Origin of the sequence: Pedobacter nototheniae, from assembly GCF_032678625.1 — a bacterium.
Lineage (GTDB): Bacteria > Bacteroidota > Bacteroidia > Sphingobacteriales > Sphingobacteriaceae > Pedobacter > Pedobacter nototheniae_A.
Map to the genome: position 1 here is coordinate 461,374 of NZ_JAVTSO010000002.1, position 57,671 is coordinate 519,044.

Annotated in this window: 35 protein-coding genes (2 of these 35 only partly in view); 24 read left to right on the forward strand and 11 right to left on the reverse strand. The window is 38.5% G+C overall.

Going from position 1 to position 57,671, the window contains the following annotated elements; genetic code table 11:
• The 6 genes from R2Q77_RS07720 to R2Q77_RS07745 form a co-directional block, all read left to right on the forward strand.
• Window positions 1-9,177 carry the 3' portion of a gliding motility-associated C-terminal domain-containing protein gene (locus tag R2Q77_RS07720; protein ID WP_316803142.1) on the forward strand. 5,508 nt of this gene lie to the left of the window's left edge, so the window shows 9,177 of its 14,685 coding nt (coding positions 5,509-14,685); the start codon falls outside the window, past its left edge; its stop codon occupies window positions 9,175-9,177.
• 69 nt (window positions 9,178-9,246) lie between these two features.
• Window positions 9,247-10,218 carry a type IX secretion system membrane protein PorP/SprF gene (locus R2Q77_RS07725; protein ID WP_316803143.1) on the forward strand — a complete coding sequence of 324 codons (972 nt, stop codon included), beginning with the start codon at window positions 9,247-9,249 and terminating at the stop codon, window positions 10,216-10,218.
• Window positions 10,219-10,328: 110 nt separating this feature from the next.
• On the forward strand, window positions 10,329-12,284 hold the full coding sequence (locus tag R2Q77_RS07730; RefSeq protein ID WP_316803144.1) for an OmpA family protein: 1,956 nt from the start codon (window positions 10,329-10,331) through the stop codon (window positions 12,282-12,284).
• 266 nt (window positions 12,285-12,550) lie between these two features.
• Window positions 12,551-12,859 carry a hypothetical protein gene (locus R2Q77_RS07735; protein ID WP_316803145.1) on the forward strand — a complete coding sequence of 103 codons (309 nt, stop codon included), beginning with the start codon at window positions 12,551-12,553 and terminating at the stop codon, window positions 12,857-12,859.
• A gap of 83 nt (window positions 12,860-12,942) precedes the next feature.
• Window positions 12,943-17,304: a CusA/CzcA family heavy metal efflux RND transporter gene (locus R2Q77_RS07740; protein ID WP_316803146.1), complete on the forward strand. Its 4,362-nt coding sequence runs from the start codon at window positions 12,943-12,945 to the stop codon at window positions 17,302-17,304.
• A 6-nt stretch (window positions 17,305-17,310) separates the two neighbouring features.
• Window positions 17,311-18,453: an efflux RND transporter periplasmic adaptor subunit gene (locus tag R2Q77_RS07745; RefSeq protein WP_316803147.1), complete on the forward strand. Its 1,143-nt coding sequence runs from the start codon at window positions 17,311-17,313 to the stop codon at window positions 18,451-18,453.
• Between the two features lie 85 nt (window positions 18,454-18,538).
• Here R2Q77_RS07745 and R2Q77_RS07750 read toward each other — a convergent pair whose 3' ends face one another.
• Complete coding sequence (locus R2Q77_RS07750; RefSeq protein WP_316803148.1) at window positions 18,539-19,354, reverse strand: helix-turn-helix transcriptional regulator; 816 nt, start codon at window positions 19,352-19,354, stop codon at window positions 18,539-18,541.
• 44 nt (window positions 19,355-19,398) lie between these two features.
• Between R2Q77_RS07750 and R2Q77_RS07755 the strand changes: the two genes are divergently transcribed.
• The 14 genes from R2Q77_RS07755 (at window position 19,399) to R2Q77_RS07820 (ending at window position 42,097) form a co-directional block, all read left to right on the forward strand.
• Window positions 19,399-20,049, forward strand: coding sequence for a DUF1349 domain-containing protein (locus R2Q77_RS07755; protein ID WP_316803149.1), 651 nt, complete (start codon window positions 19,399-19,401; stop codon window positions 20,047-20,049).
• Between the two features lie 141 nt (window positions 20,050-20,190).
• Window positions 20,191-20,820 carry an RNA polymerase sigma-70 factor gene (locus R2Q77_RS07760; protein ID WP_316803150.1) on the forward strand — a complete coding sequence of 210 codons (630 nt, stop codon included), beginning with the start codon at window positions 20,191-20,193 and terminating at the stop codon, window positions 20,818-20,820.
• An 85-nt stretch (window positions 20,821-20,905) separates the two neighbouring features.
• The gene (locus R2Q77_RS07765; protein ID WP_316803151.1) at window positions 20,906-21,934 is read left to right on the forward strand and encodes a FecR family protein; all 1,029 of its coding nucleotides are present in this window, start codon (window positions 20,906-20,908) and stop codon (window positions 21,932-21,934) included.
• A 170-nt stretch (window positions 21,935-22,104) separates the two neighbouring features.
• Window positions 22,105-25,668: a TonB-dependent receptor gene (locus tag R2Q77_RS07770; RefSeq protein ID WP_316803152.1), complete on the forward strand. Its 3,564-nt coding sequence runs from the start codon at window positions 22,105-22,107 to the stop codon at window positions 25,666-25,668.
• Complete coding sequence (locus tag R2Q77_RS07775) at window positions 25,668-27,401, forward strand: hypothetical protein (protein ID WP_316803153.1); 1,734 nt, start codon at window positions 25,668-25,670, stop codon at window positions 27,399-27,401. Before R2Q77_RS07770 ends, R2Q77_RS07775 begins: the two co-directional genes overlap by 1 nt.
• The gene (locus R2Q77_RS07780) at window positions 27,401-28,636 is read left to right on the forward strand and encodes a hypothetical protein (RefSeq protein ID WP_316803154.1); all 1,236 of its coding nucleotides are present in this window, start codon (window positions 27,401-27,403) and stop codon (window positions 28,634-28,636) included. Before R2Q77_RS07775 ends, R2Q77_RS07780 begins: the two co-directional genes overlap by 1 nt.
• A 13-nt stretch (window positions 28,637-28,649) precedes the next feature.
• Window positions 28,650-29,759 carry a fasciclin domain-containing protein gene (locus tag R2Q77_RS07785; protein WP_316803155.1) on the forward strand — a complete coding sequence of 370 codons (1,110 nt, stop codon included), beginning with the start codon at window positions 28,650-28,652 and terminating at the stop codon, window positions 29,757-29,759.
• A 16-nt stretch (window positions 29,760-29,775) separates the two neighbouring features.
• The gene (locus R2Q77_RS07790) at window positions 29,776-31,113 is read left to right on the forward strand and encodes a fasciclin domain-containing protein (protein WP_316803156.1); all 1,338 of its coding nucleotides are present in this window, start codon (window positions 29,776-29,778) and stop codon (window positions 31,111-31,113) included.
• Between the two features lie 3 nt (window positions 31,114-31,116).
• The gene (locus R2Q77_RS07795) at window positions 31,117-32,124 is read left to right on the forward strand and encodes a fasciclin domain-containing protein (RefSeq protein ID WP_316803157.1); all 1,008 of its coding nucleotides are present in this window, start codon (window positions 31,117-31,119) and stop codon (window positions 32,122-32,124) included.
• A gap of 30 nt (window positions 32,125-32,154) precedes the next feature.
• Entirely contained in the window at window positions 32,155-35,469 is a 3,315-nt protein-coding gene (locus tag R2Q77_RS07800; protein ID WP_316803158.1) for a carboxypeptidase regulatory-like domain-containing protein, read from the forward strand.
• 17 nt (window positions 35,470-35,486) lie between these two features.
• Window positions 35,487-37,655, forward strand: coding sequence for an IPT/TIG domain-containing protein (locus tag R2Q77_RS07805; protein WP_316803159.1), 2,169 nt, complete (start codon window positions 35,487-35,489; stop codon window positions 37,653-37,655).
• A gap of 283 nt (window positions 37,656-37,938) precedes the next feature.
• Complete coding sequence (locus R2Q77_RS07810) at window positions 37,939-38,532, forward strand: superoxide dismutase (RefSeq protein WP_410479262.1); 594 nt, start codon at window positions 37,939-37,941, stop codon at window positions 38,530-38,532.
• A gap of 285 nt (window positions 38,533-38,817) precedes the next feature.
• Window positions 38,818-41,004: an alpha-galactosidase gene (locus tag R2Q77_RS07815; RefSeq protein ID WP_316803161.1), complete on the forward strand. Its 2,187-nt coding sequence runs from the start codon at window positions 38,818-38,820 to the stop codon at window positions 41,002-41,004.
• A gap of 253 nt (window positions 41,005-41,257) precedes the next feature.
• Complete coding sequence (locus R2Q77_RS07820; RefSeq protein ID WP_316803162.1) at window positions 41,258-42,097, forward strand: DUF5694 domain-containing protein; 840 nt, start codon at window positions 41,258-41,260, stop codon at window positions 42,095-42,097.
• Window positions 42,098-42,207: 110 nt separating this feature from the next.
• On the opposite strand, the gene R2Q77_RS07825 is transcribed toward R2Q77_RS07820, so the two are convergent.
• Window positions 42,208-42,855, reverse strand: coding sequence for a hypothetical protein (locus R2Q77_RS07825; protein ID WP_316803163.1), 648 nt, complete (start codon window positions 42,853-42,855; stop codon window positions 42,208-42,210).
• Window positions 42,856-43,360: 505 nt separating this feature from the next.
• On the opposite strand from R2Q77_RS07825, the gene R2Q77_RS07830 reads away from it, so the two are divergent.
• From R2Q77_RS07830 to R2Q77_RS07840, 3 genes are all read left to right on the forward strand, one after another.
• The gene (locus tag R2Q77_RS07830; protein WP_316803164.1) at window positions 43,361-45,451 is read left to right on the forward strand and encodes a hypothetical protein; all 2,091 of its coding nucleotides are present in this window, start codon (window positions 43,361-43,363) and stop codon (window positions 45,449-45,451) included.
• A 5-nt stretch (window positions 45,452-45,456) separates the two neighbouring features.
• Window positions 45,457-45,903, forward strand: a complete 447-nt coding sequence (locus R2Q77_RS07835; RefSeq protein WP_316803165.1) for a hypothetical protein — start codon at window positions 45,457-45,459, stop codon at window positions 45,901-45,903.
• Between the two features lie 415 nt (window positions 45,904-46,318).
• Window positions 46,319-46,711 (forward strand): hypothetical protein, encoded by a 393-nt coding sequence (locus R2Q77_RS07840; RefSeq protein WP_316803166.1) that lies wholly within the window; start codon window positions 46,319-46,321, stop codon window positions 46,709-46,711.
• A gap of 92 nt (window positions 46,712-46,803) precedes the next feature.
• On the opposite strand, the gene R2Q77_RS07845 is transcribed toward R2Q77_RS07840, so the two are convergent.
• The 5 genes from R2Q77_RS07845 to R2Q77_RS07865 all read right to left on the reverse strand — a co-directional run bounded on the left by R2Q77_RS07845 (window position 46,804) and on the right by R2Q77_RS07865 (window position 54,509).
• On the reverse strand, window positions 46,804-48,291 hold the full coding sequence (locus tag R2Q77_RS07845; RefSeq protein WP_316803167.1) for a RagB/SusD family nutrient uptake outer membrane protein: 1,488 nt from the start codon (window positions 48,289-48,291) through the stop codon (window positions 46,804-46,806).
• A gap of 27 nt (window positions 48,292-48,318) precedes the next feature.
• Window positions 48,319-51,456 carry a TonB-dependent receptor gene (locus R2Q77_RS07850; RefSeq protein ID WP_316803168.1) on the reverse strand — a complete coding sequence of 1,046 codons (3,138 nt, stop codon included), beginning with the start codon at window positions 51,454-51,456 and terminating at the stop codon, window positions 48,319-48,321.
• 493 nt (window positions 51,457-51,949) lie between these two features.
• On the reverse strand, window positions 51,950-52,615 hold the full coding sequence (locus R2Q77_RS07855; RefSeq protein ID WP_316803169.1) for an oxidoreductase: 666 nt from the start codon (window positions 52,613-52,615) through the stop codon (window positions 51,950-51,952).
• Between the two features lie 119 nt (window positions 52,616-52,734).
• Complete coding sequence (locus R2Q77_RS07860) at window positions 52,735-53,418, reverse strand: LytTR family DNA-binding domain-containing protein (protein WP_316803170.1); 684 nt, start codon at window positions 53,416-53,418, stop codon at window positions 52,735-52,737.
• Window positions 53,415-54,509 (reverse strand): sensor histidine kinase, encoded by a 1,095-nt coding sequence (locus tag R2Q77_RS07865; protein ID WP_316803171.1) that lies wholly within the window; start codon window positions 54,507-54,509, stop codon window positions 53,415-53,417. Before R2Q77_RS07865 ends, R2Q77_RS07860 begins: the two co-directional genes overlap by 4 nt.
• Before the next feature lie 141 nt (window positions 54,510-54,650).
• Here R2Q77_RS07865 and R2Q77_RS07870 point away from each other — a divergent pair, with 141 nt between their 5' ends.
• The gene (locus R2Q77_RS07870; protein ID WP_316803172.1) at window positions 54,651-55,913 is read left to right on the forward strand and encodes an erythromycin esterase family protein; all 1,263 of its coding nucleotides are present in this window, start codon (window positions 54,651-54,653) and stop codon (window positions 55,911-55,913) included.
• Window positions 55,914-55,943: 30 nt separating this feature from the next.
• Here R2Q77_RS07870 and R2Q77_RS07875 read toward each other — a convergent pair whose 3' ends face one another.
• The 4 genes in view from R2Q77_RS07875 to R2Q77_RS07890 are tightly spaced (at most 19 nt apart) and all read right to left on the reverse strand, a layout consistent with a single transcriptional unit that may run on beyond the window.
• On the reverse strand, window positions 55,944-56,384 hold the full coding sequence (locus tag R2Q77_RS07875; protein WP_316803173.1) for a Fur family transcriptional regulator: 441 nt from the start codon (window positions 56,382-56,384) through the stop codon (window positions 55,944-55,946).
• A 19-nt stretch (window positions 56,385-56,403) separates the two neighbouring features.
• Window positions 56,404-56,853: a hypothetical protein gene (locus R2Q77_RS07880; protein ID WP_316803174.1), complete on the reverse strand. Its 450-nt coding sequence runs from the start codon at window positions 56,851-56,853 to the stop codon at window positions 56,404-56,406.
• Complete coding sequence (locus tag R2Q77_RS07885; protein ID WP_316803175.1) at window positions 56,854-57,297, reverse strand: hypothetical protein; 444 nt, start codon at window positions 57,295-57,297, stop codon at window positions 56,854-56,856.
• Between the two features lies 1 nt (window position 57,298).
• On the reverse strand, window positions 57,299-57,671 hold the end of the coding sequence (locus R2Q77_RS07890; RefSeq protein WP_316803176.1) for an ABC transporter permease. It continues 830 nt past the right edge of the window; the window shows 373 of its 1,203 coding nt (coding positions 831-1,203); its start codon lies beyond the right edge, outside the window — the gene reads right to left on this strand; the stop codon is at window positions 57,299-57,301.

A 57,671-nucleotide genomic window follows, 5' to 3' on the forward strand; every position in this document is an offset into this window, starting at 1 on the left:
AAGTCAGGTTTAACCATTGCTAAAAATGGTCCCTCTTCAGTGGTTTCTGGAACCAACATTACTTATACCATTGAAGTAGGAAATACCGGTCCAAGTGACGCATTAAGTGCCAGCATTGCCGATTTAATCCCTGCAGAGGTTTTAAACCCAACATGGACAACAGCAACGCAAGGTTCAGCTTCAGTAATCAGCGGTGGTTCTGGTAGTGGCAACACACTGCAAACGGTTGTAAATGTTCCGGCAGGCGCAAGCAATAAAGTTGTTATCACTATTATTGGCAAAGCAAGCGCAGCTTACAACGGCAGTATTACTAATACAGCAAATGTAACTGCAACAGAATTAAACAGCGCTTCTCCACAATCAGCTGTAACCACGGCAATCAACAGAATTCCTTCAGTATCAATCACTAAGAACGCACCTTCATCGGTTATTTCGGGTGCAAACATTACGTATAGCGTTGAAGTGTTGAATACAAGTACGGCTGATGCACAAAACCTGGAAATCAAAGACCTGGTTTCGCCCAATATAAGTGCAGTAACCTGGACAGCTACACCATCAGGATTAGCAACTGTAAACGGAACAGCTTTAGGAACTGGAAATGATGTAACTTTTACCGGAAATATTCCGGCAGGAGCAGCAAATAAAATAGTGCTGATCATTACCGGTAAAGTAAGTGCAGCATATAACGGAGTGCTGAATAATACAGCATCTGCTATACCTTCTGAAACCGGAACAGTTCCAAAAACATCATCTGTGAGTACTGATGTGCAGAAAATACCGGTTTTAGCAATTGAGAAAACGGGGCCTGCAACTATTAGTGCCGGACAAAACATCAGTTATACTTTAAAAATTAAAAATACCGCAACTGCAAATGCCGATTTGGCTACCATTACAGATAATGTACCTGCTAACGTTCAAAATGTAAGCTGGTTGGCTACAACAAGCGGAACAGCTACTGTGGATGGAACTGCAAGCGGAACAGGAAATGTAATTAGCCTTGTTGGCAACTTACCAGCTGGTACAGGAAATGAAATTACGGTAACCATTAATGGTACGGTAAATCCATCTGCCAATGCCAGTTTGATTAACACCGCAACGGTAACACCATCTGAAACAGGAACTGTTGCCAAAACATCAAATACCATAACAACGCAGGTAAATAAAATACCTTCGGTGAGTTTAATAAAAACGGGTCCGGCTACAGCTAATGCAGGAGAAACGGTTACCTACATTATTGATGCTGTAAATGCAGGTCCATCTAATGCGGATAACATTGCCCTAACAGATTTGGTTCCGGCAATTTTAACCAATGTTTCGTGGACGGCAACGGGTATGGGTACATCAACAGTTGCTGCAGCTTCTGGGCTTGGAAATGTAAACCTAAACGGTAACCTTAAAGTGGGTAATGCCAATAAAATTCAGATTACAGTTAAGGGAACCATTACTGCATCACAATCAAATACAACCATTACCAATACAGCAACAGCAACACCAGTGGAAACCGGAGTTGTAGTGAATTCGAATCCGGTGAGTACAGTCATTTCGAATAAGAGTAATATTTCAATCGTAAAATCTGCTCCCGTATCTTTAAATGCAGGAGAAACTGTAAACTATACTTTACTCGTTAAAAATACAGGACCAAGTAATGCAGTAAATGCAAATATTACTGATGCAATTCCGGCAGATGTTCAAAATGTAAGCTGGACGGCAGTTGCCGGTGGCGCTGCCGGTGTAACCTTTGGTGCAACGGGAACAGGAAATGCTGTAAGTGTAAAAGGCAATCTCCCGGTGGGCGATGCCAATACCATTCTTGTACAAATTACCGGAAAACTAAATCCGGCATTTACAGGAAATTCGTTAACCAATACAGCCACGGTTATCCCGGCAGAAAATGGTAACCCAACGGTAAATTCTAATACAACAACCACACCCGTAAGTAAACAAGCTGATTTAAGGATTTCGAAAACGGGTCCGTCCAATCTGTTTGCAGGTGAGCAGGCAACTTATACCATTACGGTCGAAAATCAAGGCCCCGGTGATGTAACCGGTGCAGTAATCAGCGATCAGCTTCCTGCGGCAATTATTAATGCCAGCTGGACGGTTACAACGACGGGTACAGCCACTACAAATCAGGCCAGCGGAACAGGAAGTGTAAACCTTATTGCGGCACTTAAAGCAGGCGGTACTGATAAAGTAATTGTAACACTTACTGGTACAGTAGATCCATCTTATACAAATACAACCTTAACCAATACGGCCACTGCTGTTCCACCAGCCGGCGTTACCGACCCAAGTCCAGCCAGCGCTGCTGTTGTAACCAATATTGCACGCAAGGCTAATGTAAGGATTGTTAAATCTGGCCCTGCAAATGCCAAAGCAGGGGAAGAAATTAATTATACTTTAAAAATTACCAACCAGGGGCCGAGTACCGCTATTGGTACCCGAATTATGGATAATTTACCAGCTGCGGTAAATGTTGGCTCAATTAGCTGGACAGCAACGGCCAATGCAGGATCGAGTGTTAGTCAGGCTGCCGGTACCGGAAACATAAACTTAACGGCTGATATTGCACCAACAACTGGTGTTATCGAAGTGAAAATTAAAGGTACGGTTAGTGCTTCGTTATTGGATGGGACTTCAATTTCAAATACAGCAACAGCAACGGTTGCTACCGGTATAAGCGATCCGGAGCTGGCAAACAATACTTCGTCTTTCATTACGATTGTAGATAACGATCCAAACTTTACTATTGCTAAATCCGGCCCTGCAAATGCAAATGTAGGTGACCAGATTACCTATACCATTTTAATTAAAAATACAGGTGCAGGCGATATTACAGATGCATTTATTGTAGATAATGTACCTGATGACGTTCAGGTGTTAAACTGGATTGCCGAAGTAAATGGGGTAGCTGTTATTAAATCTGGCTCTGCTTCATCCGGTACTTCCAACAGCATTTTAACGGTAGGAAATATTCCGGCCGGAAACAACAATATATTAATAACGGTAAACGGTATTATTAAGCAAACGGCCGGTTCTTCTTTTACAAACAAGGCCGAAGCAACCTCAGGGCAGGTTAAAGAAAGTTCTGTAACAACGAGTGTGAACCGCTCTACAGATATTGCTGTAATTAAAGCAGGGCCACAACGTATTTCGGCCGGCGAAAACATTACCTACACCGTAAATGTGTATAATAATGGCTCGGTTGATGTTGATGATATCGTAATTAACGACAATGTGAATGCATTGCTGACAAACGTAAGCTGGAGTGCCAAGGCAACAGGTACGGCAGCTGTTACCTCTACCGCAAATGGAATAGGTAATGTAGTGCAGTTAACGGGTAATATTGGTGGCGGGCAAGGTAATTTCATAACCCTGACCATAAACGGTAAATTACCTTCAAATGCCGCTTTAGGTATCTTAACAAATACTGCAACGGTTACCTTACCAGCAGCGATTTCAGATTATAATACCACAAATAATACTTCGTCAGTAAGTACAGATGTGGTTAGTACACCAACTTTGGTGGTACAAAAAACTGGTCAGGCTACGGCCAGTGCCGGTAATCAAATTACCTATAAAATTAAGGTAGACAATACCGGACCGAGTGATGCAAGTGCCGTAAATATTACTGATGTACTTCAGGCCGAACTTACAAATGTTCAATGGATTGCCACAAACAATGGTACTGCAGCTTCTGTAATAGGTACATCAAGCGGGGTGGGTAATGTTGCGTTAAATGCAAACATTCCGGTAGGAACTTCTATTATTGTAGATATAACCGGTACCATTAACCCTAATTTTGCAGGGACGATAAAAAATACCGCAAATGCGAAAATCGGCACAAGCCCGGTAGTATCTTCGACTGAAGTAACCACAACCGTAAGCAAATTAACCAACTTAACCATTGCAAAATCTGCACCAGCCACATTAAGTGCAGGACAGCCAATTGTATATGTTATAGAAGTGGGCAACAATGGTCCGAGTAATGCTGCTGCAGCGGTAATAACAGATAATATTCCGGCAAATATTCTTAATCCAGCGTGGGTTGCTACTGTTTCAGGTGGCGCACTGGTTACGGCCAACGGAACAGGTTCGGGAAATGCTTTGTCCCTAACAGGAAACATTCCGGCAGGTGGAAAAATCTATGTGACTATTAATGGTACTTTAGCTTCAAATGCCACCGGAACGGTTTCAAATACCGCAACGGTTACGCCGTCAGAGCCTGGAAATAATCCGGTAACCTCTAATCCGGCAGTAACAACCGTTAAACAGACGCCTAACTTATTGTTAACAAAATCTGCTCCGACGGTTTCTTTTGGTGGAAGCAGCATAACATATGCCCTTAAACTTAGCAATGCAGGCCCATCTGATGCCCTGGGAACTACTTTAACAGATGCTGTTCCGGGTAACGTTCAAAATGTAAGCTGGATAAGCACGGCTACCAACGGCGCAACCCTATTATCGGGCAATACCGGTTCGGGTAATAATGTTTCTTTAACTGCAAATATTCCTGCAAACGGAAATATTGATGTGGTGATTAGTGGAACCATTAATCCTTTATTTAAAAACACTTTGGTTAATACGGCTACGGCATCTCCGGCTGAGCCAGGGATCCAACCTACTCAAAGTACAGCTTCAACGGTTGTAACACCTTCTGTTGATTTGCTGATCTCAAAAAGCGGACCTGCCACTGTATTAGCTGGAACAACAATAAACTATCAGATAGTTGTTAAAAACAATGGACCAAGTACCGCCTTAAATTCGGTAATTGCAGATTTAGTTCCGGCTCAAATCAGCAATGTAGAATGGAAGGCAACAGCAGAAGGTAATGCTGCAATTTTATCAGCCTTGCAAGGTACAGGAAATGCCATCTCCTTAAATGCAGATTTACCGGCGGCTACGGCTGACCGTATTGTAATTGACATTAAAGGAATTGTTTCACCAGCCTTTAACGGAAATATTAGCAATGCTGCAAGTGTTACACCAGCCGAAACAGGTACTGCCATAGTTTCTACACCTGTTGTTACGGCAGTAAACAGACAGCCAATTATTAAAGTAACCAAAGGTGGACCTGCGGTACTTAGATCAGGCAATAAAATTAGTTACCTGATTAATGTGGTAAATGAAGGCACAGGTGATGCACTCAACCTTTCAGTAACTGATGCTGCACCGGTTGCATTGACCAATTTAACATGGACAATCCATAATACAGGAGCTGCAACAACTTCTGTAGCAAATGGAAGTGGCGATATTAATATAACAGCAAACCTTCCGGCAGGTACTGCAAACGGGATAAATATTTATGTAACTGGAGAAATTCCATCAACTTTTGACGGAACAATTTTAAATACGGTTAATGTACAGCCTGCTGAAACTGGTGCTTTAGCAGCAACTTCTTCGGTTTCAACTACGGTTTACCGTTCATCACTAACCCTGGTAAAAACAGCATTAAATGCCGTAACTAAAGCAGGGGATGTAATTAATTACGAATTAACGATACATAATACCGGAACCTCAGCTTTAACCAATGTGGTTATAGTGGATGAAGGTGCAGATGCAGGAAGTATTAATCCGGCAACTTTAACTACGCTTGCTGCCGGTGCTACCGTAAAAGTAACGGCTAAACATACCCTTAGCCAGGCCGATGTAGATAAAGGTAGTTTCAGCAATAGTGCTTCTGTAACTTCAAAAGCTCCTGATGCGTCAGAAGTAAGTGATATTTCGGGAATAACTGATGCTGATGATTTACCTACAGTAGTTCAAATTACACCGGTTCCAAAAGTAACTTTAGTTAAAACGGTTGTTGGTATCCTGCCAAATTTAGCCGGACAAATTTTAAACTATAACCTCACGGTTAAAAATACAGGTAACGTTACCCTTAATAATTTAGTGGTAACAGATGCCAATGCAATTGTTGCCGGAAGTCCGGTTAGCCAGTTGGCACCGGGCGCAAGTGTAGTCATTACTGCAAGTCATATATTGAGTCAATCTGATGTGGATGCAGGGACCTATTCAAATCGTGCAGAAGTTACCGCCAGTCCGGCAATTGGTACAAACATTTCAGATAAATCGGGTACGGATGAAACCAATGACGATCCAACAATAACGACTATTGTATCGAATGGTTCAATGGCTTTAACCAAAGTAGCCAACAATACAGGAAGTAAAGCCGGCGATGTGGTTAATTATACCATCGTAGTGAAAAACACTGGAAATGTAACGCTGGCAAATGTTGTGGTAAGTGATGCCGGTGCTGACACAGGATCAATCCTTCCGGCAAATGTGAGCAGTTTAGCCCCAAATGCATCTGCAACGGTTACGGCAAAACATACTTTAACCCAAGCCGAAATTGATAATGGAAGTTATAGCAACCAGGCGTCTGTTTCAGGTAATGATCCAAAAGGAACTCCGGTTTCTAATCCTAAATCGGATGATCCAAGCACGCCAGCGGTTGATGATGCCACCATAGTGACTATTATTCCAAATGCTTCAATGACTTTAACCAAAGTATCCAACAATACAGGAAGTAAAGCTGGCGATGTGGTTAATTATACCATCGTGGTGAAAAACACTGGAAATGTAACGCTTACAAATGTTGTGGTAAGTGATGCCGGTGCTGACGCAGGATCAATCCTTCCGGCAAATGTGAGCAGTTTAGCCCCAAATGCATCTGCAACGGTTACGGCAAAACATACTTTAACCCAAGCCGAAATTGATAACGGAAGTTACAGCAACCAGGCGTCTGTTTCAGGTAATGATCCAAAAGGAACTCCGGTTTCTAATCCTAAATCGGATGATCCAAGCACACCAGCGGTTGATGATGCCACCATAGTGACCATTATTCCAAATGCTTCAATGGCTTTAACCAAAGTAGCCAACAACACAGGAAGTAAAGCTGGCGATGTGGTTAATTATACCATCGTAGTGAAAAACACTGGAAATGTAACGCTGGCAAATGTTGTGGTAAGTGATGCCGGTGCTGATGCAGGATCAATCCTTCCGGCAAATGTGAGCAGTTTAGCCCCAAATGCAACTGCAACGGTTACGGCAAAACATACTTTAACCCAAGCCGAAATTGATAACGGAAGTTACAGCAACCAGGCATCTGTTTCGGGTAATGATCCAAAAGGAACTCCGGTTTCTAATCCTAAATCGGATGATCCAAGCACGCCAGCGGTTGATGATGCCACCATAGTGACCATTATTCCAAATGGTTCAATGGCTTTAACCAAAGTAGCCAACAACACAGGAAGTAAAGCCGGCGATGTGGTTAATTACACAATCGTGGTGAAAAACACTGGAAATGTAACACTTGCGAACGTTGTAATAAGTGATGCTGGTGCTGATGCAGGATCAATCCTTCCGGCAAATGTGAGCAGTTTAGCACCAAATGCATCTGCAACGGTTACGGCAAAACATACTTTAACCCAAGCCGAAATTGATAACGGAAGTTACAGCAACCAGGCATCTGTTTCGGGTAATGATCCAAAAGGAAATCCGGTTTCTAATCCTAAATCGGATGATCCAAGCACACCAGCGGTTGATGATGCCACCATAGTGACCATTATTCCAAATGCTTCAATGACTTTAACCAAAGTAGCCAACAATACAGGAAGTAAAGCTGGCGATGTGGTTAATTACACCATCGTAGTGAAAAACACTGGAAATGTAACGCTTACAAATGTTGTAGTAAGTGATGGCGGTGCTGATGCAGGATCAATCCTTCCGGCAAATGTGAGCAGTTTAGCCCCAAATGCAACTGCAACGGTTACGGCAAAACATACTTTAACCCAAGCCGAAATTGATAACGGAAGTTACAGCAACCAGGCATCTGTTTCAGGTAACGATCCAAAAGGAACTCCGGTTTCTAATCCTAAATCGGATGATCCAAGCACGCCAGCGGTTGATGATGCAACGGTTAGTACAATTATTTCTAATCCTGCAATTACAATGGTTAAAACAGGCGTGTTGAGTACAGATGGAAACAGCATTACTTACACCTTCACCATTAAAAATACAGGAAACGTTACGGTATCATCTATTACCATTACAGATGCGAAAATCGGTTTAACTAAAACATTATCTGCTCCCTTGGCACCAGGTACATCAACAGTAGAAACGACTGTTTATACCTTAACCCAGGCAGATAAAAATGCCGGAAGTGTAACCAACAGCGCAAAAGTTGTGGCCCAGGCTCCTAATAAACAATTGTTAAGTGATATTTCAGGAACTGCAGAAAATAACGACATACCAACTGTAACCATAGTTCCCGAAAAAGGTGCCATTTCATTGGTTAAAACAGCAAAATTCAGTGGTAACCAGGTTACTTATACATTCACCATTAAAAACACAGGCAATGTAACATTGGATGTTGTAGAATTGACAGATGCCAAATTGGGCGTTACGAATAAGGTGGTGGATATTCCGGGCGGATTAAATCCTGGTGCTACAGTAACTGTTACCGAAGTATATACTTTAACGCAGGCTGATAAAGATTTGGGCAGCGTGAGCAATACAGCAACTGTAAAAGCTAAAACACCTTCAGGTATTCAAGTTCAGGCCGTTTCCGGAACAGCCGAGGGAAACAGTACCCCAACAGTAATTTCTGTTCCTAAATCACCGGTAGCACATAATGATCAAGCCGAAACTAAAGCAAATGCACCGGTTATTATCAAAGTACTTGATAACGATGATCCGGGTAATTCTATTTTAGATAAACTGGCTATTGAAATTACGGTACAACCGAAACATGGAACGGTAAAAGTAAATGCTGATGGAACGATTACTTATACACCAAACCCGGGTTATACCGGAGATGATGTATTTAGCTACAGAGTTAAAGATGCGTATGGTTATTATACTAATGTAGCTTCTGCCACTATTCAGATTAATTTCTTTGACGTATTTGTACCAACACTTTTCACTCCGAACGGCGATGGTACCAACGATACATTCGAAATAAGAGGTTTAGATCAATATCAGGAAAATGTACTGACCATTGTAAACCGATTTGGAAATGAAGTATATCGTGCTAAAAACTACCAGAACAACTGGACAGGAGAAGGATTAAACGAAGGAACGTATTTCTATTTGTTAAAAGTGAAAAGAATTGGTAGTACCGACTTCGAAATTAAAAAAGGATATATAACACTGATCAGAACATTTAAAAAGTAAAATGATCCGGGCTGTTTTGCCTTAGCAAAACAGCCCATTCAATCAGTAGAGATTAAAATAAAATTTTCCATGAAAAAAATATTATTATTCATTGCACTTTCTTTGGTACTGCTGTGCAGGTCGGCAATTGCCCAGCAAGATGCCCAGTACAGCCAGTACATGTTCAACGGGATTTACATTAATCCAGCCTATGCCGGATATAAGGAAGTGTTAAACGTGCACAGTTTTTACCGCAGTCAGTGGACAGGGATTAATGGTGCACCAAAAAGTATGTCGCTTGCGGTAGATGCCATTGCCAATGATGGCAACGTTGGTCTTGCACTTCAGGTGGCCAGCGATAAACTTGGTGCGCAAACCAATTTAAGCGTGTACGGAAATTATGCTTACCGGATCAGAATGAATGATGATGGCAGCTCGCGTTTAGCGCTTGGTTTAGGTGTGGGTATGGTTAATTTGGCAATAGATGGTTCAATGCTTAACCCCAATGATATAGAAATTAACCAGCCCGTTGGAACTCAAAGTACCATTGTACCCGATGCAAGGGCAGGCGTTTACTTTTCCAACGATAGGTTTTATGCAGGTTTCTCTGCCGATAACCTGATTGCTCAATACATCAATATCGATAGGTATGCCTTTATTCCACAACCCAAGCCACATTACTATTTAACAGCGGGTGTATTACTTCCATTAAACGAGGATTTCCAGATTAAACCTTCTTTTTTAATTAAAGACGACAGAGGGGGGCCAACCAGTTTGGATGTGAACGCCTTTTTGATGATCAGGGATGCAGTCTGGATTGGCGGATCTTACCGCACAGGAATAAAACTGTACGATAAAAGTTATCTTCAAAAAGACCTTTCTACCCGAAATTCTGCTGTTGCAGCAATACAATTATTCCCTTCAGATAAATTCAGGATTGGATATGGTTACGATTTTTCAATTGGCCCGTTACAGGGCTATAGCGGTGGTACGCACGAAATATCCGTAGCCTTTTCTTTTGGCAGATCAGATGTAAGAATGGCTACACCAAGGGTTTTTTAACCCACTGTTTTTTTGTAATCAATCATTTTCATCCCTCAGGGTAATTGAAGAAGACTTTACAAAAAGTAAATATGAATTAACCGGGCCTCAGGCCTTTTCACCTCAAAATAATGAATAAATTTATATTAGGTATATCACTTTCGGTTTATGGTGTACTGGCCATCAGCTTCTCAGCCGATGCACAATATGTAATAAAAGATGCCGATAAACAGTACACGTTGTACAATTACAGCAAGGCAATTGACCTTTACGAACAGGCCTATGAAAAGAAAGAAAGCTTACATGCCGCAGAACGATTAGCTAATGCTTACAGCTTTGTGAACAATTACGTGCAGGCAGAAAGCTGGTATGCAATAGCTTCTAAAATGCCCGATAGTAAAGCAGATAATGTATTGGGTTATGCAAAAGCTTTGCAAAACAATTCAAAATACACTGAGGCAAAGGTACAATACCTCAACTATGCCGATCGCAATAAAGAAGTTTCACAGAAACAGCTGGCCATTTGGGTTGCCTCCTGCGATTCGGCAATAAAGTGGATGAAAACACCAAAACAGGTTGAATTGGTTAATCAGAAAATTTTAAATAGCGCACAGTCAGATTGGGGAGCGGTAAGTTATCAGGGTGCAATTGTTTTCACTTCAGACAGAAACAACAGCGGACTAACATCAAAAGAAAGTACGCCATTTTTAAAATTTGACGGTGCAAAAGAACCCGATAAAAAAACATATGGCTGGACAGGTAATGGGTACCTGAAATTGTACATCAAATCACAAACGGATAGTTTACAATTATTCCCAATCAAAACAGGAACCAATTACCATGTGGGAGCCGCAAGTTTTACTGCTGATGGAAAAACCATGTATTTTACCATGACAAAGATTCCTGGAGATTTGGAAAAAGTAAAAAACAAGCCAAGTACGGTTAATGTCGAAATTTACAGCAGTACAAAAGAGACTAACGGAAGCTGGAGTGAGCCTGTTTCTTTTAAATATAACAATGTGAATAGTTATTCTGTTGGCGATCCGTTTATTTCTACCGATGGACAAAGCTTATACTTTGCATCGAATATGCCTGGTGGAAAAGGAGGAACAGATATTTACGTTTGTTTAAAAACGGATGCTGGCGATTGGGGTAAACCAGTTAATCTGGAGGAAATTAACACAGAAGGTAATGAACGTAGTCCGGCCTTTGATGCTAAAAACAATCTTTTTTTTGCAAGTGATGGTCGGGTAGGAATGGGCGGCCTGGACATTTTCAGGGCATTAAGAAATGGCTCCGGCATCGGGCAGATTGAAAATCTGGGTTATCCATTTAACTCTCCGCATGATGATTTCGGTTTTAGCCTGAATGAAATTGATGGCATCGCTTATCTTTCTTCAAATCGTAACGGCGGTGTGGGGAGCGACGATATTTATGCCATCGACCGGAACATGATTTTAGCCTTCAAACTTGAAGGAAGGGTTTACGATAAGAAAACTAATCAACCAATAAACGGTGCAATCGTAACCCTTGCAAAGGTAAATGGGGGTGAGCTTAAAGTTGAAACAGACGAAAACGGCGCTTATCAATTTAACCTCGCAAAAGATGCGGAGTATAACGTTAGCGCAGAAAAAACAGCATACAGATCTGATATCGAAAATCTGGCAACAATTGGTTTAACAAGTTCGCAGATATTACAGCAAAACCTATACCTCGAAGCCATTGAACTCAATAAAGGCATCAGGTTAGAAAATATTTATTATGATTTTGATAAGTGGAATATTCGTGAAGATGCTGCGGTTGAACTGGATAAACTGGTCAAAATAATGAAAGACAATCCAACCATCTGGATTGAGCTTGGCTCACATACCGATAGCCGAGGCAAAGATTCTTATAATTTAACCTTATCGCAGAAAAGAGCCGAATCAGCAGTAAATTACATTATTTCTAAAGGAATTGATAAAAACAGGATTACAGCAAAAGGGTATGGCGAAACACAACTTTTAAACCGTTGTTCAAATGGGGTAGAATGCACCGAAAGCGAACACCAGCTGAATAGAAGAACGGAGTTTAAAATTGTGAAGTAAATGGCTCCACAAGGTTTTATAGCCTGATAAAAGCAAATTGAAAATTAAAGTCCTTGTCTTTTATAAAGACAGGGACTTTTTTATATTGTTGCAGATAATGTAGTTAAGTTGAATAAGGCTAAAGTATTTTAAAAGTAACAGACTTGATAACATGCTGCATTTGATTTAAGGGCAACGTTAGCTATATTTGCCGCGTGAACAAAATCGTCATCTTCCTGCTGTTCCCCGTACTGATATTTAGTACTTCTGTGCGTGAAGTATTAAAGATGCCTCAGCTTATCTCACATTTTCTGCAACATCATCAATTGAATTCACAAATCAGTTTTATTGATTTTCTGGAAATGCATTATATCGGAGAAGACCTGGATGATAATGACGATGAGGAAGATATGAAGCTGCCATTTAAAAAAGTAGATGGCCACCATGTAATCTCTATCGGTGTTCCATCCGAGAAATTTATGCTCTTAAAAGCGGCCTGTTTACATCTTTTAATTGATTCTTCTTTAACTTACGAGAAAAAATATAACAATCCTACCTTTGGAAGTCTGTTCCGACCACCAATTGCATTAGCATAATTTTCTATCTATTTCCAGTTTTTTTTCAGGAGAGAATTTCGCTCGCCCTGAATAATATGTCGATCCATTTAAAATAATTTATTATGCTAAATAAGATTATCGGCTTTTCCGTTCGGAATAAGTTGATTATTGCCTTATTTGTACTCTCGCTTGTGGGCTGGGGAACTTATGAGGTTACCAAATTACCTATTGATGCCCTTCCTGATATTACCGATAACCAGGTACAGGTAATTACCGTTTCGCCTTCTTTAGGTGCTCCGGATATTGAACGTTTAATAACCTTTCCTATTGAGCAAGCCTGCAGCAGCATTTCCGGGCTCAAACAAATCAGAAGTTTTTCCCGTTTCGGGCTGTCGCTGGTAACCATCGTTTTTAATGAAGAAACAGATGTTTACTGGGCAAGGCAACAAATTGCCGAACGCTTGCAGCAAGTTCAGCAGGAAATTCCCCAGGGAATCGGCTCGCCTGCTATGGCTCCGGTTTCTACAGGTTTAGGAGAAATTTATCAGTATGTTGTTCGTCCGAAAAAAGGATATGAAGGCAAATATGACGAACAGGAACTGCGCACCATTCAGGATTGGATTGTTAGGCGCCAGCTTCTCGGAACGCCAGGTGTGGCAGAAGTATCGAGCTTTGGAGGCAGACTTAAACAATATGAAGTTGCAGTAAAGCAAGACCAGTTGAAAGCTTATGGACTGACCATTGCTGAAATTTTTGACGCTTTAGAAAAAAACAATGAAAATACAGGTGGTGCCTACATCGAGAAAGGACCTACTGTGCTTTATATCAGGAGTGAAGGGTTAACCACAAGCCTTGCCGATATTGAGAAAATTGTGGTAAAAACGCTTGATAACGGAATGCCTGTGCTTATGGGGCAGGTGGCTAAAGTGCAGTACGGATCAGCCATCCGTTATGGCGCAATGACCTACAATGCACAGGGCGAAGTTGCCGGGGCTGTTGTAATGATGCTGAAGGGAGAAAACTCATCAGTGGTGGTTAAACGGGTTAAAGATAAAATTGCTGAAATACAAAAAATGCTGCCTGAAGGGGTTGTTGTTGAACCTTTCCTGGATAGGACTAAAATGGTTGATAATGCGATCAGTACCGTAGAAACCAATTTAATGGAAGGTGCATTAATCGTAATTTTTGTATTGGTTTTCTTCCTCGGAAATTTCCGTGCCGGATTAATTGTATCCTCTGTTATTCCACTGTCGATGCTTTTTGCCATTATATTAATGAATAAGTTTGGTGTTGGCGGAAATCTAATGTCGCTCGGAGCCATAGATTTTGGTCTTATCGTTGATGGTTCTGTAATTGTTGTGGAAGCAATTCTGCATCGGTTTTCACACAGCAAACACTTTAGGTCACTAAACCGGATCAACCAAAATCAAATGGATACAGAGGTTGAAAAGTCTACAGGTTCTATGATTAAATCAGCCGTGTTCAGTCAAATAATTATCCTCATTGTTTACCTTCCAATTCTCTCTTTAGAGGGTATCGAAGGTAAAATGTTTAAGCCAATGGCATGGACAATTGCTTTTGCAATATTAGGAGCGTTTATTCTGTCCATTACCTATGTACCTATGATGTCGGCATTATGCTTAAATAAAAACATCAGTCATAAAAAAAATCTGACAGATAAATTAATGGCCTGGTTAGAGCGCAGGTATCAGCCGGTATTGAGTAAGGCACTTAAATTTCCGAAAACTATATTGGCCGTTACCATTTCCCTCTTTGCAATTTCTGTTTTTGTTATGGGCACATTGGGTGGAGAATTTATTCCTCAATTGGAAGAGGGCGATTTTGCAGTAGAAACGCGTTTGCTTACGGGGAGTAACCTTAATAACACCATTGAAACCACTCAAAAAGCATCAAAAATCCTGCTGGATCAATTCCCGGAAGTGCAAAAAATTGTCACTAAAATTGGTAGTGCCGAAGTTCCGACAGATCCAATGCCTTTCGAAGCCGGTGATATGATGGTGATTTTAAAACCTAAAAAAGAGTGGACTTCGGCCAGTTCTTTTCAGGAGTTGAGTGCAAAAATGACAAAAGCGGTGGAAGTTATTCCAGGGATTACGGTCGGCTTTCAGTTTCCGGTACAAATGCGCTTTAATGAGTTAATGACTGGAGCAAGACAAGATATAGTTTGTAAAATTTTTGGCGAGGATTTAGATTCACTTGCAGGTTATGCCAAGCGTTTAGGGCACATTATTGGAACCGTTAAGGGAGCTATTAATGTGTATGAAGAACAAGTAACGGGTATGCCACAGGTTGTAATAAAATACAACAGAGATGGAATGGCCAAGTATGGCATTAATGTTGGCGATGTGAACCGGGTGGTAAATACAGCCTTTGCCGGACAAATTGCGGGGCAGGTTTACGAAGGCGAAAAACGTTTTGATATGGTGGTGCGCTTGGATGAGGCCGCCAGAAAAAACATTAAAGATGTGGAGAACCTGATGGTGCTCACCAAATCGGGCAACCAGGTGCCATTAAGCATGCTGGCAAGTATAGAGGAGGTAGAAGGCGTAAATCAGATACAAAGAGAAGATACGCGGCGGAGGATTATTGTAGGTTTTAATGTTAAAGATAGAGATGTACAGTCGATTGTAGAAGAACTGCAGCAAAAAGCAGGGCAGCAGCTTAACCTTTCTAAAGGATATACCATTTCTTATGGCGGATCTTTTGAAAATATGACGGCAGCAAAATCGCGATTGGCTATTGTAGTGCCCATAGCCCTTTTACTTATTTTTCTGCTCCTTTATTTCGCATTTAGCTCCGTAAAACAAGGGCTCCTGATTTACACAGCTATCCCTTTATCGGCTACCGGAGGGATATTTGCCCTTTGGATCAGGGATTTACCTTTTAGTATATCAGCCGGAGTAGGCTTTATTGCGCTGTTTGGTGTTGCTGTATTAAATGGAATTTTACTGGTTACAGAATTTAACCGGCTGAAAAAGGAGGGATGGACTGATGTAAAACGGATTGTTATTCACGCTACAAAATCTAAACTGCGTGCTGTATTAATGACCGCCCTTGTTCCCTCACTGGGTTTTATTCCAATGGCCATCAGCACCGGGGCCGGTGGTGCTGTTCAAAAACCACTTGCAACTGTCGTTATTGGCGGTTTGCTGGTATCAACAATGTTAACCTTATTTGTTTTACCCATGTTATATATTTTATTTGAGAAGGGCTTTGGTTATTTTAAACCCAAACGTAAATTGGCTGTAATTGCTGCTTTTATTTTTCTGGGTATAACACCGTCTAAAGCACAACAAATCAATCTCGAAGCTGCCCTCGATACGGCGATAAAAAACAATGTATCGTTAAAAGTTGCCCAAACAGAAATTCAATATTATAAACAACTCAGCAAAAATAGCTTTGATGTATCTAAAACTGCGCTAAGCTTTGATTATGGTAAATTTAATAGCCTGGCAAATGATAATAAGTTTTCAGTAATTCAAAGCCTTGATTTTCCGACTGTTTATGGCCGGCAAAGTGCCGTTCATAAAACAAATGTTCAGATCAGTGAGGTACAATTAGGCGGAAAAGAATTAGAACTTAAAGCTGAAATTAAATCGACCTATTTTGATATAATATTATTACGGGAAAAACATAAACTTTTAATCTGGGCAGATAGTGTTTACAGTGCCTTTCTGGATAAATCATCACAAAGGTTCAAATCCGGAGACGTAGATATTCTGGAACTTCGTACGGCTGAAAATCAAAAACAACAGATTGGAAATCAGCTGGAAATGCTTAAAATGGATTATGAATTAAGTCTTAAATCGTTTAGATTTCTGTTAAACAGCAAGCTCAGTTTAGAACCCGCTATGGATGGCTCAATTTATACTTTTAATTTACTGGCTAAACAAGAAGCGGTAAACAATCCAATACTTAAGTTGAGCGCGGCACAATTAGAACTTGCTAAAAAACAAAAAACACTGGAAGGTAGTAAGTTATTGCCATCCTTAAGTTTTGGTTACAACAATTCCAGTATTATAGGCTGGCAAACAAACAGCATGGGGGCAGAGCAGTATTTTAATGGTGGTAAAAGATTTTCGTCGGTAAGTATTGGTTTGGGGATTCCGGTTTTCTTTGGTGCGCAGCAATCGAGAATTAAAGCTTCTAAAATTGCCATACAACAAAAAGAACAAGAGCTGCAATTAACTGAAAAAACGTTGAACCAATCGCTTGACAATGCGGTTAACCGTTATGAGCAATTAAACAGAATCATTAAATCTTACCAGAAAGTTTCTCTTGCAAATGCCAGCGACATTATTAGAACGGCAACCGATAAATTAAATGCCGGAGAAATTGCCTACCTCGATTGGGTTATATTAATTAATCAATCCATACAACTCAAGGCAGAATATTTTGATAAAGTTAAACAGCTAAATGATGCTGCATTTGAGATAGAAAAATTAACGGCAACAGATAAATAACACAAAATGAAACATAAATTAAAAGTTGGAATTGTTTGTATGGCCATTTTAATGGCTTGTAGTAATGCAGATAAAAGCGATAAAACAATTTCTCCTGATCAGGAAGTAAAGGTAAATGCAGATGAGGTTCAGCTCAGTGCAGCGCAAGTTAAAAACGCAGGTATACAATCAGGAAAACTCGAAGCAAAAGGTATGCACAATACTATTAATGTAAATGGTGTAGTGGATGTTCCGCCAGAAAATACCTATTCGGTAAGTGTACCGATGGGTGGCTACGTTAAACAAATGAATCTTATTCCGGGGATGATGGTAAAAAAAGGTGCTGTACTGGCATTGGTAGAAGATCAGCAATACATTCAATTGCAGCAAGACTACCTTACCTCAAAAAACAGACTCAAATTTGTTGCAGCGGATTACACCAGGCAAAAAGGATTGAACCAAACAAAAGCAACCAGTGATAAAATTTTCCAGCAAACAGAAAGTGAATTTAATAACCAGAAGGTACTGGTAAAATCGCTGGCAGAAAAACTAAGGCTTATTGGAATTAATCCATCAACGCTAAATGAAGATAATATCACCAGGAACATTAAAGTTTATGCACCCATTAGTGGTTATGTTACCAAAGTAAATATTAATGCTGGCAAATATGTAAATGCTACAGATGTGCTTTTTGAGTTGATTAGTCCGGGGGCATTACACGCAAGTTTGACGGTGTTTGAGCGTGATGCCGTAAACTTAAAAGTAGGACAAGAAATTGTATGTACTACAGCTGCCAATCCGGATAAAAAGTATATCGCTAAAATTCATCTCATTACCCCAAACATAGAGGGCGACCGTACAACAAGTGTACATTGCGACATTGAAAATGCAGATCGTAAATTACTACCGGGTACCTTTTTAAATGCAGCAATTTCTGTTTCAAATGCGGTAGTTGAAGCCGCACCTGAAGAGGCAATTGTAAAATGGGAAAATAATTATTATGTATTCGAAGATTTGGGTAACCACCGTTATAAAATGATTCAGGTACAAACGGGTACAAACCTGGAAGGCTTTACTGAAATTAAAACCAAAGGCAAACCAGGTAATATTGTAGTTAAAAATGCATATGCAATATTGATGAAAATGAAGAATGGAAGCGAAGAAGGATAACTAAATATTTCTTTCAGGAAACAATGCTTAAAGAACGTTCGATCTTAATTAAATTGAACGTTCTTTTTTTAATTTAGATCTGCAATTATATCAGGTCCATTCTCTCTGCAATTCTACAAGCCTCAAAGGAATTGCTAACCCTTAATTTTTCTAAAATATTTTGCCGGTGCCTGTTTACCGTATTTACACTTATAGAAAGTAAATCTGCAACCTCTTTACTCATTTTTCCTCTTCTAATCAGCTGCAATATTTCTTTTTCGCGAACAGACAAAAGTTTACTATAGTCTTTTTGATCAGGTTTGATCGAAATTCCGGTTGCAGAATTTAGAATTAGCCCATTCAATGCTTCTTCGGTTTGCTCATCATAAGAGAGATTGTACAAACAAAGGGCTAACCACAGGCTACCATCCATCGCACTGCTAATGTAAAACATACGGTGTTCCACAATAATGTATTTACCAGCTTTGTTCAGCATTCTGATTTTGCTTTTAACCTGGTAGTCTGATCTTTCACTGGTAGATAAACCTTTTAACATGTTAAAGAATTTAAGTTCCAGCAGATGTTTATCGATAAGATCATCGGGGTGGATTTTATTAAAAATATCGTCTTCCCAAATAGAGTTTATCTCCTCAGAAACATAACTTTCCTTAAAACCCAGCGCTTTAGCCACCCTTCCATTATAAATATAGCTTTTATTAGCACTCATATCACTTAATACCGCAATAGCATTTTCTATCCTGGCATACATAGAAGCCATATGCTGGTATTGAAGAATACCAACAGATTTATTCTTGTCTTCACCAAAAGGCTGTTTTAGCAACTGTTCATTCAGGCTATTTATAATATTCATTTCAATATGGTTATTAATCAGTATTGGAGCATCGGCAATAGGCTTATACATTTGTAAACCAAATCTAACATATGGTTATTAACACAAAACAACAAATGAAAAAAATTATTTTGAGTATTGCCGCATTCATAACAGTACAAACAGGGTTTGCCCAAACACTTGAAAAAATGCAATGGTTTAACGAACCTAAAAAGTGGGAAATTAAAAATAATGCCCTAACTATGTTGGTAACACCGCAAAGTGATTACTGGAGAATTTCGCATTACGGCTTTACGGTTGATGATGCCCCTTTTTATTACAGTACTTATGGAGGAGAATTTGAAGTAAAGGTAAAAATTACCGGGGATTATAAAGCCCGTTTCGATCAAATGGGGTTGATGTTGCGTACAGATCACGAAAATTACATTAAAGCCGGTATTGAATTTGTTGATGGTAAGTACAATTTAAGTACCGTGGTTACGCACAAAACCAGCGACTGGAGTGTGATTACAATGGATAAAGTACCCGCGTTTATATGGATAAAAGCGATAAGAAGACTGGATGCTGTTGAAATATTTTATTCTTACGATGATAAAACTTATATCATGATGCGAAATGCCTATTTACAGGATAACAGGCCAGTAATGGTTGGGTTTATGGGCGCAAGTCCGGATGGAAATGGATTTAACGCTAAATTTGAAAATTTTGAAGTAAAACAATTACCGGATCAGCGTAGACTGGAGTGGTTAAAGAAAAATGCAAATTAATAATCTCCTTCCCGAGCTCTCATCCTTTCAAACTTTATGGTTGGTGTTATCACCAACCATTTAGCCTGGAGGAAAAATTAACATAACAATTTATAACTTAATATTGGCTTAACGCAGTGCGCCGTTTAAGCCATTAAATTTGTGGTCAAGAGTTTCTCTTCATTCCGCATGTTTAAAGAAGTAAAAGATTTACAGGATATTGATTTATTAAAAAGGTATAAAGGTGGTGATACCATCGCTTACGATATTCTTTTTAAAAGATATTATGCAGAACTGTATAACTATGCCTTTAAAAATGTAAGAAATACTTTTATTGCTGAGGAGTTAACTATGGATGTAATGCTTGGCTTATGGAAAAAGCAGGGCGATATTCATGTCGATGTAAATTTAAAAGCATACCTGTATCGTTCGGTTAAAAATGCAATCTACAATCATTACCGTAAAAAAATATTGGCAACAGTTTCTTTAGATGAAGAAATTGATGCTAATGTGGTACAATCCAGGCCGGCTGATGACGCCATTATTTATTCCGAATTGGAAAAAATATACCATCAGAAACTAAGCGAATTGAGCCCTGCCCGCCGCAAGGTTTACCAAATGAGCCGTGAGGAGAACAAAACCTACGCAGAAATAGCAAAGGATATGAATCTTTCCATCAATACCGTAGAAAATTATATGGTTGCTGCACTCGGTTTTTTTAAACAGCATATCAAAGAACATGCAGATTTTACGCTTTTCATTCTTATCGTAAGTATTTCGAAATACTTTTAGCCCTAAAGAAAAAATAATATTTTTTTTCATCTCTATAGGTGGTCTGTTAAAAAGTTGGTGTTATGTCTATTGAAGAACAACATCAATGGATTACAAAGAAGAAAAAAAGGCCCTGATCAGAAAATACATTAACGGAAATTCTACGGCCGGTGAAACCGCTGAGCTTAAAAAGTTAATGTCTGAGTATGATTTATCCATGCTCTTTGATGAAGTAATGGATGAGCTTTCTTCAGCTGGTAACCCGCTTAATGATGAGCCAAATGCAGATGCAGCCTTAGTGAGGTTTAAAGATAAATTACCTAAGAAAAATACCGAAGCACAACAACCTTTCCAGGCACAGCATAAATTAATAAAGCACGATTTAAGACTATATCTGTCTTATGCGGCTGCCATATTGGTTGTTTTCGGGTCCATTTCTTTTTTTATGCTCGCCAGGCTTAATCAGGCACCGGTTCAGGTAACTACCGCTTATGAGTATTTTGAAAATGCCAACGGTAAACGATCTAAAATTCTATTACCCGACCAATCAGTGGTATACCTCGGGGCCGGAAGTAAACTTTCTTTTCCCGCACGCTTTGCTGCTCAAACAAGAGAGATTAACCTAACAGGAGAAGCCTTTTTTGAAGTAACGAAAAACCCAAAGAAACCTTTTATTATTCATACCGGAAATATTGTAACCAGGGTTTTGGGTACCTCATTTAAGGTTGATGCTTTTTTAAATAAACCTTTAAGTGTTTTAGTAAGTACCGGAAAAGTTCGTGTAGATAGGGAAGTAAATAAAAAATTGCAGCCAATTGCTGTGCTCTTACCTGGCGAAGCGGTTACCTGGAACGAACAATTGCAAACTAAAGAATTTAAAAATGTATCTGTAACGGATATTAAAGACTGGAAAAACGGTAAGCTGGTTTTTAGAAAAACAAAACTGGCAGATATCACCACCATTTTAGAGCGCTGGTATAACGCAGACATTAAAATTAATAGTACTGCTATCGCCGAAAGACAAATCAGGGTGAATTTAACAACCGATGTACCACTCCGTAAATTGATTAAGATACTGAGCGTGACCGGCAATTTTAAATACCAGATTAATAATAATCATGTAGTTATTTTTTAGTAAAGAAAGGATTTGGATGTAAATATTTAGACTCAAACAAAAAACGTCCTCCTGTTAAAGGGAGGACGTGTAAATCATCAGCGGACTGGCTGTTTTCGAAGACCCGTCAGACCACGATAAAGTATTAATAAATATCCGCCCAAAGGCGAAAAATCATAATGATCAAAAATATGCAAAAAGTATTACATCTGCATGTTTCTTTTCGATATGTAAAGCAACTCTATAATGTTGTATACCATGTTAAAAAGAGACTGAGGCAGGTGGCTGATAACAATCTGCCCGCAGATAAAATTTATTTCTTTATGAAATGCTCTTTTCTCGTGATCCTTGCAAATCTTACCGGCTTAGGTGTACTTTTCGCCAGTAGCGTATCAGGACAGGATCTTAATCAGAAAATTAAATTAAAACTCGAAGCCGCAACGATAGAAAATAGTTTAGCCATTGTTGAAAAGCAGAGTAATATCCAGATCAATGCAGCTGTAAACCTGCTGAGTAAAGTAGGCAAAAAAGTAAATCTCGATGCAGAGAATATTACTGTTGCAGATGCCTTAAATAATATTTTAGCCAATACCAACCTTAAGTATACCGTAGTAGAAGGTTATGTTGTTATTACCCGGAAACCTGTTCCAGTTTTAATTACAGGAACGATTTTCGACGAGAAGAATAAGGAAACATTAATTGGTGTTAGCATTAAAATAAAAGGTGGTGGCGCTGCAGCATCAACAGATGTTAATGGAAAATTCCGCATTACAGTGCCTGAAGGGGGCGCTATATTGGTTATTTCTTATATGGGTTACATCACCCGCGAAATTAAGGTTGATGCAAATACTAAAGAGTTAAATGTTGCTTTAAAAGCTTCATCAACCCAGTTAAACGAGGTTATGGTGCAAGCACGTAGAAAGGGTAATACCGAGGTGGCTGTATTAGATGAACGTAAAAATTCGGCCATCGTACAGGATGCAATTTCAGCGCAACTGATTGAGCGTACAGGAAGTATTACCACTACACAAGCCTTACAGCGCGTTTCAGGAGTAACCGTTACCGATGATAAATATGTAGCCATCCGTGGTTTAGGCGACAGGAGTGTTATCGGGCAGTTAAACGGAGTACGTTTAGCCTCATCTGATCCTGACCGGAGTACCATTCCTTTAGATTTGGTTCCGGCATCTTTACTGGATAATATCACCATTTATAAAACAGTAACGCCCGATAAACCTGCCGATGCCGCTGCAGGTATTGTTGAGCTGAAAACCAAATCTGTTCCTGAAAAGGAAACTTTCGAAATTATTGCACAATCCGGGGTAAATTCCAACGTAGGCATTGGCGGTCAGTACAACAGTTTCTGGAACAGTGATATGGGTGCTTTTGGAAATAAAATCAGCCAGAAAAACCTGACCGATGATTTTAAAAACCTTGCAAAGCAATATCCAAACGGATTAGGTTCTATTCAAAACATGATTGCCAATAGCAACTATAGTCCAACAGCCTACCAGGAAGTAAATCGCATTAATAATATTATGCAGTCTTTCGATCCGGTAATGACTACACAATACAAAAAAGCGCCCTTAAATCAGTTGTATTCGGCTACTTATGGCAATAGTTTTAATGTTTTTAAAAAACATAAACTCGGTTTAATTTTGGGTGGAAATTATTACCGCCGCATTACGGATATAAGTGGGGGCGATTTAACCCAGTACAGTATTTATCAGGGCGTTGTTACCGGAAACCCTGATGTTTACAGTCCACGTAATATTCCAAACTACATTACGCCAAACAGTTTATTTATGGGTAAATACCAAACCTATAAAGAAAACACAGGTATAGAAACGCTTAACTATGGTACTTTAGTTGGTGTTACTTATCGTTTTAACCGCCGTAACGAAATCAGCATGCAATACCTGGGCAGCTGGGGCGGCGAAACCAAAGCAACCAATTTGGCCGGCCGTTATGAATATACAGGCTTGCCCGGTGAAGTAAAAACCACAACTTACTCGCTTAAACAAACTTTTCGTAACCTGAATACCTTTAACCTGCAGGGCGAACATAAGTTTTTTGATAAAGAATTATCACCCCGCTTAAGTTATAACATTGCCAGTTCCCGATCAAAGCAAAATGATCCTGATTTTCGTTTTGCCAGTCTTGCTGATTACACCCCGCGTGGTGGTGGATATTACACGGTTGGAACAGGAAGTAGCGCTCCGGCAACCGTTTATAGCAAACATCTTTATGCACTAACCTCGGGTTATGTAAATGGTTTTGGCCCATATGGCATTATCCAGGCCGAACCTAACGGAAGAAGGTGGAGAAACCTTGATGAGAAAAATTACAATTATAAAGGTGATTTAAGTATTCCGTTTAAATTATTTGGTCAAAAACAGGAAGTAAAAACCGGGATTAACTACCTGTTTAGGGACCGTACTTTCAACGAAAATCAGCTTTTCCTGCCGGGATCTAATTTTACCAGCAATAAATCTCTGCCACTTTACGGCGCCGAGGGTAATCTGAACCGCTTGGTGGGCAGCGAATTTATAGGGGTTAAACTGCCGGCAGGTAACCAGGGTGAAGGTATGATGCCGATCGGAGGATTTTTGTACAACAGTCAGAAATCGCCTAATAATTACACGGGTTATTTCGAAACCAATGCTTTTTATGGGATGGTTGATTTAAAGTTAACCGAAAAATTGCGTATCGCAGGTGGTGTTCGTTTTGAAATGACCAATATAGGTTCATCAGTTGATACAGCAGGGGTGTTTTTAGATCCTTCTTTAACCGCAGGCGGAACCAACGGAAGTAAAATTCCATTAAACCCCATTAACCCCAATTCGGTATATAAAACCGGTTATAAGCCATTTTATTCGGTTAATGCAACCTATACGTTAAATGAAAATATGAATTTCCGTGGTGCTTACAATACTACTTTAGCCAGACCAGAATTAAGAGAAATTACCAATGTTTTCGAGTTTGATGCCTTTCAAATGGGACTTGTTGTAGGTAACCCAAACCTTAAAAACCAGTTTACTCAAAACCTCGATTTCAGGTGGGAATGGTTTCCGGCAAAAGGAGAGGTAATTGCCCTTTCGGCATTTGGTAAACGCATAGAAAATCAGTTGGTAAAAGTTTTTAGTTTGCAAACGGCTGGTTTAGCTGCAACTTATCCGGAGTTTCCTACCATCCAGTTCCAAAATGATCCTAACGTAGGTAGGGTTTGGGGAATTGAATTAGAGGTGGTAAAAAGTTTAGGCAACCTATGGGATCCGTTAAAGAACTTTTATTTCGGCTCTAACTTATTACTGGCGCAAAGCGACATTAAAAAAACACCGCAACGTTACGAGGCCATTCGCTCATTAGATCGTTACACACCTAAAAACAGCCCGCTTTTTGAACAAGCACCATACTCCGTTAATGCCTGGTTAAATTACGAAAATCCAAAATCCGGATCTGATTTTACCTTGACTTTCAATGTGGTAGGCGAACGTTTGGTTCAGATTAACCTAACAGGTGAGCCTGATTTATACACCCGCCCCGTACCGGTTTTAGATTTTGTATTCAGCCAGCGCCTTAGCAAAAATGTAAAATTTAAAGGTTATGCCAAAAACATCCTTAACCCCGATATCAAAATCGTGTATGCCAATCCGCAAACCGGAGGTAAATGGTATGGCAACGAATACATTAACCGCAGTTATACCCGCGGTGCCGAAATTATGTTGGGCTTTACCTATAATCTATTTAAATAATGAATAAGATAAATTATAAATTCTTTAGCCTGATGTGTTTCAGTGTAATGCTGCTGTTCCAGGCTTGCAAAAAGAATAAAGTCGATTTTCAATCAGACAACAGGCTATTAACCGAAAACAGGGTTAATTCTACTGCCCGCATAATCAATGTGGTAGGCTATAATCAGGTAATTGCCAACGGCGATAGTTTAACCAATTTCATTGTAAGGGTACCTAATGCGCCTAACAGTCTGCAATACCCCGGTACTTCTTATTTTCCTGCAAATGGTCAGCTGGGTGCAACATGGTTTGTTCCTCAAGACCTGTTTAATGCCCAGGAAACGGCAAAATTAGATTTTATGATCAGAACTTATGCACCTGCAATTGCTGGTAATTTAAAGCTCGACATAAAAAACGATTACAATAATCCAACAGATTATTTTTTGCTGCCAACCCTTGTAATGGATGGCCAGCCTGAGGTGGTTCCGGTTAAAAGGGGAATTACCGCACCATCAAAACCTGATCATTTTAAAATCAGGGTTGTTAACCTTTCCGGTGTAATTAAAAACCCTGCGTTTAACAGCAGTGGGCTACAGGAAAATTTAAGCGGAAATGTATCACTGGCCTATGCAGATGGTACTTTGGTAAATACAGCAACTAATAATATCAGTGCGGCAAGCAGAACTTCTGAATATATAGAGTTGCCATATGGAACGTATCAGTTTAAGTTGCTGATGCAGGATGGAAGGCAAATGCCGGCATTGGGTAGCGGATTTGATGCAATTACCTTAATTGATCCGCCTACATCAACTGTGCCGGTTGATTTGATGAATACGACTGGATTAACGTATGCACCCATTCAAACCTACCAGCCAGGAGGTATTTATACCATTTTAATCGCTCCGCAAAAATTTAATTATCCCATTAATGATATTGGTGAAACCGCCAGTACCTATCAAAATTCATTTCAAATTATTAGCGATAACAGTCCAGCAGCAAACAATACCTATTTCAGGGTACAAGGGGTAAATGGTTTAGATACAAAAAATGTGGGTTTTAAGTTAGATGGGAAAGCTATAGCAAATAATCTGGGCTTTGGAGCAGCCGGACCGTATGCAAACTTTATTCAGGGCAGCCATACGGTTGAAGCGGTTGATGCTTCGGGCAAAACAATTGCGAGCGTAAACCAAGTACTTCGGCCGGCACAAAACTATACCGCATGGCTGTATTCCGACCAGTCGGGCGCGGCAAAGTTGCTTATGGTAGCGAACGATTTAAGTGGTACGAGCTATCTTGGAGCAGAAGATGACGCTACATATAGCCGTAATCAGTACCGTTATTTTTTCTTTAAAAGATTTTTAAATCTTTCAGTGGGTAACCCTTACATCACTTTTACACAAAGCAACGGGCAACCATCTTCCAATCTTAACGACAACCCAAATGCAGGTGTAAACCTTCAACCTGGTTTACCATTATTTGAACGCCCGTACATAAGCAATCTTTATACACAAAAAGTTTTTGAAATTATGGCTTACCGTTCTAAACCCAACGTAGTTCCGGGAATATGGGCCAATGATATTGAAGTATTAAAAAGCGAAGCATTTATTGCGGATAAAACCCTGTATCAGAAAGTAGGAAGAGCTTTGCCCGTACAAGAACCCGGAATATATACGGTGGGCCTTATCGGCCAGTCAGGCAATGGCAGCACACCTGCAAATAAAGCGAAAATGGTCATTATCAAACATAACAAGTAATGAAAAAAGAGAAATTAAATAAGAGAACGATAGAAACCGGGCTTAAACAGTTGGTTTGGCTTTTTGCTGTTGGCTTTCTGCTGCTTACCGCAGGCTGTGTTAAGGTAGACTATAGCAAAATTGATGATCCGGCTTATTTACGGGTATTCAATAACCTGAATTACGTGCAAAGCCTGGGCAGTAAAGATAATAAAGTGCCGTTTTTTTGTATGCTGATTAACCCGGTAATGGATGGGAATGGTGTGCCAACAAGTGCCGAAATTGTCGGCGATTTTTTGGATCAGCGGGATGATTACGCACCTCCGTACCCATCACATATTGGTAACAGTACTTCGGTTAATAATCCCGAATACCCGGGCAAAGAAAATGTATTGGTCGGCCCGATATTAAACGGTTTCGATTTAAGCAGCTGGGCGCAGGTTCCATCGGGCAAAATACGCATTATGTTTGCCTACAGACCTAAAAATACGGTTTCCTTTTTTCAGTTAGAACCGCAGTTGAAAAAAGACATATTTATAGATACAACCATTACCTTAACCAGCAAAGAAGTATATACGCTGCACTTGTTGCAAAAGGATTTTGTAACCAAAAGAACCGGGGTTTTAATACGCCAGGAGAATTTCCAAAAACTACCCTTATCGGATTCATTGAGTTATGTGAATTTTTACAACATGAGCGCCAAAGGTTACTGGGAAGCAGATAAATCATTAAAGGCGGATAATTTCTTAATGGCAAGTTTTCAGGGCGGGATGAAAGAAAATATGAATGTTTTCCTTTCGCTCTATGAAGATCAGACTATTTTAAGTCCGGATGGACCAACCATAGCTGGTTTTAAGGGGAAATACCTGGCTAACGTTAAACTCAATACTGCAACGGGCGATGTAAATCCTTATGTAAGTTTTCCAATTTGGGCAAGCAAAACAGCGAATGGCATTACCACCAATATGTGGCAAAGGTTTGATTTTTTTGTGCCGGGTATGGATATCACAAAGAATCCATTTTACCAGGGTTCTGTAGATAATGGCGGAAACTGGGTTTCGGTTAACTGTTTGCAAAACGGTAAGGTAAGAATGACGGCTAATGATAATGCCGCAATATTGCCCAATTTACTGGTCAATATCCATTCTGGTGTAAATAACCCTAAAACTTTTGCCACTGTAAATACCATCGAGGTGGTTAATGGCAAAGTTTATTTAACCACCATTCAAAGGAAATATGCACCGCCCATTTACTAAGAATATGATTTCAATGAAAAAACTAAACAATTTCAATCATAGCAAACCTGTTTTACAAATGGGAAAAATACTTTTTGTATGGGTAATGGGTTTACAGCTTCTGCTTTTTGCAGGCTGTAAGCACGATGATTTGTCGGTGCCCTTACCCAACGAAAATTTACGGCCGGCAAGTGATTTTTTGAAAAATAATTACGAAATGCACCTCTTTTATGCGGCGCTTAAAAAAGTAGGTTATGTAGATGAGTTAAATGGTGCCGGGCCTTTTACCATACTTGCTCCCTCTGATGAATCATTTAATGCATTAGGTATTTTCAATCCATCAGATTTTGATAAAATGAATGTCGACAGCCTTAAAAAAGTAATTGGCTATCATATCCTGCCCCGCAGGTTAAGGGTAAGCGATATCCCCAACAACGGTGTTGATGTACGTTATGCCACTTTAGAGGGCACTGAACTTTATACCACGCTGGCTTCAAATTACCCAAATAACCCTAATGCTGTTAACGACCTTTATTTTAGCGGGGTAAAAGTTAACCGGAAAGATGTGGTTTTGGCAAATGGAGTTTTGCACACCTTGTACGGAGTAATGAAACCTAATTTTAAGAAAACGACTCAACAGTGGCTTGCCGATCATCCCGATTACAGTGTTTTTGTAAAAGGCTTAAAAAAGTTTAATCTATGGGATCAGCTGAATACCAATACACAATTTACCATTTTTGCCCCGGATAATAAAGCCCTTGAGAATGTAGATATTACAGAAGCATCATTAAATGCAATGGATGCAAGCAAATACCTTGGCGATTTACTTTTTGGCGCTTACCTTTTATACGATAAGCACTTCTTTATTTCCGATTCGGAAGCATTTGCCATCATCAATGCCAATGGAGGGTATAGTTACTTCCTGCACAACAACAGCTATTACATGAATTTTGGAAGCGCCAGGGTTTCCATCAGTAAAGTTAATTATGGACTTACACTTCGCACCGGGTCTACATTTAGCGATGTTATTGTGAAATCGGTAACCAATGATCTCCCCGCCAAGAACGATAATATATGCAGCAACGGTGTAATCCATCATTTAGTTGATGGATTAGTCACTCCGAATCAGGCGATTAAAAAATAATATATCATAAACGAATATGAGAAATTTAAAAAAATTAGGTTCGGCTATTTTATTGGCAAGCATGTTTTTGTTTAGTGCTTGTTCTAAAACAGAATTTTTGCCCGATCCCGAAGGAGCGCAGGTCCCTTTTCAAAATAATGCCACACAAACGGTTGATGAATTATTGGCGGCTTCGCCAGCCAAACTCTATTACACCGCCTGGCAAAAAAGCAATATCAAAAACATTCTTAAACAAAATGGCAATAAGGTTGTATACACGGTTTTTGCACCTAACGATGCCGCAATGCAAGCTGCGGGTTTAACAGCGGCAGCCATTAACCAGTTACCAGTTGCCGAGCTGGATAGTTTAATGATGTTTTACACCACCATAGGTTACATGACTAAAGATGAACTCAAGCTTAGAAATGACAATTTTGTCGTAAAAACGCTGCTTATACATCCGGGGTTATATGTGCCATATTATGAAGGCAATAGCCAGGGTACCACCGCTTACGATGATTATTATTACAAACATTTTGTAGCGTTAAAAGGTGATGATCTTTTAATGAATGGCAAAAATGTAGGTAAGGCCAATTATTTGCCCGCAACTAACGGTGGTGTTTATTTGATGGAAAAGGCAATAGAAAAACCCACCAAAACCATTTTAGAAGCTTTAAAAGCTGATGGCAGGTTTACCATATTTTTGGAATCGCAGCGATTAACGGATGAATTATTCCTGTCTAAAATTAGTGCTGATATTGAAGCTTTGTTTGGGATGGTGCTGGAGGATGAAGATATTATGAGGGATTATGCTTCGAACCGTCTCTTTTATAAAAAAGATTGGGGCGTTAACGCTCCAATATATCCGGGTTACTTTGGCCCAAATGTAACCGTATCTACGCTCTTTGCACCAACAGATGAAGCTTTCCATAAAGCGGGCTTTCAAACTGTTGCTGATGTAATGGAATTTAACAAACGCAGTGCATCAACCGTTCTTTTTGATGAAAATACCTATCAGGCTGCCGGCGGATATCCAATGGATACAGTATACAGTTTTCACCGCAACTGGGGGAGAATTGTTCAGACTGCTTCACCCAATGGTGATAAAGCCATCAATAATGCGACAGTATTTTACAGCAATGTTTTAAATCCTGCACTTAATAACTATCTGGTAAATGCAGGTGGAAATGTAACCGTAGAATACGCTTATAACATGCCACTTGAGTTTTCGGTAAATAATAATATGCCACAGGTAAAGGTTAAGGGATCTGAATATCCTGCAGCATCCGTTATTGAGGGCGATATTAATACGCTAAACGGGCCAATCCACGTAGTAGACCGATTGCTTTTTCCTAAAGGATTTAAACTAAAATAAAACATGGCACAGCAAATTAATCCATATAAAAAGAACGCTTTATTTTCTTTAATGCTGATGGCCGTATTGGGTACATCGTGCAGTAAAGATGAAAATAAACTAAGTGATTACGACAACAACAAAATTAACCTTGTTATAGCCGATAATTTTAATCTTTCTGCTTTTAGTGCGGCTTTAAAGCGCAGCGAACTCGATAAAAAATTACAGCAGGGAGCAGGGCCTTATACCATTTTAGCACCTTCTGATGCGGCTTTCTCCTTAGCGGGTTATGCCAATCCGGTTAGTGTGCTTACGGCAAATCCAACCACCATTTCGCGCATTGCCTACTACCACACGTTAGATGGAAAATACGAACTGAATAGGTTACCTTTCCTTTTTAACCAGGAATTGCGCTCGCGCGGTGGTAAATTATATGCTACGCACTGGATAAAGGGAAAAGATACGGTACTAACCATCAACGGCTCGCGGATTATATCGCAAAATATTCCGGCTTCAAATGGCTTAATACAAGTAATTAACCGCGTACTAAGTCCGTATCTGCATGATTTGCTTGGCGATGCAGCCTCAGCCGAATCAAGCATTACACTTTTTACGCAGGCTTTAAAAAGCTCGGGATTGTTAGAAACCATAAACGAAGCCGGTCCATATACCATTTTTGCCCCAAATAATCAAGCTATGGAAGCAATGGGTTATACCAGTTTAGAACAAATTAATAATACCGATAAGGAAGTGCTAAAGCGTTTGGTAAACTACCACATTGTAAAAGACAGGCGTTTTATTTACGATTATATCCTCAGCACAGGATCAACCAACACCAGCCGCCAGGCCATGCTCGATGGCAATTCTGTTTCCATGATTTTAACCCCAGACCCCAGCGCACCCGGGAGTTTTAACGGAATAACATTAAAAGGAATTGGAAATACAACAAATGTAAAATTAGTCAAACAAGATATCCTGGCGGGTAACGGTGTATTACATATTATAGATGGTGTTTTGCGAATTACCCAATAGGGATAAAATGCAACAATTAAAATTAAACTGATGAAGAAAATTATATATTCCATACCCGTCTTTTTGCAGTACCTTTTTATGCCGCTGCCAAAGGTTGGGATTAAAATTATTATGCTGTGTGCTTTAATGCTGACTTCCATTTATGGCATGTCACAAGAAACCAGTGGCTCATTAACAGGGCAGGTTAAAGATGCAAAGGGAATCGCTATTCCTGGTGCAACAATTATTGCGGTTCACACACCTTCCGGAACGCGTTATGCAATTTCTGCCGATGTGGATGGCCGGTATTTCTTAAACAATTTAAGAATTGGCGCGCCTTATACCGTAACGGTTTCTACCACCGGGATGAAAACCGAAGTACGTAACGATGTTGCTGTTCGACTGGGCGGGAGTCAGCAGCTAAATTTTGTGTTGCAGGAAAATGCCCAGGAGTTAAGTACCGTAGTCGTATCTGCTAAAAGTAAATCAAAACTAAAAGCCGATACGTACGGAACGGGTAAAAATATAAGTGCCGAGCAGGTTAAAAATATGCCAACCATTAACCGCAGTATTACCGATATTACACGTTTAACACCACAAGGAAGCCGTGATAATAGTTTCGGCGGAACCAATTTTCGCTACAATAACGTAACCATTGATGGTGCCGTAAATAATGATGCCATTGGCTTTAGCCCCTCGCTGGGCGGACAAACAGGTACTTCAGGCATGAATGGGAGCAGCACCAGAACCAACCCTGTTTCATTAGATGCAATTGAAGATATGCAGGTTTACCTTGCACCTTTTGATGTTAAGATCGGGAATTTTACGGGTGGATCTATAAATGCGGTAACCCGTAGCGGAACCAATAAGGTGAGTGGATCTGTTTATGGTTTTGGCAGAAATGCAAGCATAACCGGTAACGATCGTGTAGGCAGCCTTGGTAAAATGAACAACGATTTTCAGGATTATCAGGCCGGTTTTCGCATCGGTTTCCCAATTATTAAAAACAAATTGTTCTTTTTTAGTAATGAAGAGGTTACCCATCGCCAGGATCCAACTCAGTTGTATGTGGGCACAGCAGAAACGAGCCGTATCCTTAGCATTGCCGATGCAGAATTAATTGGGAATGCAGTTAAAACGCGTTATGGAAATACGTTTGATGCGGGTACAGCAGGTGTGTATACCAATTGGAGCAAATCTCAGAAATTCTTTAACCGCTTAGACTGGAACATCAACGATAAACACCAGCTGGCGATTAGGAACAACACCATTTTCAGTAAAGCCACCCATATGGATCGCGACCAGCAAGATTTTCGTTTCAGCAGTATGGCTTTCCAGCAGGAAAATAACCAAACCAGTACGGTAGCCGAGTTAAAAAGCCGTTTCAGTAATGAACTTTCGGGAAATTTATTAGTAGGCTTTACCCATGTGAGCGATAACCGCGATCCGCTGAGCGATCCTACCTTACCGCAAGTGCAGATTATGGGGCACACACCTGGAACAACCATTTATTTGGGTACCGATCGTGAAGCGAGCATCTTCAACATGAAACAAAAAACCTGGGAGTTTACCGCTAACTTAAACTGGACTAAAGGACGACACAAAATTTTAGTTGGAACGCACAACGAACTTTACAATATCCAATATGGTTTTGTAAATGCCTGGAACGGTCGTGTGGATTATCAAAGCATAGAAGATTTTATCCGTAATAATCCTTACCGCGTTAGGGGAAGTTACAATTATACCAATAACAGCAGGGATTATTTATTGGCAAACCCGGCAGCTGATTTTAATGTAAACATGTACAGTTTGTATGTACAGGATGAAATCAGGATCAGTGATAAATTAAGCATCACCCCGGGTTTACGTGCCGATTTGGTGAATTTGCCAACCATGCCTCAATTAAGTGATAAAGTGCGGGATATTATCGCCGATCCAAACTTTGGCAATACCTACACGTACACACCACTTAACCGGATTGAAAATAAATTTTTAAATAAAGTACAATTATCACCCCGTTTAGGATTCAGATATGATGCATTAGGCAATCAAAAACTGATTGTAAGAGGAGGAGGAGGTTTATTTACGGGCCGTATTCCCTTCGCCTGGTTAGCCTATGCCTATTACAACACGGGTAATAATTTTGGCGCTTTTGATCAAAAAGCCGATCAGCAACCTTTTGCACCCGGAAGTGATGCCATTAAACCAAGTACAAATGGCATAGGGAATTTTATTGAGCAAAATGGTACCGTAATTAATAACCCTAACAGCGGTCGTACACAAATCGATCTGGTTGATAATGGCTTCGTAATGCCGCAGGTGTTTCGTGGGAGTTTGGGTATTGATTACGAAACCGAAAACGACTGGCGGTTTACTGTAGAAGGCATGTATACCAAAAGTTTAAAAGATGTATTGTTTCAACAGCTAAATACTAAAGATAACCCACTGTATTATGGTTATGATAAAGAAAAACAGCAACCCGTTTACAATGGAACGGTTGATCCGCGTTTTTCTAATATTTACTTGTTAAGCAATACCAGTCAGGGCTATCGTTACAGCCTGACCGGATCGGTGACTAAAACTTTTGTTAAAGCTTTAAATATCAGTGCGTCTTATACGTATGGCGAATCAAAAGATTTAAGTAATGGTGTACGTAACTCCATGGAAAGTAACTGGCAGTTAAACCAGGCTTTAGTGCCTAACCATCCTGCACTTACCTATAGTAATTTCGATACCCGTCATCGTATTGTGTCCAGTATCGGCTATACGCACGAGTGGAAAAAGGCTGGAAGAACTACAGCAAGTTTATTCTTCAGTGCGCAATCGGGCAGTCCGTTTAGTTATGGTATTGTAAACAGCAGCATTCAGGGTTTGTCACAGCAGGTAAGTTTGGCTTATATTCCGCAACGCGATGAAGCCATCCGTTTTTTCAAAGATCTGCAGGGGCAAACGGCCGTACAACAAGCTGCGGCCTTTAACCAGTTTATTGATGGAAATACCTATTTGAACAGCCGCAGGGGAAATTTTACAGAGCGTAATAAGGGGCGTACACCTTGGAACGTACAGGCCGATTTACATCTTGCACATGAGTTGTTCGTAAATAATGCTAAATCACAGTCGCTGAGTTTAAATGTCGATATCATCAATCTTACCAATCTGATTAATAAAACCTGGGGCATACAGTATTTCTCTCCAAATACCTTTAACTCAACCAGCAGCGTAGGTTTAACGCCAACATTATTTCCACCACAGCAAAATGAAGGAAATTATCCTGTATTTACTTTCAGCAATCCGGGGCAGCCATATAGCATAGATTATTTTGGTTCGCGAACACAAATGCAATTAGGCTTAAGATATAGCTTTTAACATAAAAATAAATCAATATGATTAGTCAACATAAATGGAATTTAGGTATCGGGCTGATGCTGTTTTTCTTGCTCATTACCGGAGCGTGTAAAAAGGACAAAACGGAACCTGTTGCCGTAGCGTTTAAAATAGAGAGTTACTATCCAAACAGTGGAAATGCCGGTACGCTGGTTACCATTACCGGAAAAGGCTTTGGTACCGATATTAATAAGTACTCAGCTACTATTTCTGGGAAAGGTGCAGAGGTAATCAGTGCAACGGCCGAAGCTTTGGTTATTCGTATGCCCGAAGGTGGTACTACAGGCGCACTTACCTTAAAATATGATACACAAAATTTTGATATTGGACCCTATACCTATCAGGATTTAACCATCACAACTGTGCTGCCGGCAAATGGTCCGGCTGGTTCGCAAATCAGAATTACAGGTGCTGGTTTTAGCAGTACAACTGGCCTGGCTACTGTTTTTATTAATGGTAAAGCGGCATTAGTGGTGAGTGTATCGGATAATTTAATTGTAGCCGAAGTACCCGAAGAGGCCGGTTTTGGCCCTATAATGGTAAAAGTTAATGGCAAGGAAGCCAAAGGACAGAATTTTACCTGCCAGGCCATTAACGCAATTAAACCATTAACGGGTGGTAAAAATACAAAGGTTACCATTACAGGTACGGGCTTTGAAGAATTGGCAGCAGGAAATATTGTTGATTTTAACGGAACTGCCGCAACCGTACTGGAAGCCACTAAAGAACAATTAATTGTATTAGTACCTGAGGGCGTAAAAACCGGTCCGTTATCGGTAAACATCAACGGGCAGAAAACCACGGGACCTATATTTACCGTAGTTGCTGCACCATCTATTGAGTATGTTTCGCCATTAAGCGGACCTAAAGATGCCCTAATGACCATATCAGGTACTTTGTTTAGTAAGGTGTTAGAGGAGAATAAGGTTTTTATTAATGGAATTTTAGTGCCGCTTCAATCAGCGAGCGAAAACGAATTAAAACTTGTAATACCTGGTGGTACGGGCAGTGGGCTTGTTCGTATAGTGGTAAACGATCAGGCCGTAGATGGGCCACAATTTAAAGATCAAACCTTGGGTATTAGTTCAATTAGCCCTGATAATGGGCTGACAGGTACAACGGTAACGATAAAAGGATCAGGATTTAGTACAGTTGCAGCTAATAACAAAGTTTATTTTAACGGTGTATTGGCAACCGTAAAAACAGCCACCGAAAACAGTTTAGTGTTGGATGCACCTATGGGATTAAGTACTGGAGATTTAAAAGTTGTGGTAGGTAGTCAGGAAGCCTTAGCGCCTCAGCAATTTAGAAGAGCAGGAGTAGAAACACTTGCCGGTGGACCAAACAGCAACGCTTTCGGACGTTATATGGCAGGTATAGCAGTAGATAATAATGGTAATATTTATGTAACCGACAGATCAAATAATGTGGTAAAAAAGATTACAGCTAATGGCACAGTAAGTACACTGCAGGCAAATGGTACTGATATAATTTTTGATACGCCATATGGAATTGTAATCGACAAGCAGAATAACATTTATGTTTCGGACATAGGCCGGAATCAAATCCGCAAAATTACGCCATCTGGACAGAATACCGTATACGCTTCGGGCTTTTCACCGGGCTTAATGACATTTGATAATGCCGGAAATCTTTTGGTCAACATTGTGAGCGCTTATGCGGGCATGAACAGGGTAAATACAGCAGGTGCTTTTTCAAAAATCACTGGCCCTTTTTGGCCGATAGCACATAGCGCTGTAGATGCCGCCGGAAACCTTTATTACGTAGATTCGAGTTCGAGCAGTAACAATGGCATTTCACGTATTGGTGCCGATGGAGTAAACCTGTCAACCTGGATAGGCTCTTCTGAAGGTGGATACGCCGATGGAATTGGCCTGCAAGCCAGGTTTAACAGCATTTCGGGTGGTTTATTTTTATATGGAACAGGCAAATTAATTGCTGGCGATCGCTTTAATTCAGCCATCAGGGAAATTGACACCAACACCAAAAAAGTTTCGACTTTACTAAAGTTGACTTTGGGATTTGCAGATGGTGCATTTAATCAAGCTAAAATAGGCTCAATGGAAGATATGGCAGTGGATAAAGACGGAACTATTTATGTTTTAGATGCCGAAAATAAAGCGGTAAGAAAAATCTTTTTGAAATAGTTTTTTTATTGGGTAGCCCGGGGAGATAATCATGCTTCCTGGGTTTTTTGTCATTAAATTAATTCCGAAAACTAAAAACCTTCTTTGTTTGTATCTTTAAGTATAAAGCATTTTCATCCAGTTATTTAATGGAACAAATATTATGGAACCAATTGAAAGAAGAAAATTTTTAGGTTTAACCCTAACAGCTGCTGGCGCAATAACCCTGGGAAGCATCGGCGGATTACCGCTGAGTACTTTTGCGACAGAAAGTACAGATGGAGAGAAGAGTAAGCGCGCATTTATGTTCGCTCAGGAACCTTTACCATATGCTTATGCTGCGCTCGAACCCTCTATTGATGCAATGACAATGGAAATTCATTACACCAAACATCATGCAGCCTATGTGAAAAATGTAAACGATGCCATTAAGGCTGAAAATTTAAATTATAAAGATGCAGCCGATTTTTTTGCTCATGTTTCAGGTATGTCGGCCAAAGCCAAAAACAATGCCGGTGGTGCATGGAATCATAATTTTTTCTGGTCATCAATGAAACCTACGCCATCAGTTCTTCCTCAGGGAAAGCTGAAAACTGCAATCGAAAAGGCTTTCGGTTCAGTAGATGCTTTTAAAGAAGAGTTTTCAAAAGCAGCGCTGGGGCAATTTGGATCAGGGTGGGCATGGCTGATTTCTGACAAAGGAAAGTTAAAAATCATTGGTACCCCCAATCAGGATAACCCTTTAATGGATAGCGCAATTGTAAAAGGTACACCGCTTTTAGCAATTGATGTATGGGAGCATGCTTATTACCTGAAATATCAAAACAAACGCAATGATTATATTGCGGCATTCTGGAATATAGTTAACTGGGATCAGGTAGCCAAAAGGCTTTCCTAATCACCTCTGGTAGTATTTAAAGCAGGATAATCTAATAATTTATCCTGCTTTTTTGTTTCCGGATAAACCCGTTTAACCAATACATTTATTTAATAAGTATTAATATATAACAAAGTTTGCTATATTTACCCCTGAGAGCGTTAATTTAGATACGGGTGTAAGGTTTAGGCTTTATACCCGTTTTTTTTTGCTTTTATTACAGGGTTTCAGGTATTTTAAAATGAACAAAAACCTGCACATCAGGTAATGATTTTGTTGTAATCTCTTCACTGAAACCTGACCAAAATGAAAAAAAAATACATAAAATGTATTTCCCTCTTGTTGTTTACAGTCCTTTTATCTTTTTTGGCAAAAGCACAGCAAAGTAACAACGACTGGATTCTGAAACCTTCAACCTATAAAGCTTCTATAACAAGTTCAATTCAAAAAAAGGAAATTACCCTTAATAATGGCCTGGTAAAAAGAACATTCAGGCTAAGTCCCAACCTAATCTGTACAGATTTTGTTAATTTAATGAATGGGCAGCAACTGCTTAGGTCGGTTAAAGCAGAAGGCAGATTAACCATTAATGGCAAGAATTATAATATTGGGGGTTTAAACGGCCAGAAAGAAAATGCTTATGTTTTGCCTGAGTGGCTGGATACGCTTAAAACAAATGCAAATGATTTTAAGTTTAACCGCTATGAAATTAATGCAATTAAGCCACAAATTAACTGGAAGAGCAAATTTTGGGCGGTTAATAATAAGCAGCCAAGTGGTAAAAAGATTTCATTTTTTTATACGGCAGGCGCTAAAGAACTCCGTGGGCTGGAAGTGGTTGTACATTACGAATTATATGATGGCCTGCCACTGATTGTAAAATCACTGACCATTAATAACAATACAGATGCGACCTTCACTATTGACCGTGTTGTGAGCGAAATTATCGGAATGGTAGAAGAACAAAGTGCAGTGGTGGGCGGGGTAAATCAAATGGCTAAACCACAGGGCATTTATTTCGAAACCAATTACGCATTTAACAATTCTATGCGTTATGATTTAAGCGATCAAACAACCCATTGGAAAGCAGATCCGGCCTATACCTCACAGGTAAATTATGATTATCAAACCCCTTGTCTGGTCGAAATTTACCCCGAAAAAGGTCCGGGGATAGTACTCAAAAAAGGAGCGGTTTTTAATTCTGTACGCACACACGAATTGCTGATGGATAGTTATGATCGGGAAAGAAGAGGACTCAGTATCCGTAAAATGTACAATACGATTGCACCCTGGACAACAGCAAATCCAATATTTATGCACCTGGTAAGCAGTAATGATGAGCAGGTGCGTACTGCAATAGATCAGTGTGCTGCTACAGGATACGAGGCATTGATTTTAAGCTTTGGCAGCCATTGCAATATGGAAGATACCACTGCGGCTAACCTTAAAAAATGGAAAGAACTTGCAGATTATGCACACCAAAAAAAGGTATTTATTGGAGGCTACTCTTTGTTCAGCTCCAGAAAAATAAGTGACGAGGACGATGTGATTGATCCTAAAACAGGAAAACCCGGAGGCGCATTTTTTGGTAATGCCCCTTGCTTTGGAAGTAAATGGGGACTGACCTACAGGGATAAAATTAAAAATTTTTATACCCAAACCGGTTTTGATATATGGGAGAATGATGGACCTTATGCCGGAGATGTATGTGCATCAACAAGCCACCCGGGGCATAAAGGACTTGAAGATTCCCAATGGCAGCAAATTAATATTCAGAAAGAATTGTACCACTGGCTAAACGAAAAGGGCGTGTACATTAATGCGCCTGACTGGTACTTTTTGGATGGTACACATAAAATTGGATTGGGTTACAGGGAGGTTAATTTTTCGCTGCCAAGAACACAGCAACTTATTTTAAACCGGCAAAATATTTTCGATGGCACCTGGGAAAAAACAGCTTCCATGAGCTGGGGTTTCGTGCCATTAACAAAATACCAGGGCGGTGGCCCCGAAGCTGTTTTAGAACCGCTGAACAACCACCTTAAAGATTATGAACAACTTATGGTTCAGTATTATGGTGCAGGTATTCAGGCCTGTTATCGTGGCCCCAGGTTGTACGATACAGAATTGACCCGGAAAACCGTAATTAGGGTTATCGATTGGTATAAAAAGTACAGGAACATCCTCAATTCTGATATGGTGCATTTGCGTAGGGCCGATGGGAGAGATTGGGATGGTTTATTACATGTAAATCCTGATTTAAAAACCAAAGGAATGTTGATGCTTTACAATCCGTTAAAAGAAAAAATAAGCAGAACAATCAAAGTTCCATTGTATTATGCCGGTTTAACGGATTACGCATTGGTTAAAGAGCAGAATGGAAAAGCTAAACGCTACAAATTAAACAGAAATTATGAGATTGAATACCAATGTGTTTTAGCACCTGAAAGTTATACGTGGGTGCAAATTGAAAGTCCTGCAAAAAAGGAATAATCATTTTAACCGTCGATCCATTCTTTTCGCTAAACTGGATAAAATCGGTCTACCTGCTATGCGAAAATTACACAAACGGTTGTGCTTTATTAATGCTTGCGATAATTTTATAACGGACTTTTATTAAATCTTATGGTTGGTGTTATCACCAACTATTTAGGTTTATGCTTTATTTGGTGAGTATCAACCAAAGAAAAATCAATTCTGCATGCAACATTCAATTAGTTTGAAGTGTCTCTGTAGAAAAAGTATCATGAAATCAATTAAAATTACAGTCTTTCTGGTTTTCTTCTTCAATTTTATATATGGCCAAAACCGGGAAGTTCTTATCCTGGGAACGGCTCATTATTCTAATATTAAATCAGATTCCATTACAAGTAATCAGAAACAGAAAGAACTGAGCGAAATTTTGAATGCTTTAAAAAAGTTTAACCCCCAACAGATATTAGTTGAAAGACCATCTGTTCAAGATTCAATTTTTAATACCGCATTTGAGTATGCTAAGAAGGGGCAAAAATTGCCTAAGAATATAGATTGGCTCCTCAATAATGAAATTTATCAAATAGGTATAAGATTAGCTGCAGAATTGCAACTGTCTCAAAGTGTACAGGGAATAGACTGGAGATTACCAAATCTGGATTCTAATAATCAAAGTTTCAAAAATGAGATTGAAAAGAATTATTTTCTATATGCTAAAAGTGTATTAAGTCCCCCTATAAAATATGAAGCGGATAAGGGTTATTCAGCATTAATTTCTTCAATCCATCATCAATTTGAAAAATATTATGGAATGGAAAAAAATATAACTTTGAAGGAAATGTATTTGGCACTAAATGATCCGAAAAATATTGAAAAACTATATACAGCCAATAGATTAGGCGAATTATATTTAGATGAAAATTTAGGTGCCGAAAAAACCGAAATTGGAAGTTTTCGCGACTATAAGACTTTTAGATATGCGTTAAATATAATAAAGCCGGAGACCCAACGTGTATTAATAATCTATGGTGCAGCACATACTCAGATATTAAGGCAGCTTTTCCAATTCTCAGATCAGTTTAAGCTACGAGAGATTAATGAATTTATACGATAAATGGTAACAGAGCACTAAGATAAAAAGTGTCAATTCATAGGGGTATTATAGTATTTTTTAGCTTATAGTTGGTGTTATCCCCATACCAAAGGATGAATCATTTTTAAGTTTTAATAAGTACTGAAGTTTTTAAAAAAATCATCATTATGAACATTCCCATTAGCTATCATTGTTTTAAATGCATTTAGCTCGGTAACTGCTTTTTGATTTTTATAAAGTGGTGTGATTTTATTCAAATAAATTATAGCTTCTTCCTTTCCCTTTGAATAGTACAAAACAAGAGAAACTGTTGTATCATAGTTTACAGTTTTATGTTTATCCAGCTCAGCCTTGTTGATTGCTGATTTATAAGCCTTATCAAAATATTTTGAAGCAGATTCATTCTGCTTTAAATAATCTTTTTGAATAATTCCCCCGCTTAAATATGCTCTAAAAAGAAATGGAGATTGTCCATTTTTTATGACTTTATCAACAGTTTCGATAGCTAACTTGTATTTTCTTAAATAGAGTAACGAAGATAACTTATTTAAATAGGCAGAATTATATTTTGAATCAATTGTAGTTGCACTATCTAAAATACGCAGAGCTTTTTTACTTCTCTGCTCGTCTGATAAGTTTATTTCGGTTCCATTTATTAAAAGTTTAAAAGCTTTATTATTAAGCGCAACAGCCTTGGGATTATGATTTGCTTTTGGTGTAGATTGACATGACGCTGAAAAAGAGTAAAAAAGAATATAGAAAAGGAAATAGTATTTCATTATAATATTATGTTTTGAATTTTGCAAAAATTAAATTATCAAGCAGGAATGTACATTTCTAAACTATATGATTTTGAATTATCCTGTTGCCCTGCTCCAGTAATTATATATCATCACCATTTCAATAAAAATTAATGAAGATACGTCTAAAATCACTTTTATGAGACCTTTTTTTGCAATTGAGCATTTATTACAATACTGTAAACGAAAAAGGTTTAAGAATTTATAATATTTTCCTTATATAGATTGAGTCTTTTAACATTCATTTATTAAAAAAATAATTGAATATAAAATATGCTGTAAATTTTGGTTTACGTAACCAATCTGGGATTGATGTAATTTTTCTTTCGATAATAGGGCTAATGGAAGACTTTTCGGATAGTAATGACCTATTTCATGTAAATTAATTATAATTAACCGCTGCATTAAATTTATGGAATTATCTTCGTCCGATCATCCTTGTTAAAACTTACCTATTAATTTATTTAACAATTATTAAAAATCGATGAGAAAGATTAATGCACTCTCTTTGCCTTTTAAGGCAATCAGCCTCTGTTTTGTAGCCTTCCTTTTAGTTATAGTATCTTGTAAAAAGGATAATTTAAATGCAGGGAAATTATCCCAAAATGAAATTGAAAATTTAAAAGACTGGCAAAGCAAAAACTTTGATCAAAAGAGTATTTTGTTTGCTAAAATGGTCCCCAATTGGAATAATGTTTATGTAAATCAATTAAAAGACAAAACTGTATACGAAGTTGATTTAACAAGCACTGATAATGCTTTTATAACTAATGGCTTTCTAAGTAAAGGTGATAAGAAAGACTATCAATCTACCAGTAACTTTAAACTTTTGATATTTAAAGATATTAAGACTGGCAAAATAACCGATGGCTATTACATGTCAAGCATTTCCAATTTGCCAGCACATTACACACAGGTAGATAACTTTACTGGGTATATTTATTTTTATAATAAACAAGGTAATTTTGTTAATGGATGGGCATTTGATAATGGTAAAGCGGTACAGAGTATTAGTCAGGGTACAGAGGCTGGTTATAGAGAAACTATGAACGCAGGGTTAAGAGAAAAAATTAACCTGAATAATTTTGGTGATGGAAGAATCCAGGTCGCTTCACAAGAATTCTGCTATACCATCGAAATTCCAATTTATGGTACAAGCTGTATTGCTGCTAGCGGTGAAAGCGGACCTGCTGGTCCTCCAATTTGTGTAACCATTATTAAAGGATATACCTATGGTCGATATTGTACTCCTAATCAAATGGCCGTAGATGATAATGGTGGTGTAGTGCCTGATCCTAATAATCCAAAAGGAACGGAACCTAAAAAACCTACATTGCCATCGATAGGACCAGATGACGGTCCGGCAACTAAAAATTATGGGGTAGATCCTAATTGTTTAAATTGCAAGATTCCTGAGGGTGATTTTGATAAACTTTTAGCCGACGCAAGAACGGCAGGATTAATAGTAACTCCACCTAAACCAAATACTACAGTTACCACACCCGATGGATCAAAATATGTTGGTACAGTAACAGAGATTAGAAATGCAAATGGGGAGTTGGTTGTATCATATTTTACACCGAATACAAGCGCAGGCCCCTTTACTGTAGGTTATCAGTTTAGTTTGGGAAATGGCGGGCCTGACGGAACGAATACTTCAAGTAATTATACTCCATATTTTTTTAGTTCTAGTGGGGAAGCAATTATTTTTAATTCAATGCCTTCATTAGGAGGAGGAGGAACCTCACTAACGTATACTTTTGATGCAAATTATTATTATTCAGAAGCAGAAATGCTCGATATTGTAAATTCGATTCAAGATCCAATCACAGGAAATGGAATAGATTTTTACTTATTGGTACAATATAGAGGTTCTAAATTATTCAACTTAGGTTTAAGAAGTACTTCTAATACTATTGAAGTAGGAAGTTATACTTTAATGCCTTTTTTTAATAGTAATGGTGGATTATCATTCTATGTTGCATCCAGACTGGGCAACGGAGGAACAAAAAATGGTGTTGAATATCTTATCAAAGCAGATCAATTAAATATCTTTAGGGCAAACATAGAATATTATACTAACATTGCTGATTGGTTTTATTTAAATGGGATACCAAGTCCCGCTATGATTAAATATGTTGCTGGTAAAAGCTTTAGTGAACGCGTTAGCGCATTAAGTAGTTTATGGGGAAGTGCTTTAAGATCTCCAGCATATTGGGCGTATTTGGGTACAAGTTTGTTGTACTCGGCAACAATGGTTGGAGAAGCCAGTGTTATAGCTGAAGCAAAAGCAGGGATATCGTCTCCAGAATATACTTTTACGGAAACCGCAGGAAATCATCTTAAGGAAGTAGTAAAGCGTGGAATGAATAAAGGCCAGCTTACAAGACCTTATATGAACTCTCCATTAACTGTTCAAGAAATAATGGTAACTGGGCCTGGAAGCGCAGATGCAACTTATTTAGGTGGTGTGAATTGGAGGGTTCCGGGCAACTTTAGAGGAACAAATGGCACATGGGAATTAGGCATAAATCCACAAACCAAAGTAATATATCATTTCAATTTTACATATTAGGTGTAATGAAATTTAAAATAGTTGAAACTGAGCACATTCATCAAGGAGTGGTGAAATATATTAAAAAGGATTTTTCATTTGATACAGAGCCAATTATAAACGAGATTGACTATGAATTAGCCTATAATAAAGTGACATTAACTGTCGTAGATAAGCAAGTGGTGCAAATTTGGGGTTTTTCAGGAGGGGATACTAAAAGGGTTAAACTTAACCAAAATATCCCTCAATATAAAAGGGGAATCCTTATGGTTGAGGGAGAATTTGAATATGATCTTTGCTACAGTATTAACAAAGTCTCTGTACAGGTTTATGAAAATGAAAAAACAGGTTGGTTTTGTATTGGTGATCCAAAATTCGAAGGAGAAGGTGTTGAGTTTATTAATAAATGTATTGCTTTTATTGATAATGAGGGTCTATTAATGTCACTTTGGATAAAACCACTATACGTATAGCGATTATTAAGTGGAATTAAAAATATAGAAAAGGGTATCTTATGCGGTACAATATTAATGAACTATACGAAATTATCTTTCATATAGTTCATTAATACTTTAAGTCAGTAAATTTTACTTTATATAAAGTCTATAAAAAAAAATAATAATATATAGTTTCTTTTTATTGCTGTTTTCTAACCAAGTGTTTTCTCAAGTCCAAAGTGTTAAGGATATGTATTGGGATTTTAGCTTATGGTTGGTGTTATCACCAACTATAATAAATGATGCTTTGGTATAGTAATAATACCAACCAAAGGAAATAGACATTAAAGGAAAAGGAAGCCGGCAATCAGCTTTCGGTTATTTGCATTGGCATGGTCTGTGATTTCAATAGGGGAGTTTATTTAAAATCGTCTCCCTATAACCTATTGAAATGAAATCATCAAAGCTATTGTTGTTGTTGCTTTTTGTCATTTGCATAAGCACAGCAAGCCAGGCGCAGAGCCCGCCTAAAGCCGGAAGCGCATGTTATTATCCAAGTTTTGGCCAAATTTATCAAACCGTTTACAGCGGTACCGATTTTGTGTACGATAATGGCAATGGCCCTTATTCTTATCTCCAATGCTCCAATAAAACGGTTTTACAGGCATCGGGCACTTGTAGGGTACGCATTCCAAACGGGCAGCCGCAGGGAGGGAGTTATTACCCCGGGCAGCTTTTTACCATTACTAAAGTGATACCCTGCGGTATAGATGATTACGCTTTTTTATTGATGATACCAGCTGCAGCGGTAGCTTATATATCGTTTAATAAAAGGCTGGTGTAGCGCAACCCGCCTGTGGAAAATATCTACAGGATGTGGTAAAAACGGGCAGTAAAAAATAAAAGCCCCGAATAAATCAGGGCTTTTAAAAATTATTATGGGTTTTGCACCAGTTTTGGGTTGGTATTAAACTCAAGTAATGGAATGTAGTAAATTACCCGTGGGTCGGTATATTTAATCTCTTGGGTAGTTTGGCCCGATAGCAGGTGTGTGCCGGGGTAATTTCTTACCATGGTCATTTTGTTTCTGAAAACATCAAACTTACGTTGGGCTTCAAAAGCAAATTCTAATCTTCGCTCATCTAAAACTACATTTAGAACGCTGGTGTAACCCATCATGTTTGTTGAAGAGAATAGTTGGTTGCCGGTAAGTCCGGCACGCTTACGGATTACATTTACCTCGTCCAGTGCTTCATCAGGTCTGCCCAGTTGCAGGGCACACTCTGCTTTTGTAAGGTGCATTTCGGCAAGGCGTAATATAACCGGCGAGCTTAGGGTTTCTATTCCATTTTGAAACGAAAATTTGTTGATGTAATATTTTGGGTAACCGTTTCTTATTGATAGGATTGGGTTTCCGTTTGCATCTTTTTTAAATGTTCCATCATCATTTTTATCGTATTGAGGCTCAACAAAAGCATTGCGAACATCGTTAGGGAATTTGTTTAGCAAATCTCTGTAACTCTGTGAGGCATACATTTCGCCGTAACCAATACCGGCCGAGTAATACATTGATCCAATGGCATCATCAGAACGATCGTCTTTCAACTCATGCTGAATGGCAAAAATAGTTTCCGAATTATCTTTAGGCAATTTGGTAAAATATTTAGGATATTCTGCAGTACTTAACATGGTATAACGATTACTTTTTACAACCATATCTGCATAATCATAGGCATCTTTATAATTACCCATGTATAAATAAACACGGCTTAATAAGGCTTCGGCTACTTCTTTTGAGGCAAAATTATCGTTTTTGCTGCTGCCCATTAATTTAATTGATTTAAGTAAATCGGCCGTAATTAACGCATATACATCCTTAACCTTTGAACGTGCAGGAAGATCATTTTTATCGGTATTGGTTTTAATCATTACACCTAAAGATTCGCCATTATCATCAGTATAAGGCCTACCGAAGAATTTAACCAAATCCCAATGCACCATGGCCCTAATAAAATAGTTTTCGCCCAGTAATTGGTTTTTTGTAGCATCCTGGCTTTCGGTAACCAGCTCTATTACCACGTTGGCACCATATATGGCCTGGTAAGCCTTACGCCAAAAGTTGTAGGTATTGCCCTGATCGGCTAAATGCTGATAGTTGTAAGCATAGAAAAGGGGATCAGTGGTGGTTCCGCTTAGCGAAACATTATCACTTGCATATTCTGATAACATGTGCAGGTTGCGCGTGTAATAAGGATCCTTAATGTAGTTGTAATTACCAATGGTGGCTGCGGTTAAACCTTCTATCGTATTTATTACTTTATCTGTAGTTAACGAATCATAGGGTTCTTGCGACAGTTGTTTTTTACAGGATACTGCGGTTATAGCAAGTAATGCAACTGCAGCTATTTTATATTTTTTAATCATGATCTTCTGTTTTTTAAATAAATGTGCTTAGAAGCTTACGTTAACACCGAATAATATTTTTTTACTCACCGGGTATTTCATTCCGCTTACTCCATTACTTTCAGTTGAGGTTGCAGCAGCAACGTTAGAAACTTCGGGGTCCATTCCAGAGAATTTTGTTAGTGTAACCAGGTTATCGCCACTTACAAACACACGGATATTGGAAACTTTAAGCTTTTGTAGTAAAGTTTGAGGTAAATTATAACCTAAGGTAACGTTACGCAACCTGATGTATGAGCCATCTTCGAGGAACCTTGATGAAGGTTTGTAAGAGTTTTTATTGCCATTAACCACCGCTTTAGGGTGTGTAGCTATATCTCCAGGATTTTCCCATCTGTTCCATCCATCTCTTAAATCCATGCTGTTGTATTGCGGATAGGCACCATCTGCATCAAATAATTCGCGGCTTGAATTGTACACCTTATTGCCATAAACAAAGTTTATAAAGGCATTTAATGTAAAGTTTTTATAAGAGAAATCGTTTCCAAAACCGCCGGTAAATTTAGGGGTAGCAGTACCTACATAGGTTTGTGTAGCTTTACTTTGTGAGTTTACAGGTGTTTTAACATCATTTCCGTTTGCATCTTTTGTAATGTTGTACCATAATGGATCTCCGTTATCGGGGTTTACACCAGCCCATTCAAACATATACCATGAGTTTAAATCGCGGCCCACTGTTGCTCTTTGATAGCCTCTTGTAATAGATTGGCCATTATACAATTCCATAACCCGGTTTTTATTAAAACCAATGTTAAATGTGGTGTTCCATTTAAATTCGCCCGTTAAATTTTTGGTATTTACTTCAATATCAATTCCCTTGTTTCTTACACTTCCAACGTTTAGGTTATAGTTATAAAAACCTGTTGCAGCGTTTAGCGGAATCGCAATAATTAAATCTTTATTTGTTCTTTGGTATACATCAACACTTAAATCTATCCTGTTCCAAAAGCTAATGTTTACACCGGCATTGATGGTTGTAGGTTTTTCCCAGGTTAAATCTGGATTTCCTAAATTGCTTGGGTTAGCACCCGGAATACCTGAATACTGGTTATTGGCCCCTGTATATAAATCTAATGCTCCATAATTACCGCCCGGCGTATTTCCGGTAACACCATAACTTCCTCTTAGCTTTAAATTGGTAATTACTTTCGATTGAAAGAATTTTTCGTTTGAGATGTTCCAACCACCACCAACAGAGTAAAATAACCCGTTTCTGTGGTTGCTTCCAAATTTAGACGAAGCATCATTTCTTAATGAAACTGTGGCAAAATAACGGTTGTCATAATTGTAATCGCCCATAAATAATTCAGAAACATTCACGCTTTTAGAATTGGTTCCTTTTATTAATTTAGCAAGGGCCGTGGCATCCATTACACTTAAACCCGCTAAGAAACCATCTGCTGTAGCATTAAGCCCATCCTGATAGTTCTGCTGATATTCAAAACCTGCAATTCCCGAAAGATTGTGTTTGCCAAAGCTATGTGCGGCGTTAAAAAGGTTAGAGGTAATAAAACTATTGCTGTAACCATATTCGTTATACAATTCGCCCGATGTAGATTTTCCAACAGGTGTTCTTGGATCCGTTAATCGCTCTGCACGCATATTGGTTACGGTATAACGATTAGAAGTTGCAAAATTTAACCAATCGGTAACCTTATAATCAAATTTAACATCGGCGGCTAAACTCTGGTCTCTTCTGTTGTCTTTATCAAACTGGCTGCTGTATAAAAAGTTAGATGCATCACGGCCATACCAGCCTTTGGTATTAAAATCAACATATTTTACACTACCATCTGCATTGTACGGGCTATCCCAGGGCATATTTGTATAAGCCTGGTATAATGCACCGCTTGGATCGTTGTTGGTTTTGGTAAAACTGGTATTTAACCTGGTTGTGATCTTAAACCGTTTATTAATTTGATGTTCAAGGTTAACGCGGAAAGCAAAATTTTTATAATCAGTATTAATCAATGTACCTTGCTCATCGTAGTAATTGGCACCGATGTAGAATTTTGTTTTTTCATCACCACCAGAAATGGTTACATTCTGATTGTTGGTATAAGCCTCTCTAAAGGCCAGGTCTACCCAATTGGTGTTTCCAGGATTGGTTGGAATAAAGTTTTCCAAATAACCTGAAGTTGTAATCGGTAATTTCTTACTGGTTAAAAAAGCATCAATTTCTGCTTGTGTTGGATTAGGATTGGTTGCCTGAAGTTGTTTGATAAAACTGGCACGTTTACCATTATAATCATTAGTGTATAAATAGGTGCTGTAATTGGCAAGTTGCTGGCCATTCATCAGTTTAAAATTACCCTGGCTGGCGTTGTTTATACCAAAAGATCCATTATATTCTACCCTGGTTTTACCGGCTTTACCTTGTTTTGTGGTAATAACCAATACTCCGTTGGCTGCCCTTGATCCATATAAACCTGTTGCAGCGGCATCTTTTAAAACCGTAACCGATTCAATATCTCTTGGGTTTGCTGTACCACCAATAATACCATCTACAACGGTAAGTGGTTCGGCACCGGCTGTAATGGTTCCTGTACCGCGAATACGAATGCTTGGGGTGGCGCCTGGCTGGCCAGAAGCCGAAGAAACACTTACCCCTGAGGCTTTACCTTGTAAAAGGGTGGCGGTATTGTTGCTGGTTACATCCAAAAGTTCTTTAGCCGTAACCGTTGAAACCGAACTCACAATTTGCGATTTGTTTTTGGTAACATAACCCACTACCACAACTTCGTCCATCATTTTAGCATCGGGTTTAAGGCTGATGTTAATCGTTGGTTGACCTGAAACCACAACTTCTTGATTAGTGTAACCTATGTAACTAAATTGAAGCGTTGCGTTGGCAGCTGCATTAAGGCTAAACTTACCGTTGCTATCAGTCATGGTACCGCCAGTGGCGTTTTTAATTTTAATTGATACCCCAGGAAGTGGCTGCCCAGTTTCATCCGTTACTTTTCCAGTAACTGGACTTTGCGCATAAGCAACGCTTGAAAGTATAGTAAACAATAATAAGGTAATCACTTTTGAGAGCTTATTCAGCAATGGCTTTTTTGGCTTTGCCGAATAAAAAAAGGTTCGTTTCAGAACCCGATCGGTTAGTTTGTAAATTTTTGTCATGAAATGATAATTAATGTTGGTTAGCAAAGTTCTCAGTGAAAAAAGCATTTTTTTCTAAAAGAACGCTCGAAAGATATAAATTAAAAGAGTGCCCGATGGGATTAGTAAAGCGCTAAATCAACGCAAACGTTTGATGTTTTTTTAAGCACTAAATAAAATTTTAAGGAAGAAAAGGATGGAGAAACCTGGCTTATTGGCGTCTTTTTTTATCGATTTGGCTGTTTGTATGCTTATTTGTCGAAAACCCGTCATTTAAGTACCTTGAGCTTTATTCGATTGAGAGGAATAATCTGCAAGAAACATAGTTTAGTATACCCCAAACCTATATTTTATCATTAATCAAACGTTTGTGTTAAGCTTTTTTTATGGGTTAAATAAAAGGTCAACCGATTAAGAAATCATATTTTATTACTTAAACAAGAATGGATTACTATCCTGTTTAAGGTTGCCGAAAATAATGATGGATTTTGTATTTGAAAGTGGTATTTCAAACTCAGGATTTTTTATGATTCAGATCAGTCATTTCCTGCCAGTGGTAAATTTTTACTTTTTCGGTTTCATTTTTCGCCGCATTTATCATGGCTTTTGCAACTTCGCTGCCATTTATACCCTTGTACTTTTTAAGCGAACCAAATAAAATTGGATTAATAACAGACCAGATGCCCATAAAAACCTTCTCCATCGGTCGGTTTTCAGTTCGGTTTCCCATCAACATAGAGGGGCGAAAGATATGTGTATGGTCAAAGTCGAGCGCAATTATATCAAGCTCAACCTGGCCTTTGGTTTTAATATAAAAAATATTTGAGTGGGCATTTGCACCCACAGCGGTAACCACAAAAACAGATTTAGCACCATTTTCTTTAGCCAATTTGGCTGCTAAAACAGGATAATCGTGGTCTATTTTGTAGTAATCAGCTTCGTTCGGAACATTTTTTTTAGTAGTTCCGAGGGCTATGTAAATTTCGTTGGCAATAATACTTTCTTTTAATTCGGGCAGAGAATTTAAATCGCCAATTAAGGTTTTAAGTTTTGGATTAATTAGGTTTAAATCTTTGCGCACCACAACAGTTACCTGCTCGTAATCGGGGTTGTTTAATAATTCGGTCAGTAAATAAGAACCTATAAAACCACTTGCGCCAAAAATAATTGCCTTTTTCATTTAAAACATTTTTATATTCTATTTCCAATCTTAACAAAAATTAAGGTATAACCGTTTTAACATTTCTAAAGATTACAATAAAGCGTTAATTAAAAGGCTAATTATTAAAGCTTTTAGCCTTATTTACTTAAAAAGTTTAGGAAATCTTTTTTATACATTGGGCCTACGGGTACAAAAAACTGGTTAGACAAAATAATTTTGTCTTCTATAATCCGCTCAACATAGGTTTTGTTGATGATGTATGATCGATGCGACTGCATAAAAAAATCAGGGTTTAAATCTTCCAAAATGCCTTTTAAGGTTCGGTATATTAAAAAGAACTTTTCAGAGGTAAATATTTTTACATAGTCTTTACTGCCTTCAATATAAATAATATCCTGTTGCTTCAGGTTTAATAAACCATCTTTATCCTTAATCAGCAGGTTATTAATATTGCTTGTTGCGGTAAGTTCTGCATTTAAAGGTTTGGCCTTTTGCACAGCTTTAACAAACCTATCGTACGAGAAAGGTTTCAGTAAGTAATCTACAGCATCAAGCTCGTAACTTTCGTAAGCATATTGTTTGTAAGCCGTTGTAAAAATGGTTTTTGGTGTGCTTTTAAGGGCCTTTAAAAAACTGATTCCATTAACAAGCGGCATTTCAATGTCCAAAAAAAGTAAGTCTACAGCGTGGCTCGACAGATATTCAAAGGCTTCAACCGCATTTCTAAAAGAAGCCAGATGTTTAAGCCCGGGCGTTTGACTAATGTAATGTTCCAATACCTGGTGCGCTAAAGGCTCATCATCAACTATTATGCAATTCATTTAAAACCTATAATCAGTTCAGCAATATATTCATTATTGGATTCATTCAGGCGCAGTTGGAACGAACCCGCATAATAGAGTTCCATCCTCTTTTTAAGGTTACTTAAACCAATACCTCCAGGTTTTTTGACTAATAAATTATGTGTTGGCTTTAATAAATCATTTTTAAAGGTAAAAATAATCTGTTTTTCATTTACCATTAAAGCGGCTTCAACAACAGCATCATCCTCCAGTTTATGTTTGCCATGTTTAAAGCAGTTTTCTACAAGTGGTAAAAATAACAGCGGAGGGATCTTAATCGATGGGGATACATCAGGCGCCTGAAAAGTAATTCTTGCCTTAGGGAATTTCTTCTGTTCAAGCTCGAAATAGCCATTTAAAAAATCTATTTCTCCCTGCAAGCCCACTTCTTCCTGGTCGCAATCGTATAAAATATACTGCATCATTTGCGAAAGCAGTAAAATAAAACGCGGTGTATCTTTTGATCCAACCAAACTTAAGCCATACAAACTATTTAAGGTATTAAATAAAAAATGAGGCTGTAATTGGGTTTTAAGCATATTAAGCTGCAAGTTCAGGTTATCGGTTTCAGTTTTATGACGTTGTATTTCATTTTGATAAGAAAAACGTGCCATACCAATGCAGAAAAAAGCAATAAAATCAGTTAAAAGCAAATTAAAACCCCAGTAATTGTAAGCTACACGCAGAAACGAATGTACCACCAAACCCTCAGTAAACCTGGCAAAAATCCAGGAGAAAAAATAGTTGTTAAAAGGTGCAATTAGAAAAAAGTAAACAATAGTACCTATTACCAGCAACAAATATTTTTTACGCTGTAAAAAGAATGGAATTAACCAACGGTAATAAGGAATTATAAACAGGGTAGAGCAAATGCTATACAAACAAATTTCAAGGTAAGGGAAACTGGAATTTAAATTCTTAGGTAAATTATCCTGGTCTAAGTAATAGGAATACTTATACATGGCTACATAAAATAACCAAATTAGAATTTCGAAAACAACAGGAAACGTAATATGCTCTTTTTTTATCACAGCGCTAAAATCGTAATATTTATTGATTGCCAGGTACATGTTTACGACCAAAGCCAGGTTTTACACGACTAAAAAATATGAATGCTTTTTGGTAGCCATGATACCCAAACCGGTCGAAAATTTTAAAAACCTGGCTCTTTTCCACCTTGTTTTGTACATCAATTTAAAAATAAAATAAATATGAAAACTAAAACTACCCTTATTGTTGTGCTTTTATCAGGCTTTTTAAACTTAGCCAATGCGCAAAATAAAAACGAATTAAAGTCTGTTGCTATGGATAATTTTGACTCTTTTAAGCAATCGGTTAAACCGCTCATTGATAAAATGGCTGATAAAAAAATAGTTGGACTTGGAGAAGGTACACATGGCACTGCCGAGTTTTATAAACTTCGTTACTGGATTACCCGGGTGCTGGTAGAGCAAAAGGGTTTTAACTACATTGCTTTTGAAAATGATTATAGCGATAGCTGGATGTTGAATAAAGAACTTGGCAGTAAAGAAGATTTAAATACGTTAATGAAAAAGTATTTATTAAGCATTTGGCAGAATGCCGAAACCAAAGAATTACTAAGCTGGGTTAGAACTTACAACAACACACATAAAAATAAGGTAACCATAGCTGGTGTTGATTATGTATATGCCCTGGCCGATATTAAAATGTTGCAGGATTTATTAAGTGCTGAACCAGCTTTATTAAAAACAATTACAGCATTAAAAATTCCTGCAGCCTACCAGGATGAAGCGTGGGAGGGTATGAACAGCAAAACCTATAAATTTAATGCCGATTCTTTAAATAAAAGCAGTTATGCAGGGTATCTTTTAGCCGAAAAATTAGACCTGGAAATTGGTAAATCTAACTTGCCAGCAAGCTTAAAAAATAATTGCCACATCAGTTTAACAAACATTAAACAGGGTTTTGCACCATTTTACCATTTGATGACTAAAACCGATGAGGCAAGTAGAGATGTAAATATGGCATCAAATGCAAGCCTGTTAATGCAAAATAAGAACGATAAATTAATTATTTGGGCACACGAAGCGCATTTAGCTAAAAAGCCGGTTTACGATGGAGAAGTTGGTGGAATGGGAGGAGAATTGCTTAAAAAATTTCCGGATAATTATTTTGTTCTGGCAACCGGAACGGCAACAGGGACTTTTGCTGCAACCGAAGAAAGAAGAGATACCTATACCAACCCAATGAAAGCCTATCCTTTAGAAAAACCAATAACAAACTCCTGGGAAGAACAGTTTAGCAATACAGGAATACCTGCTTTTTATTTTTATCCTGGTTTGTATAATGCTCAAAATGAAACCAAAGCCTTTCGTATTATTGGCTATATGCCTAAAAGCGGGGCAGATACCTACGATAAAACCAATATGACTGATCATTTTGATGCTTATCTTTTTATAAAAGATACACATGCAGCTACACCTTTAAAATAATACCTGATCCTTGAAAATTATGCTGTGGTGTTAATTAGCCTGTTGCTTACAATCTTTGCAAATTCCAGAAACAATCAGGTTCATACCGTAGACCTCAAAACCAGTTGGCATTTTTAATGCAGGAATTTTCATTTCATCCAGGCAATAAACCTTTAAGCAATTGTTGCAGTTAAAGTGTACATGTTCATCGTGGTGGTTGTGGGCAGTACAAGCGTTGGAGCAAATGGCATAATTTGCCGTACCCTGGTTGTCCAGAATGCGGTGAATGATGCCTTTTTCTTCAAATGTTTTTAAAATACGATATAAAGTAACGCGGTCTATTTCCTTACCGATAATATTTTCAAGATAAGGTTGTGATGTGGCAGAATCGCGGTTAGATAAAACATCAAGCACCTGTAAACGGGCACCGGTTCTTTTTAAACCATTTTTTAATAAAAGATTTTCGTATTTCTGTATTTTAATATTTTCCATAAAGCACTGTAATAAGTTGTTAAATAATTAACGCTGCGTTGGTAATCGAAACCGGAGGCGCATAAGTAGCATTGGTATTGGCCAGTTTCAAAATTCCCTTAACCCTAATGGGTTTATCTGTAAACGCTATTGGCTCGTTCATTTCAACCATAATCATAATCGGAACACCATTTTGTCCGCAAAAATAACACTGGTTAATCGGCAAAGTTGCGAGCAAAAATTTTGCATGTTTTGCTGTGTTTTTAATCGGGATTAAATAGCCCTTTAAATCAAACTCGCTGTTGTTAAATCTTTTAATGGTTTCCCCATAAACAGGCAGCAGTTCGTTTTTATCTGTTAACTCAAATTTAACCGTTCCAATTACATCCCAGTTTAAAGATTTAATCTGATCCGTGGCGTTATGCTTTTTTTGTTGTGCAAAAGCACTCAAACTTACAAAAAGCAATAAAATTGAGGCTAATTTTTTCATTTAAATTTGTTTGGCATCTATTAAAAAAAAGTCAGACCGATTATCTCCGGTATTGTTGATGATAAATTTTCCTTTGATTTTAATTGGTTTATCTGTAAAAGGAATCGCATTTGCCATTTTAACTTCAACCATAGAAGGAATATCGCCCGTACCGCAAAACGGACAAGATTCAATGGGTACAATAGATAACATAAATTCGCTGAATTTCATTCCGGCTTTTGTGGGATAAATATAACCAGGCAACTCAATAATCTTATTGTTCAAAGCCATTAATTCGTTTGGAAAAACACTGATCCATTTAAGCTTTTCTACCTGTTTATCGTACCTTAAACCAATTAAGTTCCAGTTGGTGGTACGTAAATCTTTATGCACTTTTACCTGTGCTTTTATATTAAACTGAGCAGATAATACGATTATAAAAATTAAAGCGAGTTTCTTCATCATTCTATTTTGATAAGGTTTTGGCAATGTCTACCCGGTAAGTTTGTAAAGCAGGGATGATGGCGGCAATAATACCAATGCATAATCCGGCAACGAGCAAATAAATTTCTTCACCAACAAAGTAAATCCCGGTTAGGCGCGCTTGCGATGATTCCTGGTAGGTACCTATAATTTGTAAAGCGACATGTCCGATAAGCAAGCCAACAATGGCCCCAACAAAAGTGATCAGTAAACCTTCCAGCATCACCAGAAAGAAAATTTTCCTTTTCGATGCACCAATGCAACGCATCACGGCCAAATCGTATTTTTTTTCTTTCATTGAATTATAAAGACTGATGAAAACACTTAAAGCAGAAATGGCCATAATTAAAATAGCA

Coding starts and splice junctions, on each gene's coding strand:
- R2Q77_RS07725 (WP_316803143.1), top strand. CDS start 9,247: ATGAAAAAAATATTATTATTCATTGCACTTTCTTTGGTACTGCTGTGC.
- R2Q77_RS07730 (WP_316803144.1), top strand. CDS start 10,329: ATGAATAAATTTATATTAGGTATATCACTTTCGGTTTATGGTGTACTG.
- R2Q77_RS07735 (WP_316803145.1), top strand. CDS start 12,551: ATGCCTCAGCTTATCTCACATTTTCTGCAACATCATCAATTGAATTCA.
- R2Q77_RS07740 (WP_316803146.1), top strand. CDS start 12,943: ATGCTAAATAAGATTATCGGCTTTTCCGTTCGGAATAAGTTGATTATT.
- R2Q77_RS07745 (WP_316803147.1), top strand. CDS start 17,311: ATGAAACATAAATTAAAAGTTGGAATTGTTTGTATGGCCATTTTAATG.
- R2Q77_RS07750 (WP_316803148.1), bottom strand. CDS start 19,354: ATGTATAAGCCTATTGCCGATGCTCCAATACTGATTAATAACCATATT.
- R2Q77_RS07755 (WP_316803149.1), top strand. CDS start 19,399: ATGAAAAAAATTATTTTGAGTATTGCCGCATTCATAACAGTACAAACA.
- R2Q77_RS07765 (WP_316803151.1), top strand. CDS start 20,906: ATGGATTACAAAGAAGAAAAAAAGGCCCTGATCAGAAAATACATTAAC.
- R2Q77_RS07770 (WP_316803152.1), top strand. CDS start 22,105: ATGCAAAAAGTATTACATCTGCATGTTTCTTTTCGATATGTAAAGCAA.
- R2Q77_RS07775 (WP_316803153.1), top strand. CDS start 25,668: ATGAATAAGATAAATTATAAATTCTTTAGCCTGATGTGTTTCAGTGTA.
- R2Q77_RS07780 (WP_316803154.1), top strand. CDS start 27,401: ATGAAAAAAGAGAAATTAAATAAGAGAACGATAGAAACCGGGCTTAAA.
- R2Q77_RS07785 (WP_316803155.1), top strand. CDS start 28,650: ATGAAAAAACTAAACAATTTCAATCATAGCAAACCTGTTTTACAAATG.
- R2Q77_RS07790 (WP_316803156.1), top strand. CDS start 29,776: ATGAGAAATTTAAAAAAATTAGGTTCGGCTATTTTATTGGCAAGCATG.
- R2Q77_RS07795 (WP_316803157.1), top strand. CDS start 31,117: ATGGCACAGCAAATTAATCCATATAAAAAGAACGCTTTATTTTCTTTA.
- R2Q77_RS07800 (WP_316803158.1), top strand. CDS start 32,155: ATGAAGAAAATTATATATTCCATACCCGTCTTTTTGCAGTACCTTTTT.
- R2Q77_RS07805 (WP_316803159.1), top strand. CDS start 35,487: ATGATTAGTCAACATAAATGGAATTTAGGTATCGGGCTGATGCTGTTT.
- R2Q77_RS07810 (WP_410479262.1), top strand. CDS start 37,939: ATGTTCGCTCAGGAACCTTTACCATATGCTTATGCTGCGCTCGAACCC.
- R2Q77_RS07815 (WP_316803161.1), top strand. CDS start 38,818: ATGAAAAAAAAATACATAAAATGTATTTCCCTCTTGTTGTTTACAGTC.
- R2Q77_RS07820 (WP_316803162.1), top strand. CDS start 41,258: ATGAAATCAATTAAAATTACAGTCTTTCTGGTTTTCTTCTTCAATTTT.
- R2Q77_RS07825 (WP_316803163.1), bottom strand. CDS start 42,855: ATGAAATACTATTTCCTTTTCTATATTCTTTTTTACTCTTTTTCAGCG.
- R2Q77_RS07830 (WP_316803164.1), top strand. CDS start 43,361: ATGAGAAAGATTAATGCACTCTCTTTGCCTTTTAAGGCAATCAGCCTC.
- R2Q77_RS07835 (WP_316803165.1), top strand. CDS start 45,457: ATGAAATTTAAAATAGTTGAAACTGAGCACATTCATCAAGGAGTGGTG.
- R2Q77_RS07840 (WP_316803166.1), top strand. CDS start 46,319: ATGAAATCATCAAAGCTATTGTTGTTGTTGCTTTTTGTCATTTGCATA.
- R2Q77_RS07845 (WP_316803167.1), bottom strand. CDS start 48,291: ATGATTAAAAAATATAAAATAGCTGCAGTTGCATTACTTGCTATAACC.
- R2Q77_RS07850 (WP_316803168.1), bottom strand. CDS start 51,456: ATGACAAAAATTTACAAACTAACCGATCGGGTTCTGAAACGAACCTTT.
- R2Q77_RS07855 (WP_316803169.1), bottom strand. CDS start 52,615: ATGAAAAAGGCAATTATTTTTGGCGCAAGTGGTTTTATAGGTTCTTAT.
- R2Q77_RS07860 (WP_316803170.1), bottom strand. CDS start 53,418: ATGAATTGCATAATAGTTGATGATGAGCCTTTAGCGCACCAGGTATTG.
- R2Q77_RS07865 (WP_316803171.1), bottom strand. CDS start 54,509: ATGTACCTGGCAATCAATAAATATTACGATTTTAGCGCTGTGATAAAA.
- R2Q77_RS07870 (WP_316803172.1), top strand. CDS start 54,651: ATGAAAACTAAAACTACCCTTATTGTTGTGCTTTTATCAGGCTTTTTA.
- R2Q77_RS07875 (WP_316803173.1), bottom strand. CDS start 56,384: ATGGAAAATATTAAAATACAGAAATACGAAAATCTTTTATTAAAAAAT.
- R2Q77_RS07880 (WP_316803174.1), bottom strand. CDS start 56,853: ATGAAAAAATTAGCCTCAATTTTATTGCTTTTTGTAAGTTTGAGTGCT.
- R2Q77_RS07885 (WP_316803175.1), bottom strand. CDS start 57,297: ATGATGAAGAAACTCGCTTTAATTTTTATAATCGTATTATCTGCTCAG.